The following is a 57039-nucleotide window of genomic DNA, read 5'->3' as shown; positions in this document are numbered from 1 at the left end:
TGGTATCGCATGAAACAACGGAACGGTCACTACTACATAATTGTTATCAAGGGTCGAGAATCCTTGCCACGAGTGGATACGGGCCCCCCACTCACGACGGATTCGGTCGGGACGAACGGAAGGAAGAGACGGGAGTTGCGGCGGTGTCGCAAGCAGGCAGGCGATTACTGGCTGATAGTCTGATGACCCGCTTCTTCCTCCCGTACGTCGTACTATATATCACCACACCACATGAATCTTTGGGCCGCCCCCGACTTCTCGGTCAGTCGGAGCGGACGGTGTGTTCCAGCGTCCGAATGCCCTCGATATCGATTTCGACACGGTCGCCGTCGGAGAGCGGACCGACGCCTTCGGGGGTCCCCGTGGAGATAACGTCCCCCGGTTCGAGCGTCATATACGTCGTAATCTCCGCGACGAGCTCTGGAACCGTGAAGATGAAGTCGGCCCGCGAGGAGTCCTGTCTCGTCTCCCCGTTGACTCTGAGTTCGATGCTCGCGTCTGCGGGGACCTCGTCGGGCGTCGAGACGACGGGTCCGAGCGGTGCGCTGTTGTCGAACGCCTTGCCGCGAATCCAGTTCTGTTCGACCTCTTGGTCGTCTCGGTTCGAGATGTCGTTCAGACACGTGAAGCCGGCAATCACGTCCATCGCGTCGTCCGGTTCGACGTTCCGACACTGCTCTCCGATGACGACGCCCAGTTCGGCTTCGTAATCGACGCGTTCTTTCCCGGCAGGGAGGGAGACCGTGTCTCCGTGCGACGCGAGCGCGTTCGGCGGCTTGAGAAACAGCAGGGGCCGCTCTGGGATGTCCATCCCCGTCTCCTCGGCGTGTTTTTCGTAGTTCAGCCCGACACAGACGATTTTACTTGGCTCACACGGCGGGAGGACGTCGACCGTTGCCGGGTCGAACGTTTCGCCACCGAACGAGATTCCGTCGTCGGTCCATTCGCCAGTTCTGACACTCCCCGCTGGGTCGCGAAATCTAACTCGATGCACGTCTGACGGAGACACGCGCACCCGGCAAAACGGTTTCGCCTTCGACAACTTCGGGCGCGAGCACCTAGCGATGACGAACAGACATACGACAATCGTGAACAACAATTATTATGGATGACTGTCAACAGGAGGCTAGAATGGGAACGAACATGGCAAACACGATCGGGGCGTTGGGCACCTCGCTCGAGATTCTCGAAGCGCTGAAAGAGCGAGGGTCAGCGGGCGTCACGGAGTTAGCCACCGACCTCGACCTACCGAAAAGTACGGTCTACAGTCACCTTCGGACGCTTCGAGAACACGGATACGTCGTCCAGCACGACGAGCGATACTGCATCGGCCTCAAATTCCTCAGTTTGGGCGAGCACACCCGAGACCGGATGCCCCTGTACGAGGTGGCAAAGCCCGAAGTGAAGGGACTCGCCGAACAGACCGGAGAGCTCGCGAACCTGCTCGTCGAAGAGCACGGCGAGGGTGTCTACCTCTTCCGCTCGAAGGGCGAACAGGCCGTCTCACTCGACACGCACGCCGGCATGCGTGTAAAACTTCACTGCACGTCGCTCGGGAAGGCGATTCTCGCGTACCTCCCCGAGGAGCGAGTCGACAACATCGTCGAGCGCTGGGGTCTCCCTGCACAGACGGCGACGACCATCACCTCGCGTGAGGCGCTCGAAGAAGAGCTCGCGGCGGTTCGCGAACGGGGATACGCCTACGACAAGGGGGAACGCCTCTCTGGGCTTCGGTGTATCGCGGCGCCCATCAAGAACCCCGACGGCCACGCTATCGGCGCGGTGAGCGTCTCTGGCCCGACGAGTCGGATGAAGGGAGAGCGGTTCGAATCTGAAATCCCAGAACAGGTCATGAGCGCCGCGAACGTCATCGAACTCAACCTGACGTACTCATAGCGGTCTGCACGCCGACAGGCGTGTCTCCCCGAACGTCACACGACAGCCCTTCGTTTGCCCTCCCGTCCGGCCGCCGCCGCTCTCCGGTTCTCTCTCGCAATCCCGTTCGACCGTCGAACTCGCCCGAGCCGCCGCGCCGGGCGGCCGGTCGATGGCGTCGGCGTCCACGACGCAACCGCGGCGACACCGCAGAGCCGTTCACATAGACGGGCCGACGCGGGTGATTGCGAATTCTGTCAAGCCGTGTTCTTCGGCGAGACACGCCGTTCCGTTCGCCACGTCGACCAGTCGCTCCAGTACGTCGTCGGGGTCAGCACGCCGCGCAGAGAGGCTGATGTCGTTCGGGAGCGCCGCCGCGGTCCCCGGGTCGCCGGTCATCTTGACGACCGGGACGAGGGGGTGACCGGAGAGGATTCCGTCGCCGGTGACGTGAACGACGACGTTCGCCCCCGCCGCGGCGAGCGCAGTCGTCGCCTCGGCGAACCGAGACGGGGCGTCGACGGCGGCGAGGCCCGTCGAGAGGGTCGCACGCTCACCGTACGGGAGTACCTCTGAGACGGTGTTTTCCCCCCACGCTCGCGTGACGTCCTCGAACGGGCGGTCACGCGCGAACTGGCCGACACGGGTCGCCCGCGCCGGGTGTCCCTCGTGTCTATCGAGGAGGGCGTCCATCGCCTCGCGCGCCTCGTCCGTTGCGGCCCTGCGCGCCTCGTCCGGGTTGGCGACCAGCCGCTCGTTGCCGGCGGCGACCACGCGACCCCCGGCGTCGACGATTTCGTCGGCGACGCGGCCGACGAGCGGGTCGGCCGACTCTATCGTGGACGCGTCGAGGTCGCTCGAAACGACGCCGAGCGTCAGGTCACTGAGGTCGGCGACCGTCTGCGACGTGTGCCGTGACCGGACGAGTTCGGTCGCGGCTTCGACGCCTCGTTCGATACACTCGTCGGTCCCGCCGACACCCTGAATGGACAGTTCTCGGACGGCGACGTCGCGCGATTCGAGCGCGGTCGCCACCTCTGCGCTCTGGACTTCCTCACACCCGAGTCCGACCACGACCGCGCCGGCGACGTTCGGGTTCTGCGCCATCGAGAGGAACGTCCGCCGAGTCTGCTCGTTGTCGGCTCCGAGCTGGGCACAGCCGTGGTCGTGCGGGGTCGCCACGGCGTCGTCAACGCGCGCGGCGATTCGTTCGGCGACGAAATGTGAACAGATGACCGACGGGAGGACCAAGACGTTGTCACGGACGCCGACCGTTCCGTCCGCTCGCGGCGTCCCCTCGAACGTTCGGCCCGAAGTACTCGGGGTGCTCATGCGGACTCACCCCTCGCGGCCGCCCGGTCACCGCGGCCGCGCGTACTCTCGCAGTTATGGGTATGGACCCACTCGCCGACCTCGATTGCCTGCGTCGCCGTTCCGATAACCTCGCCGTATTTTCGGATTTCACCGCCCGAGTCCACCGGTTCGAGCGCGACCTTGTGCCCGAACGGGACGTCCTCCACGAGGACGACGGTTCGGCCATCGGCGTCGATTTCGGTGCCCGATTCGAGGTCGTCGACTGTCGTTCCCACGTTGTCGGACGCACTCAGTCGAAGGAGCGCGTCGTCCAAGACGCGGCCCTTCATCCCTTCACCTCCGTGGTCAGCTCCTCGGGTTGAATCTCGTTTATCGCGAACTCCTCCAACCGGCGGTGTTCGGCCTCCGTGCGGCGGCCGTTCGCCACCTCGACGAGCGTCTCGAAGACGCGGGCACCGACCGAGTCTATCGACTCGCCGTCGAAGACCGTCCCCGCGTTCACGTCGATGTTGTTCGACATCCGGTCCCACGTCTTGGGGTTTCCAGTCACCTTGATGACGGGCGCGAGCGGGTTTCCGGTCGTACTCCCTCGACCGGTGGTGAACGCGACGACCTGCGCCCCGCCAGCGACCTTCCCGACGACGCTCTCGACGTCGTACCCCGGCGTGTCCATGAGGACGAGTCCGCCGTTTGTCGGCAGTTCGTCGCCGTAGTCGACGATACCGCGAATCGGCGTCGTCCCGCCCTTCGAGATGGCTCCGAGGCTCTTTTCTTCGATAGTGGTGAGTCCGCCCTCCTGATTTCCGGGCGTCGGCTGTGCACCGCGGAGGTCGACGCCCATCAACTCGGCCATCCCCTCGCGCGCCTCGACGCGTTCCAGGATACGCTCCCGCGTCTCCCCGGAGACGCATCGGTCGGCGAGGATGTGTTCCGCGCCGATGAACTCCGGCGTCTCGCTGAACGAGGCGGTCCCGCCCGCCTCGACGAGGCGGTCGCACGCGGCACCGACGGCGGGATTGGCGGCGATTCCGCTCGTCGCGTCGCTCCCGCCGCATTCGACCCCGAAGACGAGTTCGGAGACGTCGGCGTCTTCGCGCCTCGCGCGGTCCGCTTCCGATTTCAGTCGACCGAGGCGCTCCGCACCTTCCGAAAGCGCGTTCGCGGTTCCGCCCGTCTCCCTGATTGTGAGCGTCTCTGTCGCCTTCCCCGTGGTTGCGATGTCGTCCGCAACCGTCTCGGCGTCGATGTCTTCGGTCCCGAGTTCGACGACGAGCGCGGCCCCGACGTTCGGGTTTCGACCGGTTCCGACGAGGACGCGCTCAGTCTGTCGTCGTGCCGGGTCGGGTTGGCTCGTTCCGAGTTGGTGCGGCGTCGCCCGCGCCCACGCCCCCGCCTCGTCTGCGACCGCGGAAGCGACCGAAGACGCCGCGACTGACGTTGGAATGACGGCGACGTGATTTCGGACACCAACTCGGCCGTTCGACCGTCGGTATCCTTCGAACGAATGTCCCATGTTCACAGTTCATGGCAAGTACCGTGTTAGTCTTTTCGCCGAAGGGGGTGGGATTTTAGTAGTCGCACCTTCGTCTCCTCATATATGCTTCCGTCCGGACTCGTCATCGCAGACGACCTCACCGGGGCGACGGACACGGGCCACGAGTTCGCCGCTCGCGGACTCCGAACGCTCGTCTCGGCGTCGACTGTGCCGTCGGAGAACCCCCGCGCCGAGACGGACGTCCGGGTCGTCGATACGGACAGCCGATACGCCGACCCGTCGAGCGCGGCGGCGGCAGTCCTCGACGTCGTCGCCGCCGGCGACCACTCGTTCGTCTACAAGAAAGTCGATTCGACGCTCAGGGGGAACCTCGTGGGAGAGACCGACGCCGTACTCGACGCGACGGCGGCCGACCTCGCGGTCGTCGCACCCGCCTCCCCGAGAAACGGGCGGACGACCGTCGAGGGCTACCATCTCGTCGACGGTACTCCGGTCGCGGAGACCGCCGCCGGCAACGACCCGGACAAACCCGTCGAGACGTCGCACCTCCCCACGCGGTACTCCGCGTCGTCCTACCCCGTCTCTCGGTTGCCGGTGAACCGCGTGGCAACGGGACCGTCGGCCGTCGCGGACGCGTTGCGGGAACAGGCCCGGACGGGCCGCGGCATCGTCGTCGCCGACGCGTCGCACGAGCGGCATCTCGAAGCCATCGCGGACGGCGCGGCACGTTCGGGGCTGAGCGTCGTCTACGTCGGCAGTGCGGGGCTCGCGCGATACGTCGAGACGCCGCCCCCTCGCGGTGCCGGACCGGCGTCGGTTCCCACGCGAGACCGAACGGTCCTCTGTGTCGTCGGGAGCACGAACCCGGCGACGCTCGATCAACTCGACGCGCTCCCAGCGGAGTCGGTCGTCTCGCTGGACCTTGGGGGTGCCGTCGAGAACCCGGCCAGTGCGAGTGCCGACGCCGCCGCGGCCTGTTCGGAACGCCTCGCGGACCGCGACGCCGCGGTGTTGGTCTCAGCGCCTGACGAAGCCGCCCCGCGCCGCGCGCTCGACGCGGGTCGACGCCTCGGCATCGACGACCAGACGGTCCGCGCTCGGGTGGCCGAGACGCTGGGTTCGACCGTCGAACGGCTCTGGGCCGGGGGGTCCCCGACCCCGGAGTCGATGTTCGTGACCGGCGGTGCGGTGGCCGCCGACGTCTTCGAATCGTTGGACGCGGACGGCGTGGTCCTCTCGGGGACGGCCGTCGAAGAGGGGATTCCGCTCGGCCGTCTGTCGGGTGGAGCCGCCGACGGCGTCCCGGTCGTGACGAAGGCCGGCGCGTTCGGCACCCCCGGGGCAATACGTAAGTGCATCGCCCGTTTGGGTGGGGACGATGAGTACGAGTAACCCCCTGATTGCCGTGACGATGGGCGACCCCGCGGGTATCGGTTCGGAAGTCGCCGTCAAAGCGTTCCCATCCGTGACGGAGTTCGCGCGCGTGGTGGTCGTCGGCGACCTCGGCGTGATGCGACGCGCGAGAGACGCCTGCGACGCGGACTTCGACGTGCGCGCGGTCGACTCCGTCGACGCCGTCGACGACGACCCGACCGCGCTGTCGGTCCTCGATTGCGACAACGTGGGCGACCTCGTCCACGGCGAACTCCGCGAGGAGTACGGTGCCGCGAGTCTCGCGTACGTCGAACGCGCCATCGACCTCGCGGTCGAAGGGGAGATAGACGCAATCGCCACGGCCCCCATCAACAAGCAGGCGACACGGATGGCGGGCAGTGAACACGCGGGCCATACCGGACTCCTCGCCGCGCGGACCGACACGGAGAACTACTCGATGATGCTCATCGAAGACGACCTGCGCGTGACCCACGTCAGCACACACGTCCCACTCCGCGAGGCGTGCGAACTCGTGACGACGGAGAACGTCCTCGAAACCGTCCGCGTGACCGACGACGCGCTCCGGCAACTCGGTATCGAATCACCCCGCGTCGCCGTCGCCGGGTTGAACCCGCACGCCGGCGACGGCGGCCTCCTCGGCGACGAGGACGACGACGAAATCGCGCCCGCGGTCGAGCGTGCCGGCGCGGACGGCATCGACGCGACCGGACCGATAAGCCCCGACACCGTCTACGTCCGCGCCGCCCGAGGCGAGTTCGACTGCGTCGTCTCGATGTATCACGACCAGGGCCACATCCCGTTGAAGATGCTCGGCTTCGACGCGGCGGGCGGCGTCAGCGGCGTCAATATGACTATCGGATTGCCCATTGTCCGAACCAGCGTGGACCACGGAACCGCCTTCGACATCGCCGGCGAGGGAGTCGCCAGCGAGACGAGCATGGTCGATGCGATTCGGGTGGCCGCCGACGTCGCCCGTCATCGGTGATGTCGACGGTGACCGCGACGACCCCCACCGAACCCGACTGACCGACGCTCACCACGACGTGATTTCGACGTCGCGAAGTGGCCGTTCGAGGGGGACGCTCACCTGCCCGCCCGTGAACTCGGAGACGTACAGCGCGACGATAATCTCCAACGACCGCGTCGCCTCCTCGCCCGTCGAGGGATTCTCCGCGTCGCCGCGGAGCATCGCTTCGATGTGTCTCGCCGCGTTCGGGAACGCGTTGCGGTAATCCTCGTCCCAGGTCCACGCACCGTCGATACCGGGGAGGTCAGTCTCGACGTGCTCTCCGTCTTCGAGCCGCCAGTAGCGCCACTCGCCGTCGTCGTTGTTCATGTAGAGTTTGCCCTCGGTGCCGATGAAGCTCAGCGTCATCGAGGAGACGTCGCGCGGGATGGTACAGTCGACGGTGACGAACGTCCCGTCGTCCATGACGACGAACCCCCCACCGCCAGCGTCGTCGACGTCGGCCGTCGCGTCGAGCGATTCGACGGCCTCGTTCTCCCCGTTGATGTAGCCGGAGACCCGGTCGGCGCGGGCGTCGAGGAGGTAGACGAGCGTGTCGAGGAGGTGTGTGGAGTTCCGCATGAGTTCCATACGGAACTGTGTCGCCACCGAGCGAACATCGCCGAGAAGCCCGTCTTCGACGAGGAGTTCGCGTAGGCGGCGCAGTTTGTCGGTGAACCGAAACGAGTGGTTCACGACGAGTTCGGTGGCCGTCTCGTCGCAGACCGCGACCATCTCCTCCGCGTCGGAGACGGCCGAGGCAATCGGTTTCTCGCACCAGATGACGTCCGGGTCGGCCGCCGAGCGGGCCGCGTCGATGACGTGGTCGGCGTGGAGGTACGAGGGCGTGCAGACCGAGACGACGTCGAGGTCTTCGTTCGCCAGCATGGCTTCGTGACCGATGTACCGCCCCGCTTCGGGGATGTCCCACGCCTCGCCGAAGCGATTGAGCTTCGTCTCGTCGACGTCGGCCACCGCGACGAGTTCGATGTCCTCGGTCTCGTCGTACCCTCCGGCGTGGCTCGCGCGCACTTTCGCCTTCCCGATTTGCGACTCGTCGTGCATCCCGAGGATTCCCATACCAGCGATACCTCCGGTTCCGATGATTCCAGCCCTGTAGGTCATGATTACTCGTAGCGGTGGACACTGCCGGTCGCGTTCGCTTCGACGTACTCCCAGTCGTAGTCGACGCCGAGGCCCGGACCGTCCGGGACGGGAACGGTCCCGCGTTCGTCGATGGTATCGAACATATCCGAGTAGTCACCGCGGTAGACCGGGGGTTGGGTGTTGTTCGCGAGCGGGTGGACGAGCGCGAGTTCGTAGTAGTTCGCGTTCCGGGCCGCCGCCATGCACTGTCTCTGTGCGGGGCCGGGGGCGTGGAACTCCACGTCGAGGCCGAAGCCTTCGGCGACGCGGACGATTTTCATCGCGCCGGTGATACCACCGTCGTACTCGGGGTCCGCGCGGACGAAGTCGGTCGCCCCGCTGGCGACGAAGTCCGTGTGCGGTTCGAGCCCGCGGACGTGCTCGGTCTGGAGCAACGGGGTGTCGATGAGTTCGCGGAGCTTCTGGTGGCCGTGCTGGGAGATGCCGCCGTCCCGATAGGGGTCTTCGAGCCAGAGGTAGTCGTACTCGTCGCACGCCCGTCCGACCTTCAACGCGTCGGCGAACGTCGCCAGTTCGCACGCGGGGTCGACCATCAGGTCCATCTCGTCGCCGACGCGTTCGCCCACCGCTCGGACCGTCTCGACCTCTCGGCGCACGTCTCTCGCGTCGTCGCCACCCCCCCAGCCGTGAATCTTGAACCCGGGGAACCCGGCGTCGCGACACTCCTCGGCGAAGTCTGCGTATGCCTCGGGGGAGTCGAGACCGCCCGCCTCGTCGCCGTGATACGTCGACGCGTACGCGGGGAGGCGGGTTCGATACGTCCCGAGGAGTTCGTGGATTGGCGCGTCGTAGTACTTCCCGGCGAAGTCCCACAGCGCGATGTCGACCGGGCCGATTCCCATCCGGTCGTACTTCCGGAGCGCCCGCTTAATCTCGCTCCAGTGTCGCTCCCGTTCGAGGGGGTTCTTCCCGACCAGATAGTCCGCGAACGTGTTGATTTGCGCCGCGCCCGGCGAGTTCCCACCGATGTACTCACCGGTGATTCCCTCGTCGGTGTGAATCTGTAACGCGAACAGTTTTCGCTCGGTCGTCTCACCGGGGTCGTAGACGAGATTGAATCCGTGCCCGTCCGTCCCGACGTCGTCGAGCGTGTAACTGAACTCTGTCGACTCGATTCTCGTGATAGTCGGTGCCATACGTCGGCTCACACAGGGGTCCCTAATAAATGCTCTCACGCCGCCGGCACCCGGTCTCCCGGAATCCCCGTGCGTCCGCCCCGTGAAACCCGACTCTCGACACCCGTTTACTATCGTCGCATAGAGTCGCGATTCGGTCTTATGAGGCGGTTATACGCGCATTGCGTGGTGTTCCAAAATTACAATTACAAGAGTATGGGTGTAATTGGTAGGAACATGATAATCCTCGAGACAGTGGCCGCTCTCGATGAACGATTGTACATGTGTCGCGAGTTTATAATTATAGTTAATAGATGGACGGCGGACAAACCTACCGAACGTACACATATTCTCTCCCAGTAATCGGAAGGTCGACGCCAGCCTCTCTCGTTCGCCCACAATTCGAACGTTCACTATCGATAAACGACATTGAGCGGACGGACGAAGTCGGTCCTGTGATGTCGAACCCAAATCTCGTTCGAACGCGCTCACTGCGACCCTCCGGGGACTATCCAGCAGAGACGTGCGGCGGTTTTCGCCGGACTGCGGTCTGGCCGAATCAACGGCGTTCGATTCGACAGGCGGCCGCCGTTCGATACTGTCGCACGACTGTCGTGGCACAAAGACTGGGTCGAGGGTGACTACGAGATGCCCGTGGTTCGTCGACCGCGTCTTCTCGGGGGACCACGGGCGGTGGGGGCGTCGTCACGACTCGCCGCTCGGTCACTCAGCAGTCGAGGTGGCGTCCGGAGAACAGAACATAGATTTATGTACTGTGGTACGTTGCGGCACACTATGGCTCACAATACGAACGCGGAGACGGGCGACTGGCTCGCCCGCGACGAGGCGGCGCGAGCGTACGTCGTCGGGGCGACCCGTGCGGTCGAGTCCCTCCTCGCTTCGACCTACGGCCCACGAGGGTCCACCTCTCTCGTGCAGACGGTCGACGGGCAACAGGTGCCCGAGACCGTCGTGACGGCCGACGCAGGCCGACTCCTCGACGCGATTGAACGTGGTGACGGGTTCGTTCACCCGATTGCCGCGCTGTTCGTCGACGGACTCGACTCCGTCCGACGCGGACTCCGCGACGGGACCACGACCGCCGCACTCCTCGCCGCTGGACTCCTCGCGGAAGGTGCTCGACTCGCCGAGTCGGGCCTGCACGAAGGCACGCTGACGGTCGGATACGCGATGGCGGCGAACCGAGCGGGCGAGGTACTCGACGACCTCGCGCGCCCGATTACCGCGACCGACCGCGACCGCCTTCGCGAGGTCGCCGAGACGGCGATGACGACCGACCTCTCGTCGTCCCGTCGGGACGCGTACGCAGACGTCGTCTCGACGGCGGTCGCCGAGCTCGCGGGGTCGACGGAGGACCAGTGGTTCGACACCGACGACATCAGCGTGCGAACGCGCGCGGGTGACGGGGTCACACTCGTTCGCGGCCACGTCATTCGGCGACGACCGGGTGCCCACGAGACGAGCGAGAAGAGTCGGCTCTCGTTCGACTGGACGCCGTCCGTCGACGGTGTGCTGGCGGACGCTCGAATCGCCGTCCTCGAACGCGACATCGATGTCGAAGGGACGGCGACCAGTTTCGGAAACGGCGAGGGCGCGACCGTCTCGCTCGGCTCGGCAGGGGCGGTGACGGCCTACACCGCGGCACACACCAACGCGATAGACGACGTGGCGGCGAGCGTCGCCGACCTCGGCGTCGACGTGCTCGTCGTGCGCGCCGAACTCGACGACGCGGTCAAGAACGCGCTCGAATCGCGGGGCGTCGCGGTCGTCGACCGCGCGCAGTACCCGAAATCGGATATCCACCGCGTCGCCCGTGCGACGGGCGCGCAAGTCGTCGGCCACGTCTCCGACCTCGACGCCTCAAAGCTCGGACGAGCGGGGCGGGTGACCGAGCGACGCGTCGGTGACGAGAAGTGGACGACCATCGGGCAGTGCGAGGGGCCGGTGTTCACCGTCATCGTCGGAACGCCCACCGAACAGGCGCGGACGACTCACGAGCGACTCGTCGAAGACGCCGTCGAGACGACGGCGATTGCGGCGATGGACGGACAGGTCCTCCCGGGTGCGGGCGCGGCGCCGCTCGCGGTCGCTCGGGACCTTCGACGGTTCGCCGGCGGCGTCCAGGGGAAAGAACAACTCGCAATCGAGGCGTTCGCCGACGTGTGCGAATCGCTCGTGCAGACGCTCGCTCGTAACGCCGGCTACGACCCGCTCGAAGCTCTCGCCGCCGTCCGAACCGCGCACGCTGACGCGGCGACCGACCCGGCACCGGTCGGCCTCGACGCCACGCGCGGTGAGCCGGCGGACGCGTGGGAACTCGGCGTCGTCGAACCGCGCCGAGTCTTCTCACAGGCGCTCGACAGCGCCGTAGCGACGTCGGAACAGCTCTCGACCATCGACGCCGTCGTCTCGCCCGGTATCGATCTAGACGAACTCGACCCACAGATAGAACACGACTAACCCGAACGCGATTTTCACCGCGCCGCAGAACGAACACACGCCGCCGACCGAGCGTTCGGTTACTGCACCGGCGGCGACTGTTCGTCGTCCGCGAGGTTCGACGCGGAAAGCTGTCCGTCGATTCGGATGAGTTGGACCGCGAGGTCGGTCGCCGCGCCGAGGATATCACACTGGAGGCGACGCGGTTCGACGACCGGGTCCGCGTCGAGAACGTCTCGTATCTCGCCCGAGAGCGCGTCGACGCCCATCGAAGAGCGCCCCTCTGCGTGCGCGACGCGCAGGCGGAGCACGCTCGTCCAGCCGTCGAGCCCCGCGCTGGCGGCCAACTGTCGCGGGATTGCCGTGAGCGCACGAGCGAACCCCTCCATCGCGAGCTGTTCGCGGCTCGCGGTCCCTCGTGCGGCCTCCCGAACCGACCGTTCGAGGTCGATTTCCGTCGCCCCGCCCGCGGGGACGACCCGCTCGTCGGCGAGCGCCTGAAACGTCGCGCTGATGGCGCTCGTCGCACTGGCTTCGAACGCCGAAACCGACCGCGGGTCGGGTGCGCGACACAGGAGCGTGTACACTCGTTCGGCGGTCCCGTCGACGGTGACGAACTCTCGCCCAGCGAGTCGTTCGAACCCCACGTCGGCGGTTCCCATCGCCTCGGGCGTCACGTCTTCGAGCGAGGGGACGACCCGCCCACCGGTGTTGCGAACGAGACGCCGCATGACGTCGTCGTCGACGCGCTCGATTGCGGTGATGCCCGCGTCTGCGACCCGCGTCTTCACGCGGTCGTTGATTGCGCCCTCCGTCGCGATGAACCGGCACCCGGCGTCGGCGGCGTCCGACAGCGTCCGACGGAACTGGTCGCGCTCGTACGCACCGACGTCCGCTCGGTCTTCGAACGAATCCACATCGAGGGACACCGACCGTTCGGGCGAGTCGGTCGCCCCGCCCAGTCGGGGGACGTCCACCGTCGACGAGAGGAGCGCGACGCCCGCGTCTCGTTGCCGACGCGGCATCGCATCCGAGACCAGTGGCGTCTCGATGACGACACCGTCGACGAGTTCGGTGTCACCGACGCCGCCGATTCGAGCGACCACGTCGACGTTCGCCCGACCGCCGTCGACGGAATCGTCGGCCGTCGCGTTCGTGACGGCGCTCGCGATGGCTTCGCTCACATGGCGGCGAGTGGCCGGGTTCCGCGTCCCCGTGAGCGCGGTCTCCGCAACCCGCTCGGCACCGACGAGCGACAGCGGCCGGGCACGCGCGTCGAGTCGCTCGCTGGCGACGTCGAACGCATCTCTGAACCCGCGTGCGACGGTCGTGGGGTGAAGCCCCTGTTCGATGAGGTCGTCTGCCTGACTGAGCAGTGCACCCGTCAACAGCACCACCCGGGTCGAGCCGTCTCCCTGCTCATCACGGAAGTCAGTCGCCGCATCTCGGAGAAGGGTCGTCGCGGGGTCGTCGAGTTCGAGTCGTTCGAGGAGTAGGCTACTCGAAGCGGTCGTGGTCACACGCCCGCCCGATTCGACGACGAGTTTGTTCGTCCCGAACGGCCCCAGCGTCGTCCCCACGAGGTCGCACACGCGGTCGACGTCGGCGAGGAGCGCGTGCCGTGCGTCGGAGTCCATAATCGTTCTGTCGACGGTCACTCATGATAAGTGTATGGTGTTGGCACACAATGTCATTCTCGAATTGTGTATGATAATTCGCCATCGATGGGGAAACATTTAAGCCCTTCGTGTATGTTGACCTTATCACAATGTCACGCAGTGGCACGGGCAGTGGTGAACGTAGTGAAGACGCCAGTAACGAGACCGACAAACAGCCATCGAGACGACGATTCATGCAGTCGGCGGCGGCCGCGTCGACCGTCGGGGCACTCGGTGCGCTCGCAGGCTGTAGTGGTGGCGGCGGAGAGAACACGGACTCGGGGTCCGACTCGAACACGGACTCGGGGTCCGACTCGAACACGGATTCGGGGTCTGATTCCAGTGGGTCCGAGAGCATTACCATCGACTACCTGAACGCACAGGCGGCCGAGAACTCTTCGATTAAGTCGCACTTCCAGGAATCGCTAAGCACCTTCGAAGAACAGCAGGGCAACGTGACGGTGAAGTTGCAGACGGCGTCCTACGGGGATATCCGGTCGAAGCTCGCCTCGACGGTGTCGAGCGGGAACCCGCCGACGATGGCCGAGGCCGGCGGTGGTGGGCTCCAGTTCTACCTCGACGGGAAGGTGCCCGACCACTCCCCGTTCATCGAGGGAACGGACCGGCTCCCCGGCGACTACACGGCGGCGAACCTCGACTCCGCGAAATACCGCGGTGAGTACTGGTCTGCGGGCGGCATGCGCCACACGAACAGTAACCTCGGAATCAACCCGAAACTGTTCAGCCAAGTCGGCGTCAGCGACCCGGCCTCGGAGCTCTCGACGTGGAGCGGCTTCCTCGACGCAGTCCGTCAAATCGACGAGCAGACTGACGCCATCGCTTACGAAGAAACCGGCGTCCCCGGCGACCTCGAATCCTACTGGGGGTACGCGCGGACCGCGTACACCGGCGGCACCGACCCGTGGATGCGTCAGAGCGACGACCCGGAGAACCCGACCATCGTCGTCGCCAACGATGAACACGAAGACCAGGGCAAGACCGACGGCATGATAAAGACCTGTGTCAAGATGGCCCACGAGTTCAGCAGTTCGGAGTCCGCCCAGCGCGGTGACGAGGAGATTCCGTCACTCATGCTGACCGGCAAAGTCGCATCGTTCAACTACGCCGTCCCGACGGCGAACCGCTGGCGCGCCATCAAAGACGACGTCCAGTTCGGCTGGAACGACGGCGAGGGCGACTTCATGCTCCTTCCGCATCCGAAGGTCGACGCCGACTTCGGTAGCAACTTCGGCATCAGCGAACTGGAGGGCGTCGAGGGCGAACACGGCGGCCACATGTGGGCGCTCGAACAGCAACAGACGCTGTTCAACGCGAGCGACACGGAACAGAACGCCGCGTGGGACCTCAACATGTTCCTCCTCGGCGACGACGAGTTCGTCCTACCCGCGTGGGGCGAACACTACGAGTCGCTTCCCGGACTCCAGCCCAAGCTCCAGAAGATTCTCGACGAGTACGAACTCGCACAGAGCACCGAACAGGCCTACAAGAACGCCGACACCTACGGCGAACAGTACTCGACGACGGGTGCGGCCTGGGACGTCAGAGACACCGACCCGATTCGGTGGACCGACATCAACGAGACCATAAGCGAAGCCATCGCCGGACAGCACTCCATCGAGGAGACGCCGTCGCTCGTCCGCTCGCGCATCCAGGACCGTCTGGCACAGTAGACCGGAGCGAGACACCTCAGCAGGGCACCCCAAACGATTTTATACAATATTAAAATACAACAATATCATGTCACAAGAAACCGCACAACACATCAGACAGAAGTATGGGCTAGAGGAGACCACGCTCATGGACCGGGTTCGGGAGAACTGGATTGGGTACCTGTTCATCGTCCCGACGTTCGTGATGTTCACGATCCTGTTCTACTACCCCATCGTCAGAGGTATCTTCCTGACGTTCACGAACACCCGGCTCGGCGAGGCCGGCAGTTTCGTCGGCCTCGAAAACTACTCGTGGTTGCTGACGAACGACCTGTTTCACTTCGCCTTCGGCTGGACGTTGGCCTTCGTCTTCGGCACGACGCTCCTGCAACTGGTCATCGGCCTCATCGCGGCCCTGCTCCTGAGCGAACTCCGGAGTCGGTGGCGAGACTGGACGAGTGCGATTATCATGTCCCCGTACTTCTCCGCGCCGCTCGCGGGAGGTGTCATCTGGATGTGGTTCCTGAACAGCGACTTCGGGATGCTCCCCATGATACTCGCGGACTTCCTCGGCGTTCAGGCACCTTCATTCCTCGCCGACGGAGTCTGGCCGTACGTCTCCCTCATCGTCGCCCAGTCGTGGCACGACTACGGGTACGCGGGTATCATCTACGCCGCCGCCATCGTGGGTATCCCCCGGGAGCAGTACGAGGCGGCGGCGCTGGCCGGTGCGGGGCGGCTCCGACGCTTCCGTGACGTGACGCTACCGCACCTCGTCACGCCGACGATTATCATCCTCGCGCTCCGCACCGCGTGGAACGTCGCGGAGTTCGCACAGCCGTTCGAGTTGACCGGCGGTGGGCCGGGGACCCGGACGATGTTGATGAGTATCCTCACGTACGAGACCGCGTACGTCAACCTGCAGTTCTCGCGGGCGTACACGCTCGGGATGGCCATGATTCTCGTCTCCATGACGGCGGCCGTCTTCTACGTGACCGTCATCAAGGACGAAGAGGAGCTGTACGTCTAACCATGATTAACGAGACTCGCCGCAGTCGATTCCTGCTGTACGCCGGCCTCGGTGTCTTCGCGCTCTTCGCGTTGACGCCGTACTTCTGGGTCGTCCGAACGTCGCTTCTGACGAACTTCGCCGCGATTAACCCCGAAACGGGCTACCTTCCGGCACTGGACGCGCTGACGCTCACCGCGTACACGGATATCTGGAACCAGTTCGATTTCGTGACGTTCTTCCGGAACAGCCTCATCGTGTCGATCTCAGCGACGCTCATCTCGTTGGTGTTCTCGATTCCGGGCGCCTACGCGTTCGCACGACTGGACTTCCCCGGGCGGAAGCTCCTGTTCTACACCGCCGTGTTCACGATCATGTTCCCCTGGATCGTCATCACCATCCCGGTGTACGAGGTGTTCTACGTCTTCGGACTGATAAACACCCTCCCGGGCATCATTATCGCGCTGTCTATTTTCGTCCTGCCACAGACTATCTGGCTGTTACAGGGCTTTTTCAGACAGGGCATCCCGGAGAACATCGAAGAGGCGGCCCTCATCGACGGGCACACGGAAATCGGTGCGTTCCTTCGCATCGTCCTTCCGCTTTCGGCACCCGCGGTGGGCGCGGCCGCGCTCTTTTCGTTCCTCACGGCGTGGAACAACTTCCTGTGGGTGTTCGTCCTCACGAGCGACGAAGACGTCCGAACCGCCACGGTGGCGATTCACTTCATCCTCGGGAGCGACGTGCTCCGCGAGTGGAACATCCTCATGGCGGCCGTGGTGCTCCTTGTCGCACCACCGGTCGTCTTCTACGGCCTCTCACAGCGGTACGTCGGAGAAGGCCTCGGAGGTGCCTGAAGTCCCGGGGTCCAGTGGCGGCGAACGTCCGCCACTTCGGGGACACGAATAAATAACAGACCGACAAACCAATCACACAGTACGTTACCATGGCACGCGTTGAATTTGACAACATTACGAAAGTATTCGAAGACACGTCCGGTCCGATCATCGCCGTCGAGGAGCTGTCGCTCGACATCCCCGACGGCGAGTTCGTCGTTTTCGTCGGCCCGTCGGGGTGCGGGAAGTCGACGACGTTGCGAATGCTCGCCGGACTCGAAACGATCACGGACGGAGAGGTTCGCCTCAACGGCGAACCGGTAAACGACATCTCACCCCGCGACCGCGACATCGCGATGGTGTTCCAGTCGTACGCGCTGTACCCTCACAAGACCGTTCGCGGTAACATGGGGTACGGCCTCGACCTGAGCACCGACCTCAACGACGAGGAGGTCGACCGGCGAGTCGTCGAGGCGGCAGAGATGATGGGTATCGAGGATCTGCTGGACAAGAAACCCGGAAGCCTCTCGGGCGGCCAGCAACAGCGCGTTGCGACCGGTCGCGCTATCGTCCGCGAACCGGCGGTGTTCCTGTTCGACGAACCCCTCTCCAACCTGGACGCCCAACTCCGCAAACACATGCGGACGGAGCTCTCGCGCATCCACTCCGAACTCGGCATCACGACGATTTACGTGACCCACGACCAGGAAGAGGCGATGACGATGGCCGACCGAATCGTCATCCTCAACGACGGACAGCTTCAGCAGGTCGGCTCGCCGAAACAGGTGTACTACCGGCCGGCGAACACGTTCGTCGCCGACTTCATCGGGAGTCCGAGCATGAACTTCTTCGACGTCGACCTCGAAGTCGCAAGCGACGGGACCGGAACGCTCGTGGGCAACGGGTTCACCTACAGCGTCTCGGATTCGCTCGTCGACCTCGTCGGCGGCGACGGCGAATACATCCTCAGCATCCGCCCGGAGAACCTCAATGTCGACCCGTCGGCCCCCAGTGAACGGTCCTTCGAGGCGACCGTTGACGTCGTCGAGGTCATCGGCTCTGACAACTTCATCTACCTCGACGTCGCGGGCAAAGAGTGCCGCCTCCGCGCCCCGTCCGAAACCGAACCCGAAGAGGGCGACGTCATCACTGTGAGCTTCGACGAAGCCGACCTCCACCTGTTCGACCGCAACACCGAAGAAGCGCTGGTCCACGGGCACGAACGGGCGGAATCGACGCCGAAGGTGATCGAACAAGAAGCCTAACGAACGGCCACCACTCGAACCACGCGGGAGCGACGACATCGGTATCTTCGCCCACGCGAGGGAACGCTTTTGCTCTCACTCGGCGATGTTCGTGCGCGACATACACTATCTCGATTCTCTCGGGTGACGATATCGGCGTCGAAATTATCGATGCGACAGGGCCGGCCGTCGACGGCCGCGACCCCCGACCGCCCCGTGAAAGGTTTATGGTCGAAGCAACGAGACGAACGAACATGACATACGGACCGGACGCGGTTCACGCTCTCGTCGAGGAGTCGGGCTGGGAGTACCCCGTCTCAGTTCGCCGACTGGAGCGCGAGCACGCGTTGGCGAACGTGCAGGTGGACGCGGACGGGAACTCCATCATGGTCGCAGAGCTACTCGGGAACGCCGAGGTGGACCGATTCGAGAGTTACGAGGACCTCGTCACCAAACTCCGACCGGTGTTCGAAGCCGAGAGTAAGCGGCGGCAGGTCGGGCTCTTCGGTCGCATCAAACAGACGTTCTTCGGGGGGTGACAGCATGAACAAACTCCGCGCGTTCGTCGTCGTCGGCTGTTTGACGCTCTCGCTCGCCCTCGCCTTCGTCGGACTTCACTACGGCTACGGCCCCGCTTCGAGAGGCGGATACGTCACGGCGCTCGTCGCCGTCGTCCTCCTCCCGGTGGTTCCGCTGGTCGCCGCACACGCGAAGTTCGCGATTCGACGACTCGCCGAGTACCGACGAAACGGCTCCGGACTCAGTTTCGAGCGCGACTCCATCTTCGTCTCGGCGGACACCGTGACCGACGCCGAGAAGGCACTCAGCGACATCGAAGCGGCCGTCGAAGCGGCGGACGAGTACGACGAGTGTCGCCGCGACCGATTCGGAGAGGGTCGCGGCCTCAACGTTCGCCACACCGGATTCCACAACTCGTTCGTTCGCGTCGCCGGCGACGGCCGCCTCGTCGTGACGGGTGCGTCGCAGAACACGCACTCGCTGGCGGCGCTCGTCGAGCGCGTCGCATCGCTGACGATGGAACGGAGCCGCACCCACCCCTTCTTCGCCCGCAAGCCAGTCCGAGGCGCACCGAGGGCGTTCCTCGGGCTCGCTCTCGTCGTGGTGTTCGTCTTCGGTGCCGGCGGCGTCGTGGGTGCGGCCTATCCGGCGGACGCCTACAGCCCGCCCGAACGGGTCGTGCTCGTCGGCTACGACACGCGAGCGGTGGCAACGCCCGGATACGACGCGACCGACGCCGCACTCGACAAGGCCGCATTTCTCGTCGACTCGCTCGGCGAGGAGGCGGTCGAAATCGGGTGGGACCGCGACGACGCGGACAAACTCACCACTCACGGCCGACAGGCGGTCTTCCTCTCTGAGACAGTGTCGGCACAGCTCAGTGCGGTCCGCGAAGACGCGTCGGCGACGAGCGAGCGCGAACGCGTCGACACGGTCGAAGCCGACCTACACGCCGCGGAGTGTCGGGTCGCCGCACAGATAACCAGCCGCGTCGAGTCGGGGAACGTCGAGGGGGACGCGAGCGCGTTCGTCAGTGCGGGCGAGTCGCTCCGCGCGAGCGCGGCAGACGCCGGGGACGCGTGTGCGACCGAGGCGTGAGTCAACCGCTCGATAGCGACCTGACTGCGCGTCGCGTTCGTCACCGGCGCGCCGCTGGTCCTCCCGAGTATTGCGAAGCTATACTTACGCGAAACCCGAGAGTGGTCACATGGTCGAACACGATGGGCTGAAACACGCCGGCCAGTCGCCGGACCAGTTGATTGGGACGTGGACCGTGATTCCCCACCCAAGCACCGCGGAGTTGCTCGCCGACGTCGGATACGATTTCGTCGTCTTGGACGCAGAACACACGCCGATGTCGTACGAGACGATAGCGAACATGGTCCGCGCGGTCGACGCGGCACCTGGTGAGACAGAAACGCTCGTCCGGGTGCCAGACGACGACCCCGCGACGCTGAAACGGACGCTCGACCTCGACCCGACCGGGGTGCTCGTTCCGATGGTCGAGACGCCGGAGCAGGCCGCGGCGGTCGTCGACGCCAGCCGCTATCCCCCCGCTGGAACGCGGGGGCTCGGCCTCGGCCGGGCGACGGGGTACGGACGCGCGCTCGGCGAGCACGTGGAGACCGCCGAAGAGACGGTCGTGAGGTACGTTCAACTGGAGTCGGAGCGCGCGGTCACGAACGCCGAAGATATCGCGGCGGTCGAGGGAATCGACGGCGTGTTCATCGGACCGGTCGACCTCTCGATGTCGATGGGTCGCTTCGGTGAGTGGGACGACGACGACTTCCTCGAAGCGGTCGACCACGTTGTCGAGGCCGCGTCCGACGCCGGGGTGGCGGTCGGAACCCTCGCGACCGACGCCGCCCAGCGGGCGACCCGCATCGACTGGGGGGTCGACTATCTGGTCGCCGGCGTCGACGCGCTCCATCTCTCCGACGGTGCCGTCGAGGCCTTAGACCACAGTACCACACTGAGCGACTGACACTGCGACGGCGCACCCGTCGGTCGGTCGCATCGGCACCGCCGCTCCCGTCCGTCTGCGACGCTGTCGCGTGGCTCCTCCGACGGATTTCGTATCGCCTCCGAGTCGGTGTCGAGCCCGCGGCGACCGAAGAATACGAGGATGCGAACGCCGTCAGCGATACGCGGTGACGCTCGTCTCGACGAGCGACGAAATCTCGTCGCGGGCAGTCCCGTCGAGGCCGACGAGCGGGGGTCTGACCTCGTCCGTTTCGAGGACGCCGCGGGCGCGGAGTGCGGCCTTCGTCGCCGGCGCGAAGCCGTGTTCGACGCACTGTTGGAACAGGGGCGCGATGTGTCGCTCGTGGATTCGGCGCGCCTCGGCGACGTCGCCGCGGTCGACCGCGGTCGCGGCGGCAACGAACGGTTCGGGAATGACGTTCGAGAGGGCGTTGACGCCGCCGGTCGCCCCCATCACGAGCCCCGGGACGAGGTGGCTGTCGAACCCCTCGAACAGTTGGAACCCGTCGGGAGTCCGCCGGAGTAGCTCCGAGAAGTAGTTCAAATCCCCGCTCGAATCTTTCACGCCGAGGATAGCGTCGTGCCCGGAGAGTTCGACGACGGCGTCCGCGTCGAGCGACCGACCGACGCAGGCGGGGATGTTGTAGAGGTACAGCGGGAGTGCGGTCTCGTCGGCGACCGCCTCGACGAACGCGACGTCACCGGCCGGGTCGTTCGCCCCGTGGAAATACGGGAGCGTGATGAGAGCGGCGTCTGCACCGACCTCGGCCGCGGCGTCGATTCGGTCGACAGTCGCTTTGACGCTCGTCGCGGCGGTGCCCGCCATCACCGGCGTGCCGTCGGCCCGTTCGACCGTCGTCGCGAGAACCGCGCGGTACTCGGCGTCGTCGAGACTCGCGAACTCACCCGTCGTCCCACACGGGACGAGTCCGTCGACGCCACCATCGACGACGTGGTCGACGAGCGCCTCGAGCGCTTCGTGGTCGACTGCATCACCGTCGAACGGCGTGACGAGCGGGCAGTGTACACCATCGAACCGTCGTGCTACGTCTGTCATCGTCTCGTACTCCCACCGATGGCAGTTATATGTTCTCACGACTCGGCGCGAGGCGTCAACATTTATGTACACATGTGAGAACATGACGCACGATGACGATACTGGCAGCAGTCGATGGAGAGCAGAATCCGGACCGCGTCGTGACCATTGGCGAAGACCTCGCGGACGCGTTCGACGACCAACTCGTCGTCGTCAACGTTCTCAACCAGAACGAGTTCGAGGAGAGAGACGACGTCCACCAAGCGGGGTATACGGTCGAAGACGGCCAGAACGACGCCGAGTCGGTGGCACGGTCCGTCGTCAAAGCGACGACTGACCGACCGGGGCACGTCCAGACCCGCGGCCTCGTCGGCGAAGTTGTCGACGAACTGTTGGACGAGACTGAGCGACTTGACGCGTCGTATCTCGTCATTGGCGGACGAAAGCGTACGGCGGTCGGCAAGGCGCTGTTCGGAAGTACGACGCAGTCGGTCCTCCTGAGCGCGGACGTCCCCGTCGTCGCGGTCATGGACGAGACGTGAACACGGGACTCAGACACAAATGGTGACACTCGATCTCCCGAGTCGAGAGCGGCTCGAAGCGGTAAACGACGCCTCGGTAGACGACCTACCGGCCTTCGCGACCGTCCGCTCGGTTTCGGACCCACCGGAGGTAGACGACGTCCGAGCGAGCGCCGTCGAGGCACTCGACGACATACCGGTGTTCGAGACGCTTCCATCGGGGTCGTCGGTGGCGATTACGGCGGGAAGTCGCGGTATTCACGACATGCCGGCCGTCCTCGCGGCGGTGGTCGAGGAACTCCAAAACCGGGACCTCGACCCGTTTATCATGCCCGCGATGGGGAGTCACGGCGGTGCGACCGCGGACGGTCAGGTGCAGACGTTGGCCTCGCTCGGCGTCACCGAGGCGTCGATGGGCTGTGAAGTCCGCTCGTCGATGGCCGTCGAGCGAGTCGCCGAAGACCCGAACGGCGAGCCGATATACGCGGCGAGAGACGCCCTCGGAGCCGACGCCATCCTCCTCGCGAACCGCGTGAAACTCCACACCGACTACCGCGGTCCGATCGAATCCGGGCTCTGTAAGATGGCCGTCGTCGGCCTCGGGAAGCACCGCGGTGCCGAGAACATGCACAACGCCGCAATCGCTCGCGGATTCGACGAGGTCATCCCCGAGCGCGCGGAGATACTGCTCGCTGAGACTGATATCGTCGGCGGCATCGCCGTCGTCGAGAACGACCACGAGCGTGCCGCCTTCATCGAAGGCGTCCCCGCCGAGGAGCTTCCCGAACGGGAGACGGAACTGCTCGAACGCTCGAAAGAGCTGTTCCCGTCGCTCCCCGTCGACCAGTTGGACTTTCTGCTGGTCGACGAACTGGGGAAGAACATCAGCGGAACGGGTATGGATACGAACGTCGTCGGCCGGGTCCGGTTCCACAACCAGCCCGAAGTGAACTCGCCGGAGATAACGCGAATCTACGTCCGTTCGGTCACGGCGGAGTCACACGGTAACGCAATCGGCATTGGCCTCGCCGACTACGTCAACCGGGACCTCGTCGAAGCCGTCGACTTCGAGGACATGTACGTCAACATCACCACGAGCGGCGAGCCCGAACGCTCGAAGATTCCGTTCGTCGTCCCCTGTGATGCGACAGCGTTCATCCTCGCGGCGTCGATGACCGGTGTCCCCGACCTGAGTGAGATGCGCATCGGCCGCATCACCAACACGCTCGAACCGGGGACGATGCTGGCTTCTGAGCCCGTGCTCGAAGAATTAGCGGGACGCGACGATGTCGAAATCGGCGACCGTCGACGCCTCGAATTCGATGCCGACGGCACACTCGTCTCCGGTATCGAAGAGTAGTCACGGCATGGACCAGACCGAACCGATGCTGGTTGGACCGACGCGACCGCACGACGCTTCGGATCACCCCCCAAGACATAACAGAAAAAGATACAAAATGTCTGTCTGTCACTATCTGAGTATAGAACCCAAAGAGAGTTCAGACACTGCTACGCTTGATTGTTGGCAACGCGAGCGGACAGCAACCCTATCAGGGCGTTGGCTGTTCAACCCTATGCTGTTAGTCTATCACTCTGAGAAACAGAAGTGATTCTTGGTCTACTCGGCGCTGAACACTCGCTTCAAACAATTTCTGGTGAGTATGTATGCTGACTGACAGCGTCACAGACCCGTCCACGGCGACGCCGAGGTGGGTCGCGGTCGACGAGACCGCTGTCAAACTCAACGGCTGACAGTATTGGTTATAAAAAAAAAACAATATCTACCGACACAAAAGTAATATCGCCGCCACGTTGTTCGAGCGTCATGGAACTGCTCCGGCGGCCGCGCTTCTCCATTGGGTCTCCGAGAAACACGATTGTTCGGAGGCCGTGTTTCTCGCCGATGCGTTCGGCTATCTGATACTATTCTCTCGATTAAAGTGAACAGTTGAGTCGACTATACCGACCGAAACCTGATTGAAACGTAGTTTCACACGCTCAAAATGAGGGTCGACCGTTTCCACAACTTGTGGGTGAGCAGTCGGCTGAGCGTCCGCCAATATCTTGTATTATTTGTTCATTACTATCATTCTCAGAGACCACCGCAAGCGCTCGATAGACGAACACCGGGTGAAGAGGTCACTAACTAGATAGTACCCGAAAACTTACTTTTCTATTACTGATACACCGGGCTTCGGGGCGGTTCTCGACTGACACCTCAAACCGCGTAAACCCGAGATACAACCCATCTACGGGCACGGTCGCGCGAGAAGTCGCTTCGGACGTCCTCGCTCGGCCCGACGTTCCGCGCGTCGCCCTGACGTAGTTGCCGGCGTCTGAACCCGTCGTGGCCGTCGTGGTGCGTTAGCCCAACCGTTCCGCCGCGCGGGCGAGCTCTTCGGGGGTGTTGATGTTCTCGAAGGTGTCGAGACTCGCATACTCGCGCACCTCGTCTTCCTCGATGACGACGTAGTCGAGCGCGAACAGCGGGCTGATAATTTTCTGGCTCCCTTCGGCCAGCGCGGCCTCACAAGCGTCGGCCATCGTCGAGGCTCGGTACACCGCGTGAGTCGGTTGGAACCAGCCGTCACCGACCCGCGGCACGGCGGCGTCACGGCCGGTCGCCCGTTCAAACAGTCGGTCGATGAGCGAAGGGTCGAGAAAGGGCATGTCGCAGGCGGCGACGAACGCGTACTCCGTCTCTACGGCCCGCAGGCCCGTCATGATTCCCGCCATCGGCCCCTCGTTGCACTCCGTGTCTTCCGCAATCGTCATCGGGTGGTCGTAGCCATCGAGCGCGGTCCGGAGTGCATCTGTCTGTTCCGGTCGGCAGTTGACGACGAGGGTGTCGATTACGCCGGACATCCGATCGGCGACGCGGTGAATGAGCGGTGCCCCCGCCAGCGAGGCGACCGCCTTGTCCCCCTCGCCGAACCGCGTCGAGTATCCCCCGGCGATGATGACACCAGTTCGCATACTGGGACGTCACGTTCGCCGTGCAAAGCAGTTGTGCTCCGAACCCCCCGTCAGCCGACGGGCGGCTACGCCTCCGGTTTCGAGGTGTTCGCCGGTTTTTGTAGGACGTTTGAACCGTCGAGTTTGGACGTGAGAGCGGTCGAGGACGGGTCACAGTCATGATATGGCTGGCCATGTTATCTCAATTTCACTTCAGTCACGGGTTAACACAGCACTTGGTGACGAACGAGACGTCGTGTTGGCTGGTGATAACGTTCGATAGTTAAATAGTTTGTCATGAGTGCATCTGGATAGTTCAAGTACCGTTTAGGTAACCTCCTGAACTGGCGTTCGTCCATCGAGAGTCTGATGCGGCCTTTAAAATTGTAGTAATGTGTAATATATACAATTTTACACTGTCGCTGAGCAGGTCTGACAGTAGCATGAATCACTCGCCCTTGGACCTGTTTAGGACCTGTTTATCTCTTACTTAGGGTGCCAAGGCATCGATAGTTCAGATGGTGTGAACTGCGATACTCTGACTAACACCGGTTCAAACCGGTTCTACGTCGTCTAGAGAGTACAAATACCGATACCGTCTAATTGGTAGAATTGTACAATAATTACATATCTGTCTGTCGGGCTACTCTCGGTGTACCGGCGTGTGCTCTCGAAGCGCCAGTTCGATTACAGCAGACATTACACTGGTAACGGTGTCACGTATCGGTGCATCTCGTAGTGATCTGTTCGTGACGCCTGCGTGTTGTCGATAGCTCCGGCAACCGGCCGTCAGTCGGCGACTCGGACTCGTCGGTACGACTCGGGAAGAGTCCGTGCGTCCGGGTCGGGAAGAGCGGCGACGAGGTAGTCGGCGGCGGTGCGGGCGTAGTCGATGAGTTTTCGGGCGTAGTCGGCGTCGACGGCTCCCAACGAGTCGAGAACGAGAAACGGGACTTCGTCGTACACTTCGTGAACGGAGTAGCCGGCGAGAGCGAACACGAGTCCGACGAGTTCGCGCTCGGACGCCGAAAGGTGGTCGATGATGTCCTCGTAGGTCTTCCCGTCGTCCGTCCGGCGCTCGATGTGGAGGACGAACCGTCTCGATGGGAGCGCGCTGTCGCGGGCGTCATCATCGCTTTGTCGCTCGATCCAAACGCGAGCGAGCCGGTCGTGTTCGAGGGCGTCGAGAACGTCAGCCATGCGGTCGTTGAACTCCGAGACCGCCGTGCGTTCGAGCTGTTCGATGCGCCCTCGGAGGTCGTCGATTCGGTCGTCGATTTCGTCCTGCCGCATTTCGAGATCCGCCCGCCGGTCGAGTTCGGCTTCGAGGGAGTCGAGGTCGGCGACGACGGTGTCGTGTTCCTCGCGCCGCCGTTCCAACTCGAACTCGACGCGGTTGACCTCCCGGTGGGCGTCGAGGAGCGCGGCGCGGCCGTCCGGCTCCGCGGTCTCGGCATCGCGTCTTAGGTCGGAAATCTCCGATTCGAGGTCGTCGCATCGGGCTTCGAGGTCCTCGACGCGCCCCCGGCGCTCGGCGCGCTCGCGGCGTAACTCCTCGCGTCGGGTTTCGAGGTCGCATCGTCGCTCTCGCAGGGATTCGAGTTCCGACCGGCGTTCTTGGAGCCGCTCGATGCGGTCTTCGATCTCCGCGCGCTCCTCGCGGCGGTCGTCGCGGAGCGTCCGAAGCTGGTCGAGCGTCGATTCGATGCTCGCTTCTGGGACCGACGTTCCGCACGTCCAACAGACGACGCTGTCGCCGTCGTCCGACTCGCCGTCACTTTCGTCATTCTCGCTCTCGGCCTCGCTCACGGCGGCGACGGGCGACGTCTCCGACGTGAGAAACCGCTCGTTGAACCGTAGCGTTCGCTGAACGTCCGTGATGTCGGCGTCTAACCGTCGTTTCCGAGTGCGCGAGTCCGCGAGTTCGTCGGTCAGGGCATCGAGCTCGGCGGCTGGGTCGGCGGGGTGCGAGTCCAGTTCTGACTCGATTTCGTGGATTTCTGCGTCGAGCGCGTCCAGTGACTCACGTTCGGCTTCGAGTTCGACCTCGATGTCATCGAGCGCCGCGTTCAACTCCCGCCGTCGGTCCTGTCGCGCGTCTGCGTCGGACCCATTGGCGTCGGTATCGGGGCCTTCCTCGGCGTCGGCATCGGCTTCGACCGCCGCCGATTCGATTCCGTCGAGGGTCGCTTGCCGGTCCGCTAACTCGGCTTCGAGTCGCTCGATAGTCGCGTCCAGTTCGTCGCGGCGCTCGCGGAGGCTCGGCCGCTCTGATTCGAGCGCCGCTAGCTCCCCGACTCGGTCGTCCAACTCGGCGCGCTCCGCGCGGAGGTCGGCGATTTCCTGGCGGACGGCGTCGGTGTCGACGGTGCACAGTACGTGCTCTCGCAGGTCTCGCTCGTTTGCGACCGCCCGTCTGGCCTCGTTCGAGCCGAGGAGGAAGGCGAATCGGTCGGCGGCCGTCGAATCGTCGAGGTACGGGTCGCCGGACGCGACGACCCGGCCGTGGCTCCGCTCGAACGTCCGCGCGTACCGCTCGCCACCGACGGAGAGTTCAACCCGGCTGTCGTCGGTATCGGCGTCGCGGGCGAGTGAGTGCTCGTCGCTTCCCAGCGCGGTCACGAGACTCCGAAGGAGCGTCGTTCGGTCGGCGGCGTCCCCTGCCGTGAGGACGGTGACGCCGCGTTCGAACTCGACGGTGGTCTCGTCGAGTCCGCCGATTCCGGCGACGGTCAGGCGGGCCGGTCCGTTCGTCGTGGCCATACGGTGACCACACCGGGGTCCGTGAAAACAGTTGGTGATAACTCCAAAACTCGTTCCATGGATAGTAATGGAACGTGTTCTCTGTCCGAGTGAAAAACTGCGTATCGGTGCCTGTAGTCCTTGATTTAACCGTTTCGGGAAGTCAGTCGTCGATTCGTCCCCAACGGCCTCCGTGCCGACCGGTCTTTCTGCCTCGTATCTCCGTCTGACGGCGGTGGCGCGCAACTCGTTCCAAAGATATCTGTGGAATGTGTTTCGAACCGCGGCGAGCTTCGGAACGTCTTAGGAACTCGGAGCCCAGTCGTCTCGGGGTGCTCGATGTCGGGCTGAACGAAGCGCAAAGCGGCGTTATTCGCAGTCGCAACCGCCCCGGCCGATGAGGGATTCGACGGTGTATTGAGCGTTACAGTCCGGGCAGTGGACGCGAACGTCGACGTACAGTTCGGCGGTCTCGAGGTCGACGTCGAGTTCGTCGGCGGCCGCGAGGTCGGACAGCGACTTCTCGGTGACGCGCTCGACGCGACCAAGCAGGCGTCGGATAGTTTCGGCGCGGCGCTCTCGGAGGTCGCCGTCGTCGCGGTCGGTCTCTGAGGGCGGCGTCACGCCGCGGTACGAGGTGAGATAGGTGCGCATCGCGCGGTGCGAGACGAAATTGGCCTCCAGTCGCTCGACATCGACGCCGGCGCGTTCGAGTCGGTGGACCGCTTTCGTCCGCGCCCCGCTCGAAACGTCGTCGTCGGTGAGTACGCGGTACAGGTTCTCAATTTCGCCGTCGAGGGCGTGCTCGTTCCGCTCGGCGAGCGCCGCGCGGAGGAGCCGGCGGTTGAACGCGTCCGCGAGGTCGCGGAGGCTCGACCGCGCGCCCGCCTCGGCGGTCCAGCGTCGTTCGAGCTCCGCGCCGAAACCGTCGAAGCCGCGCTCGCGGAGCAGTCGGCTGACCTTGCTCTCGGGGCCGCGTTTCCCGCCCGGGGAGCCGTGTGAGTCGCTCACTACCGACTGCTATTCGGGGAGGGCACATATGCTTGACGCGGGGGACGTGGTTCCGGGTGAGGGTGCAACGGAGGGGACAGAGAGGCAAAGGAAGGGACAGAAAGGCAGAAGAGGGGACAGAGGGTGCAAACGAGAAGCCGAGAAGGAGCGTCAGTAGTTGGTGGCGTCGCCGCGGCCGGTCGACGGGCCTGGACCGGTCGGCGATTCGCGGTCCGAGTGTACGGCGGCGAAGTCGTCCCGGGCGTCCCCGTCGACGCTCGCCGTCGGCGACTCTGCGGGTGTCGATTCGGCGTCGTCGAAGCCGTCAGCGACCCGGCCGACGGTGGAGGCCGTCGCGTCCTCGGCGGTTCTGAGCGTGACGGCGACGGTCGTGCCGCCGTCGGGGTCGTTCTCGACCGCGATGCTCCCGTCGAACTGCTCGACGAGCGCGGCGACGAGCGAGAGGCCGGTTCGGGACTCGGACGTCTCCGCGACGGTCTCGCCCGCGCCGAGGAGGGCGTCCTCGGGGAACGATGTTCCGTCGTCGGAGATGCGGACGGTCACGGTGCCGTCACCGCGTTCGGCGCGCAGGCGAACCCGCGGGCGCTCGGCGTCCGCCCGCTCGACGGCCGTGACGAGGAGATTTCGAAAGACCGCAGAGAGCATGCTGTGGGCGAGGACGTCCACCGCGGGGAGGTCGCTGGCGACGACCACGTCGGCGTCGTGCCCGGCGCGGACCTTCCGAAGCTCCGTCTCGACGGTCTCGGCCAGGGGCTTCGGTTCGAGGTCGGCGGCTCGGTCCGAGGTGAGCACGTCGGTGAACTGCGCCGTGCTCTCGGTGAGGTCGATGATGCCGTTGCTCGCGGCGACGATGTTCCCCAGTCGGTCGTCGGCCGCCGACCCCGCCTCTTTCCGCATGACCGACGCCCACCCGCGGATGACCAGGGTGTCGTTGCGGATGTCGTGTTCGAGGACGCGGTTGAGGACGGCGAGCTGTTCGCGCTGTTGGCGGAGTTCGGTCTCCCGCCGCTGGCGTGCGACGGTCCACCGATAGATGCCGAACACGAGGAGGACCGCGCCGAGCGCCTGCGCGCCGTCTTCGAACAGATAACTGAACCAGGCGGGCTGTTCGACGAACTCGTCGAGGAAGTCGGTCAGCGCGAACTGGTACGAGGCCGCGACGCCGCCCGCCAGCGGATAGAACACGGACGGGTCGCGGATTCGTTGCACCACGAACAGACACGCGAAGAGCACGGCGACGACGACGCCTTCGCCGACGAGGTCGAGCGCCGTCGTCGTCGGGTCCGGGGGAAGCGTGACGACCTGCGCGACGACCGGGACGGCCGAGCCGGCGGCGACTGCCCACGGGAGGTATCGATGGGATACCCCGGGGGGTTCCTCGCCTGCCCCCGCTGATTCGCCGTCGACCCCTCGCGTCCGAGTTTCGGCTTTCATTTCGATTCACCACGCCCCGTGCGTCTCCCGCGTCCGACCGGCGGCTTCTGTCTCGTTTGCATACTCTCGTTGACGGCGATGACCGATGAAGTGGTTGCTATGTGGACTGTCTGACTCACTTTGTATTCGATAGCGGAACCCCGTGTTCGGTAGTCGTACGGAGTCGAAAATAGCCCGGCGGTCGGCGAGCGCCGGTCAGGTGAACACCCAGACCGCGGCGACGAACAGCAACGACCCGAAGACGAACGTGACGTCTCTGGTCCGAATCATCATGCCTTCGGTCCGGAGGGCTTGGCTCTGTTCGTCGCCCAGCGAGCGCGAGAAGCCCTTCGTCTCCATCGCCTCGACGGTGACCCGCGAGCGCTTCGCCACGTTGAAAATCAGCGGGTAAAACGCCTTGACCGAGAGCCTCAGCAGGTAGTAGAAGTACCGCCACCTGAACAGCCCCTGTTTTTCGGGAACCTTGCTCCGGAGGCGGAAGGAGTTGATGAGCGCGTGGTACTCTTCGACGAGCAACGGCATCATCCGGTAACCGTACGCGATGGCGAACGTGAGCTGTCGGGGGACGCCCAGACGCAACATCCCCTTGCTGAGTTTCTGCGGGCTCATCGCCGAGAAGACGGCGAGGCTGATGACCGAGATAATCGTGAGCTTGAGGAAGAACGGGACGAGCGCCCCGACGGCGTCGATTCCGACTTCCTGGCTGGTCGTGGCGGTGTGAATACCCTGACCGACCGCGGCCGCGACGATAGTTCCGGTTTCGGCGAACACGCTCACGTCGCCCGTCATGACGCCTTCGACGACCCGAGCGGCGTTGTCTCCCAAGTGGCCCACCGCTCGAATCGCCCCGCCGATGAGCGGGACCAACACCACGAAGAAGCCGACGTTGGTGACTTGGCCGAACAGGAGCAACGCGAGCAGGTACTTGCTGACCTGCGAGAGCGCGGCGAGCACGAAGGCCGCCGCGAGCAGGATGGCCAGCGGAAGCGTGTCGTAGAACAGCCACGGGATAATCATGAACAGCACGGTCCACAGCAGGACGACTCGCGGGTCGAAGCTGTTCAACAGCGCGTCCTCGTTGTCGTAGGCCGTCCGCATCAAGTCGACCTTGATGTCGGTGACCGAGATGTCGGTGAACGCGTCGACGTACTTCATCGCGTCCCTCCGTCCGACTCGGCGTCGCCGCCCACGTCGCCGACACCGCCGTCTGCGACCCCGTCGCCGTCGAGCGAACGAGCCAGCGTCTCACACATCGAATCGGTGCTGAGGGCGGGCGATTCCAGCCCGAGTCGCTGGCTCAGTTCGACTACCTGCGGCTGTCGCAGGTCGGTCTCGGCGAGGAGGTCAGGGTCGGAGAACACCGCCGCCGGCGGCGCGTCCGCGAGCACCTCGCCGTCGCCCATGACGAGGACGCGGTTGGCCCACGCCGCGACCAGTTGCAGGTCGTGCGAGGCGACGACGACGGTCTCGACGCGGCTCTCGGCCTTCCGGAGCATTCCGGTCACCTCGCGGCGGCTCTGGAGGTCGAGACTGCCCGTGGGTTCGTCCAAGAGGACGACCGTCGGGTCGGTCGCGAGCCCGATGCCCAGCGACGCGCGGCGCTGTTGGCCGAGGCTCATCAGGCGACCGTCGCGGTCGGCGAGGTGTTCGAGGTCCAGATACGCGAGAATCTCGTCGACGCGTTCGTTTACGTTCGGGGCGTCGCGGTTTTCGAGGTAGTAGGCGACGTCCTTGCGGACGGTGTCCTCGACGAACATCTCCTCGGGGTTCTGGTGGATGTAGACGGTGTCGTCGGCCAGTTGCTCGGGGAGCGTCTCGCTCGTGTCGCGGCCGAGAACCGTCACGCTCCCTTGATCCGGGGACTCTAACCCCGTCAGCAACCGCAACAGCGTCGACTTCCCGGAGCCGTTGGCACCGACGAGCGCGACCCGGTCGCCCGCGTGCAGTTCGAGGTCCAGTCCGTCGAGCACGCGATTGTAGCCTTCGCGAAGCGTGGGGTAGCCGTGGCCGACACCGCGCATCGTCACCAGCGCGTCCCCGTCCTGCCCGCGGTCGGTCGGCGCGTCGTCGGTGTCCGCGCCGAGTGTCGCTACCGCGCCGCCGTCGACCGCGGCCCGCGACTCGCACGTCGTGGCGGGCTGAAACGCCGTCGCCGCCTCGTCGACGGTCACGGGATACCGGCCGTCAGGCAGGGTGCCCGCCTCTGACGGCAGGCCGTCGGCGATTTTCGTGACCTGCGGCGGATGGATGTCGTGTGCGAGCAAGTCGTCGAGCCGGTTGAGCCCGACCTCGACCGGTTCCTTCCAGGCGACCCCGCCGTCGGAGACGAGCACCATCTCGTCGCAGTAGTCGGCGATGAACTCGGAGTGGTGTTCGATGACGATTATCGTCTTGTCCCGCTCTTCGTTGAGTCGTCGGAGCTGTTCGTACGTCTCGCGGGCGTTTCGGGGGTCGAGCTGTGCGGCCGGCTCGTCGACGAAGATGAACTCGGGGTCCATCGCGAGCACCCCCGCGAGGGCGACGAGGTGTTGCTGGCCGCCGCTCAGCTCCCAGATGAACCGGTCTTCGAGATGGTCGAGACCGAGCGTTTCGAGCGCGCGGGTCGCTCGCTCGGCGTAGTCGTCGAGCCCGTGGTTGAGGGGTGCGAACTCCACGTCGTCGCGGACCGTCTCCTGAACGAGTTGGTTCTCGAAGTCCTGGAAGACGTAGCCGACCGTCTTCGAGAGTTCGGCGACGTCCGACTCGCGGGTGTCGGTGCCGGCGACGGTGACGCGTCCGTCGAACGTCCCCTCGAAGAAGTGCGGGATGAGGCCGTTGAACGTCTTACACAGGGTCGTCTTTCCGCTTCCGTTGCCACCGACGACGGCCGTGAACTCGCCCGGCTCTATCGTCACGCTCGCGTCGCGCAATACCGCCTCGTCGCCGCCGGGGTACTGAAACGTCAGGTTCTCGACGACGATGTTGTTGCTACTCATAAAAACAAGGAGACGAGGGTCAGTCCTGCAGGCCGTCGACCTTGCGCTGGCGGTAGGCGACGAGCCCGAACGAGACGACCGCCGCGATGGCAATCGGCACGAACAGGAACGCTTGGCCGTACGTTTCGACGAACTCCGGCGTGAACGTGATGAGCCCGCCGCTGGTCTCGCTCAGCGTCTCGAACGCGAACGCGACGGGTATCAGCGCCACCCACGCGATCAGTCGTTTCAGAGACGTGCGCGTGAACATCGGGCCGTCGCGGCCCTCGACGGGACTCATGCCGAGTAGCGGTTCGATTTTCCCGCGGAGCCGCGGGTAGAGGAACAGCGTCGGAATCGCCCCGAAGATGACACCCGCGATGATAATCTGAAGCAGGGCACCGATTCCCTCGGTGGCCCACACGGTCTCGGGGAGCCACGAAATCGCTTCGAGTTCTTCCACGCCGACGTAGAACTTCCCGACGTCGATGAACCACGCCGCGGTCTCTTCCATCGCCTTCGCGAGGAAGCCCAGCGCCGCGATTTGCTTGACGTCTTTCGGGTCCGTGATGAGCGACATCACGAAGAACCACGACAGCGTGATGACGATTAGCCCTTCGACCGCTCCGAGCGCGCTGAAGTCACCGATGAGAATCTCTCCGAAGACGATGCCGCCGACCGGAATCGCGAGACAGGCCCAGAACGACCGGAAGAGGAGAACGACCGACATCGCAACGAACCAGAACGGTCCGATAGAGAGACCTAACCCACCCACCGAGAACTCCGGCAGGAGTTCCGTAATCATGCTTTGCAGACCGTGTAGCGACATGACGAGGATGAACGCCATCATGTCCCTATGGTCGAAACTGAACGCACTACTCGAGTTGCTGGACGTTGTCACCATCCGGGTGGTGGTGGTTAAGCAACCTGTTTAACCGTTGGTATGAACATAGCGTACGACTGTATATTGGACTGTACTCTGTGGAGCAATCGGTGGACGTACATAGCAATCGCGTCGGTATATTGTGCTCCGGATGCCGCCCGGTCGCGGCGCTCGCGGACCGATTCGGACGCGACTGAACGCGACTGCTCGTGTCGAAAAAAGAACTGCTCGGCGGCGACGCCGACGCCGACTATCAGGCGTCGGTCGCGCTCACACAGCGCTCGACGTCAGTGCGGGACTTCATCTCCAAGACGTTGTACGGGGCGTCGATGTCCGCGGCGACCGACCTGAACGACGGAAGTGGTTCGTGTGCGTCTTCGGTGCCGTCGTTGTCGTGGAGGTGCGCAACCTGAATGCGGTCGCCGAACCGTTCGACGAACTGCCGGTAGTCGACGCCCGTCGCCTTCGCGTGGCCCACGTCGAGCGTCAGCTTCAGGTACTCGTCGCCGACGCCGACGTCGTCGAGGAACGCCGCGAGTCGGTCCGGAGTCGCCGTGTGTCGGCGCGTTCCCGGTTTGTCACGCTGGTTTTCGAGGCAGACCGGCACGCCCGCGTCGGCGGCGAACTCGGCGCACTCGCGGAGCGTCTGGACCGCCTGCTCGCGGGTGTGCTCGCGGACGTGTTCGGGATAGCGGGTCCGAACCGACCCGCCGTGGACGATGACGCCGCCGGCATCGATTGCCGCGGCGAGTTCGATGGCGTCTCTCGTCGCCGCGACCGAGGCCTCCCGAAGGCGCTCGTTGACGTTTCCGGGCGCGACGTCGAGATGCGGGCCGTGGACCGTGTAGCTCACGTCGAACTCCTCGGCGACCGCCCGCAGGCGCTCGACGTCTCGCTCGTCAGCCCGGACGTCCAGATAGCCCGCGCGGAGTTCGACGTGGTTCAGGTCGAATCGCCGGAGGAACTCGGCGAACGACGCGACTTCGTCGGCGTAGCGGATGTCCATCGACGCGCCGAACCGCGGTCGCTGGACGGGCGTCGCCTCAGACATCGACCCGGCTCGCGGGGACGAGGCGGTCGTCGCGGAGGACGGGCACGACCGACCGGGAGTCGATGGCCGTCTCGAACTCCTGGAGGTCGCGCCGCCGAATCTCGTGTTTCTGTTCGTATCGCGGTCCCTTCGCAGTTACGAGGAGGCGCGCGTACCGCTCGCGGTCGCGGTCGGTGAGGCCGTCGCCGTGGAGATACTCGTCGATGAGCGCCGCGCCGAGGGTGTCGTCGGGCGTCGGCTGGCCGCTCGACCCGCTGGCGACGATAGTTATCGGTCGCCCGCGGTCGCCGAGTAAGTCAGCGACCGCCGCGGCGTTCGTGTAACCGCCGACGAACACCTCGATGTCGGACCCGCCGCGCTCGCGGAGCGTCGAGACGGCGCGCCCGCCGTTCGTGGAGGTCATCGCGGTCGGCCGCCCGTCGAGGTCCAGTCGCTGGACGTAGCTCGGCGAGTTGAAGAAGTCGTAGCCGGGGTTCGGCTCGTAATCGTCGGTCTTGCCGCCGCCGATGAGACACTCGGGGTGGTCCTCCCGATACGCCGGTTCGTCGCCGCGCTCGTCGGTCACGTGGACGTACTCCGCGCCGAGCGCGAGCAGTTCCGCCACGGTCGCCGAGAAGTGGGTCACGTCCACCACCACGTAGTCACCCGGAGTCGGCTCCGCCGGGATGTTCTCACAGCCCTCTATCAACGTCTCTACAAACGGCTCTGTCTGTCGTCCATCTACGGACATAGCCCAGGTTCTCGACAACACCTACAAGTCAGTTGCTAGTAGCGATATATACCGAACCGTACTATCGGTAGCTCGAACAACACGTTTCCCCGCGGCGGCGACGCGCCTCGCTCACTCCGGCCGGCCGCACGAGCGACCCGCTGATACCCGATAGACGCCCCGCCCGCCACCGCATCGACTTTCGTCTCGAACAATCAGAAAATCATACTATTATCTTCGCGTATTATGATATATTTTTCGCCTCGCGTCCTTCGTCTCGAACGTGGGTGGACGCGGTGACTCGCCCACCGGAGTTCTATGACCACTAAATTCTTGTTCTGACTCCTTGAAACGCCGAATTCGACGCGTTTGAGTGCCGAAATGCATGGGGCGTGAGAGCCTGTTTACTCTCACGTAATTCGAGCGCTTTCCGAGTTAGCGTGATGCTCAGAGAGGAGTCCGACTCACACCGCGGCCTTATCGTCGTGCCTGAAGGTTTGAAACGGGCGTTCCGAGGTCGAGGCACCCGCTAGCTGTCGTCTACGCCGAAACCAGACGTTTCTGCCGACTCCTGAGGCACCATACAAGATATGTCAGATCAGATAGTGTTTTATTGTCTAGATAGTGAATTTCGAACACGCACGTGGTCACCGATTCGCTGTCGCCGACAGCGTCTTTGACCGCCGGTCCAACGTCGATTCGAGATGACCCTCGCCGCCGAACGACTCCGCCGATTCAAGACACCGCTCCGGTACGTGATGGGTAGCCTCTACGTCCTCGCCGGTGTGATGCACTTCGTCGTGCCGAACGCGTACGCGCAGGTCGTTCCGCCCGTCTTCCCGGCGGCGCTCGCGCTCGTCTACGCCTCGGGCGTCGCCGAAATCGCCCTCGGCGTCGGCGTCGTCTTCCGCCGCACTCAGCGCGTCGCCGCGTGGGGACTCGTCGCGCTGTTGGTCGCGGTCTTCCCCGCGAACGTCTACATGGCGACGAGCGACATCGCGCTCGAAGGCGTCCCGGCGGCGCTTCGGGAGCCCTCGGACGCGGCACTGTGGCTTCGACTCCCGCTTCAGGGCGTACTCGTCGCGTGGGCGTGGTGGTACACTCGCCCGGGGTTCGACGACGGCGTCGACTCGTCGCCGAACCGCTAACAGTCACCGAGCGGATTAGTGTCCTCTCCCACGCCGTCCGGCTGTTTTCGGAACCGAACGGAACGGATTCAAGCGCGCTGGTGCGACGTATTCGATGACCGAAGACGACACTCACGACCACGTCGTCCCCGAAAGCGACGAGGCATTGATTCGGCCGACGTTCGGGGCTACGACTTCGTCGGCGCGGACTACGTCGTCTACACCTCGATAGGGATGGAGGGCGACGGCTCGCTGTCGGGCGCGCCCCCGAACAAGGCCGTGTCGTGGGGGAAAATCAAGGACCACGATACGAACTACACGCAAATCGAAGCCGAGGCGACGCTCGTCTTCCCGCTTATCGTCGCCGGTGCGTTCAAGAACTAGCGCGGCTGCACCCCCGCCGAGCGATATTTACCACCGTGAACGAGTAATTACTCACCCAACATGAACGAAGACGATGCGGTCGGCGGCGAACTACGAACGGTCGGCGTCCTCGGCGGCATGAGCAGCCAATCCACGATTGAGTACTACCGACTCATTGACGAGGGTATCAACGATGTTCGCGACGGCCATCACGCGGCGGAACTCCTGATTCGAAGCGTCGACTTCGGTACCATCGAGCGATTCATCCGAACCGAGCAGTGGGGCGACGCGGGGGAGTACCTCGCCGCCGCCGCGACCGACCTCGAAGCGGGCGGCGCGGACTTCGTCGTCATGGCGACGAACACGATGCACAGGGTCGCCCCGCGACTCGAGGCGGCGCTGTCGATTCCGTTCGTCCACATCGTCGACCCGACCGCAGACGCGATTCGCGCCGAGGGACTGGACACGGTCGGCGTCTTGGGGACTCGGGCGACGATGGAGGGCGCGTTTTATCGGGAGCGATTCGAAGAACGCGGTATCGACGTTGTCGTCCCCGACAGCTCGCGCTTCGGCGAACTCGACCGAATCATCTTCGAGGAGTTGACCAAGGGCGAGATTCGCGAGTCGTCTCGCGCGTTCTATCTGGGAGCCATCGACAGTCTGGTCGAGCGGGGTGCCGAAGGTATCGTCCTCGGTTGCACGGAAATCGAACTACTCGTCGAACAGACTGATCGACCGGGCGTGCCGCTGTTCGACACGACGGCGCTCCACGTTGAGCGGGCCGTCGAGCGAAGCCTCGCGGGGAAGACAGACGCGTAACTGAATCTGTCGCGCCGGGTGTCCTCCGAATGTGGCTAGTCGAGTGTAGTTCGTCACGACAATTTCGTGCGTCTGATACTAAGTAAGCACTCACTCAGTAGAGTCATATCGTCGCCCACGAATAGTCGTTCAATGAACGAAGACGCCACGCGGACGCGGAACGACCGGCGACGCTGGCGAACCCGCATCCGGGCCGCAATTCGAGACGTGCCGCCCGCGCACTGGCTCGCCGCGATACTCACCGGGTTCCTCGGGAGCGTCCCGCTCGGGTTGATGATGCAGTAGGGAATCCCGAACCGCCTCTCGCGGGAGTAACTGGGGGAGTGCTCCCGTCGAGAACTCGGTGGCGCCGTCGTCGGATTCGACGAGGTGGTGCACGTCGAAAGCCGAAACTCCACTAATGCGACAGAGCAACCGTTTCTATTGTTCCCCAAGTAGCGCTATGTGGGTGTTTCACCCATCGAAACGGCTACGTTAGACTCATAGCAATTCTCTTTAGTGGCCGGTCGTGTTGCCCGAGTGATGGTATCAACCAGGCGAAGTTTCATCGGGAGTTCTGCCGCGGCGGTGGCGGGTCTCGCCGGCTGTCTGACCACGAGTAGTTCCGAGGGCGACGCCGCCTCGACGGGTTCCGGTGACGACGCGGAGACCTACGAGGTCGGGTATCAGGACTTCCAGACGAACATCGAGGCCACTGCGTTCCCAGATATGCTGTACTTCTACTGCGTGCAGTCCGGGTGGATGAACTGGCCGTCGCTGATGCAGTCGTTCGAGGACTCCTACGGCGTGGCCGTCCACGACGACGACCGCTCGTCGGGCGAGGCGCTCCAACACATGCGCTCGCACTCGAACAACATGACCCACTCCGGGTACAACGGCGGCTACACCTACGGCATCGTCGCCCGGAACGAGGGCTTCACGCAGGCGTACAAGCCGCAGGGGTGGGACAAGGTGCCGGACTCGCTCAAGACCGACGACGGCCACGTCACGGCGACCCGTCGAGTGACGACGGCCGTGACCTACCGGAAGGACATCTACGAGGAACGCGGCCTCGACGAGCCGACCACGTGGGAGGACCTGCTCCAGCCCGAAATCATGCAGGACCTCGCGCTCCAGACCCCGCAGGCGGCGGTCGGGCTCGCGGCGGCGCTGTCGGTCAACAACGCCCGCGGCGGCAGTATGGACGACCTCCAGCCCGTCATCGACTACTACGAGCGGATTCAGGAGGGCGGCGCTGAGTTCACCGACAACTTCCTCGCGCAGTTCTCCCGCGGCGAGTACGCGACGTTCATCCGGTACGACTACTCCGGCCTCGACCTCAAGTACAACAACGACGAGGTCGCAGAAGAGAACGTCGGCGTCGCGCTCTTGGGCGGGGAAAACGGGAACAAAGGCGCGCTCAACATGCCGTACGGCTACGCGCTCTTGGAGGGCGCGCCGAACCCGGCGGCGGGGAAGCTGTTCATGGACTACGTCCTCTCGTTGGAGGGCCAACAGCAGTTCCTCGACGCCTACGTCAGGCCGATTCGCTCCTCCGAGCTGGAGCTTCCCGACGAGTTCATCGACCCGGCCGAGTACGACCGGACCGAGTTCCAAGTCGACTACGGTCAGTTGGTCGAAAAACAGGAGGACATCATCCAAGAGATAACGCGCGGCGCGAACATCTGAGGATGTCCGACCGACACGCCGAGAACAGTTCGCGCTCGACGCTCCGGGCGCTCACGGCGCGGGTCGTCGGTGCGTTCGAAACCGTCGCGAACCCCGTCACCGAACGAGAGCGCGAGTACCGCCGCATCGTCGCGCTGTGCGCGCCGTTTGCCGTGCTGTTGCTCGTCGCGGGGCTGTACCCCCTCTCCGAAGTCGTGCGCATCAGCGTCTCGACGGCCCAGTACCGGTCGGTCGGTTTCTCGCTCGACGCCTACGCGACGCTGTTCGGCGACCCCTACTACCGCCGGGTGGCGTTCGACTCCCTGTGGCTGACCACGGGAACGACGCTCGTCTCGGTCGGGCTCGCTGTCCCCATCGCGCACGCCCTCGAGAAGTACGACCTGCCCGGCGAGGACCTCCTCGTCACGCTCGTCTCGTTTCCCATCAGCCTCCCCGGTATCGTCGCCGCGTTCATGATTCTGGTGCTGTTCGGGAACAACGGCGTCGTCACCGCGGTCGCGGCCGCCCTCACCGGGAGCCGCCCCACCGACCTCGCCTTTGCGGTCAGCGTCCCGGGACTGTTCGTCGCCTTCGTCTACTCGATGGTGCCGCGCGCGACGCTCATCCTCCGCGGGACGTACGCCGAGGTCGACTCGGCCGCCGAGGAGGCCGCCCAAGCCCTCGGCGCGACGCCGTTCGAGACGTTTCGGTACGTCACGCTCCCGCAGATTCGACCGGGCATCACCGGCGCGCTGATTCTCACGTTCCGGACGGGACTGGCGATTTTCGGGACGCTCGTCGTCATCCAGACGCTCGTCGTCTGGACGCTCCAACTCTCGCGGGAACTCGGCGTCGGCTACGACGTGCAGGTCGCCGGCGCGATGGCGACCGTCTACTTCGCGTTCACGTTCCTGTTCACCGTCCTCGGACTTCGGTACACCAGCGCGGAGGTCGGCATATGACGTCGGCCCTCTCGCGTCGGTTCGGGCGGTCGGCCGTGACGCTGACCCTGTTCGCGACGGTCGCGTTCCTCATCGCGCCCATCGTGCTCACCGTCGTCGCCTCGTTCGCCGGGAGTTGGACCGGCGTTCTCCCCTCCGAGTTCGTCACCTTCGAGAACTGGCGGGCGGTGCTGGGGCTCGCGGACACGATTGGCTCACAGCGCAGTATGGGGTGGGACCCCCTGTTCGGGGTCCCGCTCGGCGGCGAGACGCTGACGGTGTCGGTCCCGGCGGAGTTGGCGTTCAGCATCGGACTGGCCCTCGGCGGCGTTCTCATCAACCTCGTCGTCGGCGTCCCCATCGCGTATGCGGTGTCTCGCTACGAGTTCCCGGGCAAAGAGTGGGTCAACGCCATTTCGGTGCTCCCGCTCGTGCCGGGCGTCATTCTGGGCGTCGCGTTCCTCCGTGCGTATCCCGACCTTTCGGCGACGAGCTTCGGGCTCATCGTCGGCTACTCGCTCCTGAAAGCGCCGTTCATGGTGATGGCGGTGCAAAGCGAGTTCGAGTCGATGCCGCTCCGACAACTGGAGGAGTCCGCCCGCTCGCTGGGCGCGTCGTGGCCGCGGACGTTCCTGACGGTCATCGTGCCGAACGCCCGCTCGGGCATCGTCTCGGGAGCTATCATCTGTTGGGCGCTCGCGGCCGCGGAGTTCAACTTCTCGTACATCGTCTGGGCGAAAGGCACCCAGCCGCTCGCGCTCTTCTTGCAACGACACATCTCGAACAGCTCGTTCACCAAGGCGGCGGCCGCCGTGTCGATGTTCTTTTTCATCATCGTCGCGGTCACCCTCCTCCTACAGCGAGTCGGTCGCCGCGGATTCGACACCAGAGGTAGCTAATGGCAGACGTGACACTAAACGCGGTCCGAAAGGACTACGACGACACGACGGCGCTGGACGGCGTTTCGCTCACCGTCTCGGACGGCGAGATTCTCGGCGTGCTCGGCCCCTCGGGGTGCGGGAAGACGACGACGCTTCGCACCGTCGCCGGTTTCGAGACGCCGACCGACGGCACGGTCAGGTTCGACGGCGAGGACGTGACGAACGTCCCCCCGGAGAACCGCAACGTCGGGTTGGTCTTCCAGGAGTACGCCCTGTTCGACAACATGACCGTCGCCGAGAACGTCGCGTTCGGGCTGAAGATGCGAGGCGTCGGGAAGCGCGAGCGACGGAACCGGGCCGGGGAACTGCTCGAACTGCTCGACATCGGCGAGATGGGTGACCGCGACCCGACGACCCTCTCCGGCGGCCAACAACAGCGCGTCGGGCTGGCTCGCGCGCTCGCCATCGAGCCGAACATCCTCCTGTTGGACGAGCCGATGACGGGGCTCGACGCCCAGCTAAAGGCGCGCCTGCGGACCGAAATCGGCGCGCTACTGGCGGAGTTGGACGTCACCGGCCTCTACGTCACCCACGACCAGGAGGAGGCGATGGTGATGTGCGACCGCGTCGCCGTGTTGAACGAGGGCCGCGTCGAACAGGTCGGCACGCCCCGAGAGATATACGAATCCCCGGCGAACGAGTTCGTCTCGGAGTTCGTCGCGCTCGACGCGCCCGACCTCCCGTTCGTCAGCTGGTGATTCGACCGTGGCGACGCGACTCCGACGGCGTCCGGCGGGAAGTGCGGAAGGCGATAGTCGCGGTCTACGTCCTCGAACTGCTGTTGCTGTCCGCTTTCCGGCGTGAAAGCGCTGTTTGCCGGCCGGCCCCGACTTCGTCCTCCTCGCGTTCATGCTCGTCGGCGATACCGTCGGGAGTGTGTTCGCGAGCGGGTGGCTGACCTCCCGCGTTTCGGCGACCGACTCGTCCGCCCACGGCCGACTGACCGGCGAGCCACAGTGGGTGGCGTCGGTCGGCGTGAGAACGTTCGAGGAGAGCGTGAGTCGTGAGTAGCGCCCGATGAGACCGCCCGCGACGACCCGGAACGGACTACCCTCGCGAATGTAACGAGTAGGCGATGAGCACGACGCCGCAGAACTGGAACAGCCGCGTGACGAGCGTGAGCGGCTGTTGGTACTGGAGGCCGATGTAGCCCTGACGCAGGAGCACCGAGCCGACGAAGGCGACGCCGAACGCGACGGCTGTGAGGAAGAACAGGCCCGCGGAGAGCGCCCGCATCGCCCGGCTGTCGTGACGGCGGTAGCCGCGATAGGCCTGATAGCCGACGTAGCTCCCGACGAGCGTCGACCCGAAGGCGAGCGCGACGATGAGCCAGTCGAGGACGGCCGACAGGGTCGCCATCTCAGAGGTCCTCCCACATCCGTTTGAAGCGGTCGGCAGTGTCGGTTTCCGCCTCGCCGGGAAACGACTCGTCGTCGGTGCGCGTCAGGGACGACTCGAACGACCCGTCATCCAGCTCCACGGAGAACTCGGAAAGCGTGGCGGTGTAGACGCTGTAGTGGTTGTTACTGGTTCGAATCTCGGTCTGTTCGTCGAGGAGTCCGTACGCCTGTAATCGTTCCACCCGGCGGTAGACCGTCGGTTTGGACATCTCACACTCGTCGGCAAGCTCTTGTGCGGACATTGGTCTGGTACTCGTCGCTTCGAGGATGTCCCGGGCGTACTCGTCGCTGAGGAGGTCGAGAACGTCACCCAGCGCCGGATCCTCACTCACGGTGGTCGAATGACTGCCCGTCGGACTAATAGGCCCACGGGTTTCCACCCCTGTTGGTCGCGGCGACCGGTTCGGAACGCGGGTTCGGTGGGGTTGTCGAGATAGCACGGTGGTTCGGGGTAGTACGACGATACTGCGGGAGCGTACGGCGATGCTGTGGAGGGGCTGTCGCGTCAGCGATGGCCGCGATGGGTGCCGAAGTGCTGTCAGAGGGCACAGTACGGTACTGCTCGGGAGGGCAGTCCGATGTCGGTGCGGCGGGACCCATCGCAGTTCGACCAACGCGCTGGTATATAATATAAAAAGGGGGCCAGTTTCTGACCCAGAAACTCGCGGGGTTTCAGGCGGGACAACCGACCGAGCGGCCGACTTCGACGAGGCGGTCCGTCTCGACGCCGGTCCCGCGGACGGTGTAGCCGTAGCCGTCGCAGTTCCACGACAGCGACGTGCTCGGTCCGTAATCGATAGTCGCCGGCCGACCGCCGACCGTCGCGTCGCGCTCGTCGTCGTCGATGTCGAGGGTGTAGTTGAACTTCGCCATCGTGAGTTCGCGGCCGCCGGCGGCGTAGCGGAGTCCGACCCCGTCGATGCGGCCGGTCGTCCGCGTGGCGTAGACCAGTTCGTACGCGGGCGGGACCGTCGGCTTGGGGACCGAAATCGAACTCCGCGCTTCCAAGTCGGCCCTGCTCCGGAACCACTCCGTGCTCGGCGTGTTCGGTCGCTCGACGGTCGTGTTGGCGTCTATCTCCGGACGGAACGCGTCCGCGGACACGGACGCGTCGAACGTGACGTTCGTGTACGTCGTCGTCACCGAGCGCCGGGTCCCATCGGCCGTCCACGCCGTCTGTTTGCGGAGCGGGTAGAACCGTTCTGCGTCGAGCCACAGCCGCTGGTGGTAGCCCGCCTCGCTCCGGTTCGTCTCGGGGGCGATCTCGATGACGTACGCCTCGCGCCCGCCGACGGTGTCGGTCTCGACGAACTCGACCGCGTAGCTACGGTTCGCGTCCGCATCCGGCGCGACACCGGCGTGTCGCGGCACGACGGGAAGCGGCGACACGCCGATTGACTGCGGGCGACCGTCGCCGTCGGTCAGCCCCGCGGCCGCGACGAGCAGTTGGAGCCGTTCGGCTGTCCGTGGTTGTGTCGGCGGCCCCGTCAGGTTGATGGCGGTCACGGCGTCTCGGTCGGTGTCGTGAAGCCAGAGCGTCGACCCGTTGGAGACCTGTCGGTCGTACCGTCGATTCGCCGCGTCTCGGAAGTTCACGCGCTTCCGCTCGGTCTCCGGAACGAGCGCCACGTCGGCGACTGTCCGAGACCTGACGGTGTCGTTGGCTCGAATCTCGACCGTCTGCGTCCCGGTGAGCGTGTCGATGCCGCGGTAGCGCTCGGTCACGTTCGCGTCGACAGCGGGGCTCGCGTCGCCGATTGCGCCACCCGTCGTCCAGAGGACTGCGGGGAGCGCGACGGCGACGAGGACGAACACGGCGAGCGTGCGTCGGTTGAGTCGGAAGGGAGGGCGAGTCATGCTGAGTACACCCTGACAGGGAGTTCGACTGCGTGTCTGGGAGCCGACGGCTAAATACTTCTGGACGCCGGGGCCACGAATACCAACGGGCCAACTGTTACGCGCGTCGCGGGCGCATTCTCCTCACAGTGCTCGCACAGTTTCCCCCTCGAACCGCCGGGGAGTTTATGCGCGTGGGGATGGTATTCAACCAATAATGTCAAGCGAGCGGATGAAGTTGCTCGAACACGTCGAAGCCGACCTCATTCTTCGAGAGTTCTTTCAGGAAGTCACTGAGTACGCGATATTTCTCCTCGACGCGGACGGGTTCGTAGCGACGTGGAACGAGGGCGCGAGACGCATCAAAGGGTACGAACGCGACGAGATTATCGGCCGCCATCTGTCCGTGTTTTACCCCGACAGCGGCGACGGTACGCCCCCCGAGACGGTGCTCTCAATCGCCGAATCCGAGGGGAGTTACGAGGAGAAGGGGTGGCGCGTCCGGAAAGACGGGTCCCACATCTTCACGCACGTGACCGTCCGCGCGCTGTACGACGACGCCGAGGAACTCAAGGGTTTCACGAAAATCGTCCGGGATATCACGGAGACCTACGAGTACCGACAAGAACTGGAGCGAAGCCGAGACCGACTCGAACGCACCGAGCAACTGGCCGATATCGGCGGGTGGGAAGTCGACTATGAGAGCGACGACCTACAGCTGACCGATGGAACCAAACGGCTGGTGGATACCCCGCCCGACACGGAACTGACGCTCGATGAACTCAGAGACCACTTTCACGAGGACGACCGCGCGACCGTCGACGAGGCTATCGAGGGCGCGCGAACCGACGGCGAGCCGTTCGACATCGAGATACGAGTGATAACGGCGACGGGGCGAACGCGATGGGTCCAAGTCCGCGGCGAGCCGACGGGCGACCGGACGACCGTCCGCGGCGCGGTGCGCGATATCACGGACAGAAAGGAGCACGAAGAGCGGCTCACGGTGCTGAACCGCGTGCTTCGTCACAACCTCCGCAACAACCTCAACATCGTCAGCGGCTACGCGCGGGAGCTACGCCGAGATCTCGACGCGGTCGATATCTCGGCGATAGGCGACGCCGACCACGAACAGTTACACGAGACACTGGAGAACATCAGCGAGACGACCAAGGGTATCGACACGGAACTGCGGACGCTCGACAAGTTGGTCGACGCGGCGAGCCAGTTCTCGGCTGAGGCGATGGTGTCGAAGACGAACCGAATCATCGAGAACGCTGATGGGCTCATGTCGACCGGCGAGAAGGCTCGTCGGTCCGAGAACGTCGTGAAGGAGAGCGCCGAGAGACGCCCGGTTCGCGTCGACGACGTGTTCACCGACCTCAAACAGACCTACGAGCAGAAATACCCCGAGGTAGAGATTCGACTCGAACTGGGTGAGCAGACCGTACTCGCGGGCGAACACTCGCTGTACCTCGCGCTCGACGAACTCGTACAGAACGCCATCGTCCACAACGGCGAGGACTGTCCCGTGGTCGCGGTCGCGTCGCGCCGCCTCTCCGGCGAGCGGGTCGCAATCACGGTCGAGGACAACGGCCCCGGCATCCCGCGAACCGAACGCGAGATTCTGAAACGCGGCAAAGAGACCCCGCTGGCACACGGGAGCGGGATTGGGCTGTGGACCGTCCACTGGTTCGTCACGCAGTTCGACGGCGAGGTTTCCATCGCGGACCGCGTCGAAGGCGGGTCGACGGTCGAAGTGAGGCTCCCCACGCCGGAGCACTGACGCGGCCGAGTCGGTCTCGCCGACCGAGGACGCGAGCCGACGACCTTAGACCGACCCGATGTCCTCTTTCTTCCGCATGAGGTAGAGGAAGTACGGTCCCCCGACGAGGCCGGTGATGATACCGACCGGGAGTTGAATCGGACTCAGCGCGAGTCGAGCGCCCACGTCGGCACCGACGAGGAGCGCCGGACCGAGGAACGCACAGCCGATTAGGAGCCGCTTCGAGTTACTGCCGACGAGGTTCCGAACCATGTGCGGGACGATGAGACCGACGAAGCCGACCAGTCCCGCGACAGCTATCGCCGCGGCCGTCGAGAGGATGGCGATACCGGCGACGCCGAAGCGGACTTTCTCGACGGGCATGCCGAGCGACTGCGCGGTTTCCTCGCCGAGGAGGAGCACGTCGAGTTCTTTGGTGACTGCGAGCGCGAGTCCGAGCGAGACGAGAGTGAACGGGAGCGCGATACGCACCTGCGCCCAGTCGGTTCCGAGCAGCGACCCGGACAGCCACGCCTGCGCGGACATCACGACGCCGAGGTCGTTGATGAAAAAGAACATCGCGCGCTGGACGGAGCCGAAGACCGTCCCGACGACGACGCCCGCGAGGACGAGTCTGACCGGCGAGGTGCCGTTCTTCCACGCGATGAGGTAGACGATGAGGAACGCCATTGCACCTCCGACGGCGGCGAGTACCGGCATGAGCGGGAGGAGTCCAGACAGGAACGTCAGCGTGACGAGCACGACGAGACCCGCCCCGTCGCTGATGCCGAGGACGTACGGACTCGCCAGCTCGTTTCGGGTGACGACTTGGAAAATCGCGCCCGAGACCGCGAGGTTCGCGCCGACGAGGACGCCGACGAGAATCCGCGGCAGTCGGATGTTCCAGACGACGAACTGGCGTTGGGTGAACCACTCGGGGATGTCGCCGCCGAGCAGGAACGCCCGCCAGACGTCTGCGTCGAGTACGACCGCCGAGTCGAAGACCGCGCCCCACGCTTCGGCGAGCGTGAGGGGGTACGCGCCGAAGCTCACTTGGAGGAGCGTCGCCCCGAGAAGGACCGCGAGGCTCCCGACGATGACGAGGGCGAGCATCGAATCGGCGTACCGGTCGCGCCACCCCGAGCGAACCGCACCGACCGCGTCTGTGACCTTGCTCATCGGGCGTCAGAAGTTCCCGTTGACGATGTCGACGAGGCGCTCGCGGTCGAAGAGCTGTTGATCTTCGGGCACGTCGCCGACCGCCCCCGGCCACTCGCCGAACTGGTCGGGATACACCATCTTGGCGACGGCCTCCGTCGAGAACGTATCGACGATGGGGCCCATATACTGCCCGCCGCTCCGGATGAGGTTGCCCTCCTGAACGGCCGTGAGTCGCTGTCCGCTCTCGTTGTTCTCGAACGGCTCGACGACGGTGTCGACGAACTCCTCGTGCGTCGAGGAGGTGAGTGCACCCACCGCGCCGATGTAGTCGGGGTCGACGTCGATGAGCTCCTCGTAGCCGATGGGTCCCTCGGGGTAGCGCCCCTCGAAGGCGTCTTTCATGCCGACCCGGACGTACGATTTGGTGTTGTTTCCGAGGCGGTGGAGGGGTGCGACGCGGAACTGACCGGAGTCGGGGCTGACGCCGCGCCAGATCGCGGCGACGGTAGGCCGTTCGTCCTCCGGGGGGAGACCGGATTCGATAGTGCTCATGAGGTCGTCGTGGAACGACTGCCACGCTTGGAACTGCTGTTGGCGCTGGAACACCGTGGCGACCTTCTCGAACGCCTCGTAGAGCGTGTACGGGTTCGGCTCGTTGCTGACGGCGGCCGTCGGGGCGAACCTGAGGGTCGTGCCGAGGAAGGGCCCGGTCTGGGATTCGACTTCCTCGTAGTCCGACTCGTTCCAACTGACGTAGCGGCCGAGCGTGGCGCGGGCGATGAGCCACACGTCGGCGTCGGCGGCGTAGAAGTTCTCCTTGTCGAAGCCGGACTCCGCACCGCTCGCGAGCTTGGTGATTCGACTCTCGTCGAATTCGAGACCGAGGAGGTCGTAGAACTTGAGTGGCGCGCGTTCGAGGCCGGTGGTCGCACTCGGATGGATGCCGAGCGCCATCCCCATATCGAGGAAGGGACCGGAGACGACGCCGTACGTCTCCGGCACTGCTTCGAACGTGTACGGGTCGTTCGGTTCTATCTCGACGGTGTACTGTGAGGCGTTCTCGGTGGTCTGTTCGGTCGCCGACCCCGTGGGGGTCTCGGTTTCGGATTTCTCGGGGGTCGTCGACTCGGAATCCGCACTCCCGCCCGCGGTACAGCCAGCGAGCGCCGACGCGAGGAGTCCTGCACTGCCTGCGAGTATCTGTCGTCTTCGGACCATGTTATTTAGGCCTGCCTAAAGACTGATAATCGTTTCGAACTTTAGGCAGACCTAATAATTATATATCGTACGATGATGTCGGGTCACGACCATATTCCGAGCTCAGATATAATGATTATAACTGTGGTATCTGTCGTCTCCGACTCGGTTTGTCCCGCTGGTGAGTGGTCGAATTATCAGACACGATTGCTAACTACTCTCGCGCCGTTTTCGACGTTCCTCTCAGTTCTCTCGCTGGGTATATTCGGCCGACTAGAGCCACTATATTTGAGTAATCCGAATAATTTGAATTTCCCAAGCCACCTCGAGTTGTGGATTATGTGGATAGTCTACAGTACTCCGGTAATTTCGGTACTGTCGATACGGTGTCTCCCGTCGAGTGGGCACATACTTCGGCGTCAGGCTATTATCTACTAATTGTACATTATCCACGTATTCTGCATAATTTACCCGAATTGCATTATCTGCATCACCCAGTCTTGGACTGCTTCTCCGTGGCCGCGGATTCGGGCGCGTCGAAGTCGGCTGTCTAAACGTGCATAATGAGGATACTATAGATAATTCAAATTATTCCAATTACCTGAGAAGTTCAGCTAACCGTAATTCTGTAGCCCGTTCGTCGCAGTCGTGGTATCCACGCAAATGAGAATAGATGTATGATCTGTCTGATTCGAATTATCTCTATAATTTCTATTATCCAGATTATTCCTTTATAATCTGTCGACTGGCGGTCCACAGCCGGGATACTGCCCATATATAGATACTGTGAATTATCTGGGTTATTCTGATTGCTCGGGTGTCCCGAAAAATGCACATCTTTGAGGAATCCAGTGGCTTTTGATTCTCCGGAGAACTCTGCTATCCCAACATATCAGAATAATTCTCAATATTCTAATAATTTGAATAATTTGGATAACTCGACAAACCCGGATTACTACCGACGTGTGTCGCATGCAAGCCGCGAGACTGCACGAGTACACCGACGACATGAGCGAAGGACTGTCGATCGACGAGGCCGACCGCCCGGCGGCGACGGGCGCGAGCGACGTGATAGTCGAGGTAGAGGGTGCCGGCTGGTGCCAGACTGACAACCACATCATCGAGGGGATGTGGGCAGAGTACGTCCCGCAGGAGCTCCCGTTGACACTGGGTCACGAGAACGCGGGGACGGTAGTCGAGACGGGTGAGGGCGTCGACATCGTCTCACCGGGTGATCCGGTGATTTGTCACCCGGTCCAGACCTGTGGCACGTGTCGTCCCTGTCGGCTCGGCGAGACGATGTACTGTGAGAACGACAAATTCAATGGCCTCACGACGGACGGCGGCTTCGCCGAGTATCTCCACACGAGCGAGCGCTCCGTGATTCCCCTGCCTGAGGGAGTTGAGCCGATCGACATCGCCCCCCACGCCGACGCCGGGATCACCGCCTACCACGCCGCGAAGAAGGCGGTCGCGGAACTGAACCCCGGCGATCACGTGGTCGTCATCGGCGTCGGGGGGCTCGGTCACATCGGCCTGCAGTGTCTCGAGGCGATGAGCGCGGCGAAGATCACCGCGGTCGATCTGAAGGAGTCGGCGCTGAACCTGGCGGGTGGCTACGGCGCCGACCACCTCGTGAACCCCTCCGAGGACGACGTGCCCACTGAGATCGAGGCGATCACGGACGGCAACGGTGCGGCGCAAGTCCTCGACTTCGTCGGTGAGGACGTGACGACGGCGTACGCACCCGACATCACCGCGGCCGGTGGCGACCACCACATCATCGGATACGGCGGCCACATCCACGAACCGGCACAGGCGCTCGTCAACGGGGAGTTCTCCTTCGTCGGCAACATCGTCGGCCGGTACGCCGAGTTGCAAGAGCTGGTCGCGCTCGTCGAGCAGGGGGACGTCGATCTCCACACGAGCCGGTACAACCTCGATCAGATCAACGAGGTCGCCGAGAAGCTCGAGCACCGCGAGATCGATGGGCGTGCCGTGATCACGCCGTAGGCGAACTCTCTCACCTGTTCAGTGTGGGCGAGAATCGAACAGAACCGATCGACAACCGTCTCCGGCAGCTGGTTCCTTGCTCTTCGGAAGACTGCGATCTGTTAGATGACCCCGGACGTAAGAATGAACCCAAGTAAGAGTACGACGCCGAGGAGAAGACCACCAACGAGTGGTGTATTCTCCATTGCTTTCTCGTGGAGGGCCATCTGTTCGTACTCTGAGCGGAACTCTTCGAGGTTTGCTTCGTCGTAGAAGTACTTCGTTTTCAACACAAATCGCTCGGTAACTGCACAGCCCGTACATACTGGTGTCCCTTCGAGCCGTTCTGTTTTGATGTGCGAGCCACAGTTGATGCTCCCACAATTTGCACAGTACGTGTACGATTTCGCGGTTTCTTTCTCACAGTGGACGCAGCGATGGATTCCGTCTTCGATCGCTACTCGGGAGGGCCCCGCAGCGTGGTACGAGTACGGATAGGTGTACTGCTGGAGTTGTAGTGTCTGTCGAACCCGTGGGACGTAGAGCGGTGAAATCGCCTGGATAGAGATATCCGATTGTTTCGGCTCACACGTCTTCTCGTAGGTGACATTGTTGCCACCTGTGTAGGTGACGGTCGTCGTGTGGTGGTGCTGGAGGCGAGAGACTGCCCATTCTTTGTAGTCGGTTTCTGTCTGCCCGTAGCGAGCGACGTCGACGTCGTCGAACAGCGTGCTGAAGCGGTCGGAATCGAGTTCGACTGCTTGCTGGCTGTTGTTCGCGATGAGGTCTGCGAGACGGCTGTCTGCGATGCTGGGTTCTCCTCGTGTCGCATGGACAACGAAACGGTTTGATTCGTTGACACGGTGGATGACGCCAACGGATGTTTCGAAGACCGCGTCTGTTCGTGCACTAATGGTGAGATAAGGCTGGAAGTCAACTAGCTTGTGTGGTTTTGGTAGTGCGTCTGCGTCGAGATTTTGGATGTCACGGGCTACTTCACGTACTGGTGCGTCAACACCGCTTGCAGGGTCGAATGGCCGGAGCGTTTCGTTACAGAGAATCTCGATGCGGCCGTTGTAGAGGTCCAAGCCGACTTCGTCGGCGATGTCTCTCAGGTCGGTACCGTCGATGAGCTCAATTGGATATGGATCGCCGTTCTGTCTAAGTCGAGTAGCGTACTCTTCAGCGGGTGCAGAAAATTGTCCTGTTGTGACGACGATGCCACGCTTTGGGCCATCGTAGTCGTACGTCGCGATGGCTGAGTGGAGTTTCTGGACGACAGGCCGTCCGACAGAGCCTGTGTGTTTGCACTCGACGACAACTCCACGGCGTGTCCCGTCGACGACCTCCTCCATGAGGATATCTCGTCCTTCGTCGGCGGTTTTGCGTGCCTGATGGACGTTTTCGTACCCGAGATTCCGAAACACATCCTCCATCAGGTCCTCAAATTCGAATCCGGAGAAATCGTCTAAGAGTGGCATGAGAATTCTACTTGACAACCAGACGTACTGTAACTATTAATTAGTTGTCTCCCTGTCTCCAGGTGCTGTAACGCCCATCAATTTGAACGCGGTGAGCCGTCCCCTCTGCAGAGTCCAAGCCAGACTCCTCCGTGACTTTGTGTGCCACACTCGATGACTTGTCTCAGTCCGGCGGAATTCTTTTGTGACGATACACAATGTATATTAGACATGGTACCGAGTGATGGACGTTCAGAGGTGTTCTCTGCCCTCAGAGAAGCAGTCTATTCTGACTCGGATACTGAATTCGTGGTCGCATTCGGCTCACAGATTACGGGCGAGGCGACGACGGCGTCTGATCTCGACATCGCAGTCAAGTTTGCGGACAGTCTTTCTGCTCGTGACCGATTTGAGAAGCAGTGTTTCCTTCGTCGGCCGCGAACGACTCAGACACGTCTCGAATCATATCGAGGACGCCCTCGGTGTTCGCAGTTATATCGACCGTCGAAACGCCGCCGCGACGGAGCGCGTCGACTGTCTCGATTGCCGTCTCGAGGTCGGTCCCGCGGATGATTGCGACGATGCCCGACTCTGCGATTCGCTGGGAGATGGATGCGACCATACTCGTATCAGGGCGACCCGTGACTTGACCTTCGGAGAAATATCCGCTCACCGGATGCCGACTGCTGACGCCGGATTCGACGGTGAATCGGAAGGTACAGAAGCCGTTTACACGCCATTGAACGCTTGTTCTTCGGAGGATGACGAGCGATATTGAGACTGACGCTCTCAATCCATACGGGAGGAACGAAAGCACGTGCCGGACTGGGACGCGTAATCGTTACTGAAGTCAAAAAGAACAACCGTACGGGGTGTTAACTCCGTACGGCTCCAAACACGAGTATGCCGCACTACGAGGCTTCTTTCGAGATTGAATCCGTGAGGGACTCGAACGCAACTCGGCGCATCCTAGCATACGCCTACGACACGATTCGAGAAGAATCACGCACCGTCCGGGAGGGTTCGGAGGATGCAACCGAACTCCTTAATTCGTTCAAAACACTTCGAGATGCGGCCGAGTCTCCGTCACCTGGCACCTTGGTCATCACTTATCGGCAGTCCGACAAAGAGTTCGATTCGTCGGCAATCCACGACTGAGGTCCGAGTCGTCCGGACCATCCTCGTTCTTCTTCGAACTCGAACTGTTGTATGCCGGTCGTCTCAAGTATCACTCCTCTCCGAAAGCCGTTGCTCTCGAAGTAGTGAGTGCAAGAGAAACGTAGTTACACAGTTTCGCCGTCGGGCAACGACGTGAAACGTGCCGATGAGCGGCGATCTTGGTGGGCGGCTCGGTGACCTCGATGAAGCACTCGCGGGTCCAGACCGGGCAGTTCTCGCACACCCAGACTCTGTGGACCGTTCCGTCTCGAATCACGACCCTGACAGATGTCCCGGCGTGGGTTTCGCACGTCGGGGCCTGAAATATATATCGGCCTGCAGAGCTCGCTCTCCGAAAAAGCCTTTCCGCAGGTCTAACCAGACTGCCCTAGTCGGATACCGTTGCGGAGGTCAAATCAACGTTGGGGTGAGACGTTGCTGGTCAGCAATTGAACAGTTCCTACTCGTGGACCGAGTGGCGAAACGGTTACCCGCCAAGCCACCATCCGTAGAGTTGTTCTTGCTCGTTACTGTCGGAATGTTTTTTCGACTGGCCGTAGGTCTTCCCCTTGAGAAGTTGGCGTTCGACCGCGTTCGCGGCGAGTCGGAGGGCGTGAGCGGCACCATACCCCTCGCCATCGGCCGTGAAGTAGCCACGGTCGGTGACCAGGCGAATCCGTGCGAGCACCAGCGGTACGCCCCGTGATTGCTCTTTGTGCTCCTGCAGTTCGATGCTGGCCTTAATCACGCTCATCTCACCGTACTTTGAGACCATGCTCTCTATCAGCGCGGAGACGTCGTCGTAGTCCATCTCCTCCAGCAGGTCAAGCCCGAACACCTGCACGGCGCTCCGGTCATCGCGCTCCCATGTGAGCGCCTCGATGACGTCCGTCTTCGTGATGATACCGACCGGCTCACCGGAGTCGTCGGTTGTGACAACGAGAGAGGATATTCCCTGCTCGAACATCGTTTCGACGACAACGTCGAGTTGGGCGCTCCGCTCGACCGTCGCGACTGTACTGGACATCAGATTTCGCACCGGCAGATCGAGCAGGCGGTCGGAGTCACCTCCGCGCGCGCCGAATCCACCGTGACTGCTCCCAGAGCGCCCGCGGCCACCGAAACTCCCCGGTGAACCACCCTGACTCTTGCTTCCGCCCCGCATGGTAAAGTCGATAACGTCGTACAGGCTCAACATTCCCACGAGGTCCTTCCCGTCGACGACTGGGAGATGAGCGATGCCAGCTTCTCGAAGTATATTGAGCGCTTTTCCGATTGTGGTCTCAGGGGTCGCACTAATCAGCTCCGCCGTGTAGGCGTCGTCAACGGTCGCCGCGTCGAGAAACGGGCGGACGGCCTCGAGAACATCATCTGCGGTCACCACCCCCACGACACGGTCGTCGTGGAGTACGGGAAGCGCCTTGGCGTCGCTCCCAATCATGAGCCGCGCGACCTCGCGGACGTCCTCGGTGCGTTCGACAGTCGGGACGTGCTGTACCTGTGAGCCGACCTTCGCAGACGGGTGATTGGACGAAGACGCCAGCTGTCGGCGATGAACGATGCCGCGATACTCGTCGCTGTCTGTTACGACGATGGCATCGAGCTCCTGATTCTCGAATGCGCCGGCGACCTTCGAGAGCGGTGTTCTGATGTCGAACTCTGTGAATTTTGGGGAGAGGATCTCAGATATATCCATGTGTGACTCTCTACTAGAAGGGCGCTGGACGGTTATGCCTGTTCCACCGCTGAACTTCGAAAGAGAGGTATGCTGAGTACTGTCCGGGCAATAAACGGGTGACGACCAAAGTGCACCTATTCGAGATTGACGAAACATAACCGCTAGAAACGGTACCAAGTGACGAAATAAACGATGCTACTCAGTACCGAAACCAAATTCTCACGGAATTAGTTGTTACAGGCTCTGGTGAACCACCATACTGCGATTGATTTGGCTATGTTGCGGCATGCTTGATGTTATGAACGACACATTTCAAGACGAGCTCACGAACATCTGGGTCGATGATTCCATGCGAAGGCGAATGATTCGAGCCAGTCGTCGGCAGTCTCTGCGTCGTCGTGTCTGAAATAGTTTGAGAACGATAATATTCGTATATTTATATTATAAATGACATATTCGGCGCTGTTTCGATTCCCTGTTTTTCGTACCGGAATCGGAGCCCGTGCCGATTGCAGGCGTCTTTCAGCGGCGTCGCGCCATCGACGAGAAACACGGCGTCGTCGACGTCGTGTTTCTCGCGGTGTTCTCGGAAGAACGAATGGGCGAGAACTTCGTTCTCGTCGGCTCAAGCTTCGTATAGAGCAATTCGTTTGATTCGGAATCGACAGCCGCGTACAGCCAGTACTGCTCGTCATTGAGTCGAATCACGGTTTCACCGACCGCAACGTAATCCGAGCTTCGGCCGTCGTCGGGCTGTAGAGCGGCCTTGTGAACGGTGGAACGAGCCCGACTGACACCAAATATCTCAGGAATAAAAGTAGTACTTGAAAGCGATAGTTAGCGAGTAGATCTGAATACCGAGCTTCATCAGCAGTCGCGGTGTCGGCACGAGCGCATTCGACTGCGCTCTCGAGAGACGTGTAGCAACCACCGTCAGAGAACGAATCTGGAGTGACACTCAGGAGACCCATGACTTGTGTATGATCTATACTCTCAAGCGTCAGGACCCGGGCAATATCCATACATATTCTAGTGGATGAAATAAAGCCCGAGATTGCGAAGCAACGTCGGTGACTTGTTCAATGTGATGGCTTTCTCACTTAGCGTCATCCCTCTACTATTCATCGACGCAGACATTCATTTTCACTGTCTCGTGGGGTTGTCTTCCCACTCATACCACGTACAGGGATTGTAACTGTGGTAGTCAACAGCACCGTTCAAAATATTCGATAATATCGAGATATCAGTTGTGCGGTATAAACACAATTAAGGCACCGTCTAGTTAAGGAACGAACAGGTCGAAGAGTGAGTGATCTATGCTACTCTCAGACCTGCTCAAGGAGAGTTTGGACACCGCTACGCTTGAATGTTGGCAGCGTGAGCGGACAGCGACGCCCGTCAGGGCGTTCGCCGTCCGGCTCCATACTGCCGGTCTTTCACTCAGAGAGACAGAAGCGATTCTTCGGTTACTGGGCGTAGAACGCTCGTTTCAAGCAGTTTTTCAGTGGGTACATC

Annotated in this window: 49 protein-coding genes and 6 pseudogenes (1 of these 55 only partly in view); 28 read left to right on the top strand and 27 right to left on the bottom strand. The window is 63.4% G+C overall.

Annotated elements, in window-relative coordinates:
- Together ACFQI8_RS14985 and ACFQI8_RS14980 are read right to left on the bottom strand one after the other, a co-directional pair.
- Positions 1-11, bottom strand: the start of a protein-coding gene (locus ACFQI8_RS14985) for a fumarylacetoacetate hydrolase family protein (protein ID WP_390246157.1). Its footprint begins 862 nt before the window's first position; only the first 11 of its 873 coding nucleotides appear in the window; it begins with the start codon at positions 9-11; the stop codon falls past the left edge of the window.
- A 251-nt stretch (positions 12-262) separates the two neighbouring features.
- Positions 263-994, bottom strand: a complete 732-nt coding sequence (locus tag ACFQI8_RS14980; protein ID WP_390246155.1) for a fumarylacetoacetate hydrolase family protein — start codon at positions 992-994, stop codon at positions 263-265.
- A gap of 137 nt (positions 995-1131) precedes the next feature.
- On the opposite strand from ACFQI8_RS14980, the gene ACFQI8_RS14975 reads away from it, so the two are divergent.
- Entirely contained in the window at positions 1132-1896 is a 765-nt protein-coding gene (locus ACFQI8_RS14975; RefSeq protein WP_390246153.1) for an IclR family transcriptional regulator, read from the top strand.
- A gap of 198 nt (positions 1897-2094) precedes the next feature.
- On the opposite strand, the gene ACFQI8_RS14970 is transcribed toward ACFQI8_RS14975, so the two are convergent.
- The 3 genes from ACFQI8_RS14970 to ACFQI8_RS14960 are packed head-to-tail and all read right to left on the bottom strand — an operon-like array spanning position 2095 to position 4702.
- Positions 2095-3207: a UxaA family hydrolase gene (locus ACFQI8_RS14970; RefSeq protein ID WP_390246151.1), complete on the bottom strand. Its 1113-nt coding sequence runs from the start codon at positions 3205-3207 to the stop codon at positions 2095-2097.
- Positions 3204-3518: a UxaA family hydrolase gene (locus tag ACFQI8_RS14965; protein ID WP_390246149.1), complete on the bottom strand. Its 315-nt coding sequence runs from the start codon at positions 3516-3518 to the stop codon at positions 3204-3206. Before ACFQI8_RS14965 ends, ACFQI8_RS14970 begins: the two co-directional genes overlap by 4 nt.
- A complete protein-coding gene (locus ACFQI8_RS14960) occupies positions 3515-4702 on the bottom strand; it encodes a UxaA family hydrolase (RefSeq protein WP_390246147.1) in 1188 nt (395 codons plus the stop codon). Before ACFQI8_RS14960 ends, ACFQI8_RS14965 begins: the two co-directional genes overlap by 4 nt.
- Positions 4703-4786: 84 nt before the next feature.
- Here ACFQI8_RS14960 and ACFQI8_RS14955 point away from each other — a divergent pair, with 84 nt between their 5' ends.
- The gene (locus tag ACFQI8_RS14955) at positions 4787-6076 is read left to right on the top strand and encodes a four-carbon acid sugar kinase family protein (protein WP_390246145.1); all 1290 of its coding nucleotides are present in this window, start codon (positions 4787-4789) and stop codon (positions 6074-6076) included.
- Complete coding sequence (pdxA, locus tag ACFQI8_RS14950) at positions 6063-7064, top strand: 4-hydroxythreonine-4-phosphate dehydrogenase PdxA (protein WP_390246143.1); 1002 nt, start codon at positions 6063-6065, stop codon at positions 7062-7064. Before ACFQI8_RS14955 ends, pdxA begins: the two co-directional genes overlap by 14 nt.
- A 48-nt stretch (positions 7065-7112) precedes the next feature.
- Here the strand turns inward: pdxA and ACFQI8_RS14945 are convergent, their stop codons facing one another.
- Positions 7113-8210 (bottom strand): Gfo/Idh/MocA family protein, encoded by a 1098-nt coding sequence (locus tag ACFQI8_RS14945; protein WP_390246141.1) that lies wholly within the window; start codon positions 8208-8210, stop codon positions 7113-7115.
- Between the two features lie 2 nt (positions 8211-8212).
- Complete coding sequence (locus ACFQI8_RS14940; RefSeq protein WP_390246139.1) at positions 8213-9388, bottom strand: enolase C-terminal domain-like protein; 1176 nt, start codon at positions 9386-9388, stop codon at positions 8213-8215.
- A gap of 774 nt (positions 9389-10162) precedes the next feature.
- On the opposite strand from ACFQI8_RS14940, the gene ACFQI8_RS14935 reads away from it, so the two are divergent.
- Positions 10163-11848, top strand: a complete 1686-nt coding sequence (locus tag ACFQI8_RS14935; protein ID WP_390246137.1) for a TCP-1/cpn60 chaperonin family protein — start codon at positions 10163-10165, stop codon at positions 11846-11848.
- Positions 11849-11907: 59 nt separating this feature from the next.
- On the opposite strand, the gene ACFQI8_RS14930 is transcribed toward ACFQI8_RS14935, so the two are convergent.
- Complete coding sequence (locus tag ACFQI8_RS14930) at positions 11908-13464, bottom strand: TCP-1/cpn60 chaperonin family protein (protein WP_390246135.1); 1557 nt, start codon at positions 13462-13464, stop codon at positions 11908-11910.
- A gap of 131 nt (positions 13465-13595) precedes the next feature.
- Between ACFQI8_RS14930 and ACFQI8_RS14925 the strand changes: the two genes are divergently transcribed.
- From ACFQI8_RS14925 to ACFQI8_RS14895, 7 genes are all read left to right on the top strand, one after another.
- Complete coding sequence (locus tag ACFQI8_RS14925; RefSeq protein ID WP_390246133.1) at positions 13596-15176, top strand: ABC transporter substrate-binding protein; 1581 nt, start codon at positions 13596-13598, stop codon at positions 15174-15176.
- A gap of 67 nt (positions 15177-15243) precedes the next feature.
- Entirely contained in the window at positions 15244-16185 is a 942-nt protein-coding gene (locus ACFQI8_RS14920) for a carbohydrate ABC transporter permease (protein WP_390246131.1), read from the top strand.
- 2 nt (positions 16186-16187) lie between these two features.
- A complete protein-coding gene (locus ACFQI8_RS14915; protein WP_390246129.1) occupies positions 16188-17021 on the top strand; it encodes a carbohydrate ABC transporter permease in 834 nt (277 codons plus the stop codon).
- Between the two features lie 89 nt (positions 17022-17110).
- The gene (locus ACFQI8_RS14910) at positions 17111-18265 is read left to right on the top strand and encodes an ABC transporter ATP-binding protein (RefSeq protein WP_390246127.1); all 1155 of its coding nucleotides are present in this window, start codon (positions 17111-17113) and stop codon (positions 18263-18265) included.
- A 233-nt stretch (positions 18266-18498) separates the two neighbouring features.
- Positions 18499-18783 (top strand): hypothetical protein, encoded by a 285-nt coding sequence (locus ACFQI8_RS14905; protein ID WP_390246125.1) that lies wholly within the window; start codon positions 18499-18501, stop codon positions 18781-18783.
- Positions 18784-18787: 4 nt separating this feature from the next.
- Positions 18788-19861: a hypothetical protein gene (locus tag ACFQI8_RS14900; protein ID WP_390246123.1), complete on the top strand. Its 1074-nt coding sequence runs from the start codon at positions 18788-18790 to the stop codon at positions 19859-19861.
- Positions 19862-19970: 109 nt separating this feature from the next.
- Complete coding sequence (locus ACFQI8_RS14895) at positions 19971-20747, top strand: HpcH/HpaI aldolase family protein (protein ID WP_390246121.1); 777 nt, start codon at positions 19971-19973, stop codon at positions 20745-20747.
- Positions 20748-20900: 153 nt separating this feature from the next.
- Here ACFQI8_RS14895 and ACFQI8_RS14890 read toward each other — a convergent pair whose 3' ends face one another.
- Entirely contained in the window at positions 20901-21803 is a 903-nt protein-coding gene (locus ACFQI8_RS14890; RefSeq protein WP_390246119.1) for a dihydrodipicolinate synthase family protein, read from the bottom strand.
- Between the two features lie 92 nt (positions 21804-21895).
- On the opposite strand from ACFQI8_RS14890, the gene ACFQI8_RS14885 reads away from it, so the two are divergent.
- From ACFQI8_RS14885 to ACFQI8_RS14875, 3 genes and pseudogenes are all read left to right on the top strand, one after another.
- On the top strand, positions 21896-22324 hold the full coding sequence (locus ACFQI8_RS14885) for a universal stress protein (RefSeq protein WP_390246117.1): 429 nt from the start codon (positions 21896-21898) through the stop codon (positions 22322-22324).
- 19 nt (positions 22325-22343) lie between these two features.
- Positions 22344-23663 carry a nickel pincer cofactor-dependent isomerase, group 22 gene (locus tag ACFQI8_RS14880; protein ID WP_390246115.1) on the top strand — a complete coding sequence of 440 codons (1320 nt, stop codon included), beginning with the start codon at positions 22344-22346 and terminating at the stop codon, positions 23661-23663.
- A 97-nt stretch (positions 23664-23760) separates the two neighbouring features.
- A pseudogene (locus ACFQI8_RS14875) lies at positions 23761-24453 on the top strand (IS6 family transposase).
- A gap of 214 nt (positions 24454-24667) precedes the next feature.
- Here ACFQI8_RS14875 and ACFQI8_RS14870 read toward each other — a convergent pair.
- The 9 genes from ACFQI8_RS14870 to ACFQI8_RS14830 all read right to left on the bottom strand — a co-directional run bounded on the left by ACFQI8_RS14870 (position 24668) and on the right by ACFQI8_RS14830 (position 36063).
- Complete coding sequence (locus ACFQI8_RS14870) at positions 24668-25279, bottom strand: molybdenum cofactor guanylyltransferase (RefSeq protein WP_390246113.1); 612 nt, start codon at positions 25277-25279, stop codon at positions 24668-24670.
- Between the two features lie 768 nt (positions 25280-26047).
- A complete protein-coding gene (locus tag ACFQI8_RS14865) occupies positions 26048-28021 on the bottom strand; it encodes an archaea-specific SMC-related protein (RefSeq protein ID WP_390246111.1) in 1974 nt (657 codons plus the stop codon).
- A gap of 348 nt (positions 28022-28369) precedes the next feature.
- Positions 28370-29011, bottom strand: a complete 642-nt coding sequence (rdfA, locus tag ACFQI8_RS14860; protein ID WP_390246109.1) for a rod-determining factor RdfA — start codon at positions 29009-29011, stop codon at positions 28370-28372.
- 150 nt (positions 29012-29161) lie between these two features.
- Positions 29162-30445, bottom strand: coding sequence for a sensor histidine kinase (locus ACFQI8_RS14855; RefSeq protein WP_390246107.1), 1284 nt, complete (start codon positions 30443-30445; stop codon positions 29162-29164).
- Between the two features lie 195 nt (positions 30446-30640).
- On the bottom strand, positions 30641-31600 hold the full coding sequence (locus ACFQI8_RS14850) for an energy-coupling factor transporter transmembrane component T family protein (RefSeq protein WP_390246105.1): 960 nt from the start codon (positions 31598-31600) through the stop codon (positions 30641-30643).
- On the bottom strand, positions 31597-33420 hold the full coding sequence (locus ACFQI8_RS14845; RefSeq protein WP_390246103.1) for an ABC transporter ATP-binding protein: 1824 nt from the start codon (positions 33418-33420) through the stop codon (positions 31597-31599). The genes ACFQI8_RS14850 and ACFQI8_RS14845 overlap by 4 nt, the downstream gene beginning before the upstream one ends.
- Before the next feature lie 19 nt (positions 33421-33439).
- On the bottom strand, positions 33440-34303 hold the full coding sequence (locus ACFQI8_RS14840) for a DUF8171 family membrane protein (protein WP_390246101.1): 864 nt from the start codon (positions 34301-34303) through the stop codon (positions 33440-33442).
- A gap of 232 nt (positions 34304-34535) precedes the next feature.
- Entirely contained in the window at positions 34536-35333 is a 798-nt protein-coding gene (locus ACFQI8_RS14835) for a sugar phosphate isomerase/epimerase family protein (RefSeq protein ID WP_390246099.1), read from the bottom strand.
- A complete protein-coding gene (locus ACFQI8_RS14830; RefSeq protein ID WP_390246097.1) occupies positions 35326-36063 on the bottom strand; it encodes a 2-phosphosulfolactate phosphatase in 738 nt (245 codons plus the stop codon). The genes ACFQI8_RS14835 and ACFQI8_RS14830 overlap by 8 nt, the downstream gene beginning before the upstream one ends.
- Positions 36064-36746: 683 nt before the next feature.
- Between ACFQI8_RS14830 and ACFQI8_RS14825 the strand changes: the two genes are divergently transcribed.
- The 9 genes and pseudogenes from ACFQI8_RS14825 (at position 36747) to ACFQI8_RS14785 (ending at position 42891) form a co-directional block, all read left to right on the top strand.
- A complete protein-coding gene (locus tag ACFQI8_RS14825; protein WP_390246095.1) occupies positions 36747-37190 on the top strand; it encodes a DoxX family protein in 444 nt (147 codons plus the stop codon).
- A 180-nt stretch (positions 37191-37370) separates the two neighbouring features.
- Positions 37371-37553, top strand: a pseudogene (locus tag ACFQI8_RS14820) (deoxyhypusine synthase family protein); the annotation flags it as partial.
- 60 nt (positions 37554-37613) lie between these two features.
- A complete protein-coding gene (locus ACFQI8_RS14815; RefSeq protein ID WP_390246093.1) occupies positions 37614-38351 on the top strand; it encodes an aspartate/glutamate racemase family protein in 738 nt (245 codons plus the stop codon).
- A gap of 132 nt (positions 38352-38483) precedes the next feature.
- A complete protein-coding gene (locus tag ACFQI8_RS14810; protein ID WP_390246091.1) occupies positions 38484-38636 on the top strand; it encodes a hypothetical protein in 153 nt (50 codons plus the stop codon).
- A 282-nt stretch (positions 38637-38918) separates the two neighbouring features.
- Positions 38919-40019: an extracellular solute-binding protein gene (locus tag ACFQI8_RS14805; protein ID WP_390246363.1), complete on the top strand. Its 1101-nt coding sequence runs from the start codon at positions 38919-38921 to the stop codon at positions 40017-40019.
- Between the two features lie 2 nt (positions 40020-40021).
- Complete coding sequence (locus ACFQI8_RS14800; protein ID WP_390246089.1) at positions 40022-40960, top strand: ABC transporter permease; 939 nt, start codon at positions 40022-40024, stop codon at positions 40958-40960.
- Positions 40957-41838, top strand: coding sequence for an ABC transporter permease (locus ACFQI8_RS14795; protein WP_390246087.1), 882 nt, complete (start codon positions 40957-40959; stop codon positions 41836-41838). Before ACFQI8_RS14800 ends, ACFQI8_RS14795 begins: the two co-directional genes overlap by 4 nt.
- Positions 41838-42578: an ABC transporter ATP-binding protein gene (locus tag ACFQI8_RS14790; RefSeq protein ID WP_390246085.1), complete on the top strand. Its 741-nt coding sequence runs from the start codon at positions 41838-41840 to the stop codon at positions 42576-42578. Before ACFQI8_RS14795 ends, ACFQI8_RS14790 begins: the two co-directional genes overlap by 1 nt.
- 115 nt (positions 42579-42693) lie before the next feature.
- On the top strand, positions 42694-42891 hold the full coding sequence (locus ACFQI8_RS14785; protein WP_390246083.1) for a hypothetical protein: 198 nt from the start codon (positions 42694-42696) through the stop codon (positions 42889-42891).
- Positions 42892-42927: 36 nt separating this feature from the next.
- Here ACFQI8_RS14785 and ACFQI8_RS14780 read toward each other — a convergent pair whose 3' ends face one another.
- From ACFQI8_RS14780 to ACFQI8_RS14770, 3 genes are all read right to left on the bottom strand, one after another.
- On the bottom strand, positions 42928-43239 hold the full coding sequence (locus ACFQI8_RS14780) for a DUF7521 family protein (protein ID WP_390246081.1): 312 nt from the start codon (positions 43237-43239) through the stop codon (positions 42928-42930).
- 1 nt (position 43240) lies between these two features.
- Positions 43241-43612, bottom strand: a complete 372-nt coding sequence (locus tag ACFQI8_RS14775; RefSeq protein ID WP_390246079.1) for an ArsR/SmtB family transcription factor — start codon at positions 43610-43612, stop codon at positions 43241-43243.
- Positions 43613-43952: 340 nt separating this feature from the next.
- Positions 43953-45137, bottom strand: a complete 1185-nt coding sequence (locus tag ACFQI8_RS14770) for a LolA family protein (RefSeq protein WP_390246077.1) — start codon at positions 45135-45137, stop codon at positions 43953-43955.
- A 196-nt stretch (positions 45138-45333) separates the two neighbouring features.
- Here ACFQI8_RS14770 and ACFQI8_RS14765 point away from each other — a divergent pair, with 196 nt between their 5' ends.
- On the top strand, positions 45334-46899 hold the full coding sequence (locus tag ACFQI8_RS14765; protein ID WP_390246075.1) for a PAS domain-containing sensor histidine kinase: 1566 nt from the start codon (positions 45334-45336) through the stop codon (positions 46897-46899).
- Positions 46900-46944: 45 nt separating this feature from the next.
- On the opposite strand, the gene ACFQI8_RS14760 is transcribed toward ACFQI8_RS14765, so the two are convergent.
- Both ACFQI8_RS14760 and ACFQI8_RS14755 read right to left on the bottom strand, forming a co-directional pair.
- The gene (locus ACFQI8_RS14760) at positions 46945-48057 is read right to left on the bottom strand and encodes a FecCD family ABC transporter permease (RefSeq protein WP_390246073.1); all 1113 of its coding nucleotides are present in this window, start codon (positions 48055-48057) and stop codon (positions 46945-46947) included.
- Positions 48058-48063: 6 nt separating this feature from the next.
- Positions 48064-49257 carry an ABC transporter substrate-binding protein gene (locus tag ACFQI8_RS14755; RefSeq protein ID WP_390246071.1) on the bottom strand — a complete coding sequence of 398 codons (1194 nt, stop codon included), beginning with the start codon at positions 49255-49257 and terminating at the stop codon, positions 48064-48066.
- Between the two features lie 951 nt (positions 49258-50208).
- Between ACFQI8_RS14755 and ACFQI8_RS14750 the strand changes: the two genes are divergently transcribed.
- Positions 50209-51249: an NAD(P)-dependent alcohol dehydrogenase gene (locus ACFQI8_RS14750; protein ID WP_390246069.1), complete on the top strand. Its 1041-nt coding sequence runs from the start codon at positions 50209-50211 to the stop codon at positions 51247-51249.
- A 101-nt stretch (positions 51250-51350) separates the two neighbouring features.
- On the opposite strand, the gene ACFQI8_RS14745 is transcribed toward ACFQI8_RS14750, so the two are convergent.
- Complete coding sequence (locus ACFQI8_RS14745) at positions 51351-52709, bottom strand: restriction endonuclease (protein WP_390246067.1); 1359 nt, start codon at positions 52707-52709, stop codon at positions 51351-51353.
- 153 nt (positions 52710-52862) lie between these two features.
- On the opposite strand from ACFQI8_RS14745, the pseudogene ACFQI8_RS14740 reads away from it, so the two are divergent.
- Positions 52863-53042, top strand: a pseudogene (locus tag ACFQI8_RS14740) (hypothetical protein); the annotation flags it as partial.
- Positions 53043-53115: 73 nt separating this feature from the next.
- On the opposite strand, the pseudogene ACFQI8_RS14735 reads toward ACFQI8_RS14740, so the two are convergent.
- Positions 53116-53310 (bottom strand): annotated as a pseudogene (locus tag ACFQI8_RS14735) (bifunctional 4-hydroxy-2-oxoglutarate aldolase/2-dehydro-3-deoxy-phosphogluconate aldolase); the annotation flags it as partial.
- 281 nt (positions 53311-53591) lie between these two features.
- On the opposite strand from ACFQI8_RS14735, the gene ACFQI8_RS14730 reads away from it, so the two are divergent.
- The gene (locus ACFQI8_RS14730) at positions 53592-53846 is read left to right on the top strand and encodes a hypothetical protein (RefSeq protein WP_390246065.1); all 255 of its coding nucleotides are present in this window, start codon (positions 53592-53594) and stop codon (positions 53844-53846) included.
- A gap of 487 nt (positions 53847-54333) precedes the next feature.
- Here the strand turns inward: ACFQI8_RS14730 and ACFQI8_RS14725 are convergent, their stop codons facing one another.
- Together ACFQI8_RS14725 and ACFQI8_RS14720 are read right to left on the bottom strand one after the other, a co-directional pair.
- Positions 54334-55542, bottom strand: a complete 1209-nt coding sequence (locus tag ACFQI8_RS14725) for a CBS domain-containing protein (protein WP_390246063.1) — start codon at positions 55540-55542, stop codon at positions 54334-54336.
- A 305-nt stretch (positions 55543-55847) separates the two neighbouring features.
- Positions 55848-56407, bottom strand: a pseudogene (locus ACFQI8_RS14720) (IS6 family transposase); the annotation flags it as partial.
- 433 nt (positions 56408-56840) lie between these two features.
- On the opposite strand from ACFQI8_RS14720, the pseudogene ACFQI8_RS14715 reads away from it, so the two are divergent.
- A pseudogene (locus tag ACFQI8_RS14715) lies at positions 56841-57039 on the top strand (IS6 family transposase); the annotation flags it as partial.

The sequence above is a fragment of the Haloferax chudinovii genome (genome assembly GCF_042663345.1).
GTDB lineage: Archaea > Halobacteriota > Halobacteria > Halobacteriales > Haloferacaceae > Haloferax > Haloferax chudinovii.
This window is presented reverse-complemented; position numbering and strand designations above follow the sequence as displayed.

Coding starts and splice junctions, on each gene's coding strand:
- ACFQI8_RS14845 (WP_390246103.1), bottom strand. CDS start 33,420: ATGAGTAGCAACAACATCGTCGTCGAGAACCTGACGTTTCAGTACCCC.
- ACFQI8_RS14795 (WP_390246087.1), top strand. CDS start 40,957: ATGACGTCGGCCCTCTCGCGTCGGTTCGGGCGGTCGGCCGTGACGCTG.
- ACFQI8_RS14800 (WP_390246089.1), top strand. CDS start 40,022: ATGTCCGACCGACACGCCGAGAACAGTTCGCGCTCGACGCTCCGGGCG.
- ACFQI8_RS14760 (WP_390246073.1), bottom strand. CDS start 48,057: ATGAGCAAGGTCACAGACGCGGTCGGTGCGGTTCGCTCGGGGTGGCGC.
- ACFQI8_RS14940 (WP_390246139.1), bottom strand. CDS start 9,388: ATGGCACCGACTATCACGAGAATCGAGTCGACAGAGTTCAGTTACACG.
- ACFQI8_RS14910 (WP_390246127.1), top strand. CDS start 17,111: ATGGCACGCGTTGAATTTGACAACATTACGAAAGTATTCGAAGACACG.
- ACFQI8_RS14830 (WP_390246097.1), bottom strand. CDS start 36,063: ATGTCCGTAGATGGACGACAGACAGAGCCGTTTGTAGAGACGTTGATA.
- ACFQI8_RS14870 (WP_390246113.1), bottom strand. CDS start 25,279: ATGCGAACTGGTGTCATCATCGCCGGGGGATACTCGACGCGGTTCGGC.
- ACFQI8_RS14960 (WP_390246147.1), bottom strand. CDS start 4,702: ATGGGACATTCGTTCGAAGGATACCGACGGTCGAACGGCCGAGTTGGT.
- ACFQI8_RS14725 (WP_390246063.1), bottom strand. CDS start 55,542: ATGGATATATCTGAGATCCTCTCCCCAAAATTCACAGAGTTCGACATC.
- ACFQI8_RS14750 (WP_390246069.1), top strand. CDS start 50,209: ATGCAAGCCGCGAGACTGCACGAGTACACCGACGACATGAGCGAAGGA.
- ACFQI8_RS14890 (WP_390246119.1), bottom strand. CDS start 21,803: ATGACAGACGTAGCACGACGGTTCGATGGTGTACACTGCCCGCTCGTC.
- ACFQI8_RS14730 (WP_390246065.1), top strand. CDS start 53,592: ATGCCGCACTACGAGGCTTCTTTCGAGATTGAATCCGTGAGGGACTCG.
- ACFQI8_RS14770 (WP_390246077.1), bottom strand. CDS start 45,137: ATGACTCGCCCTCCCTTCCGACTCAACCGACGCACGCTCGCCGTGTTC.
- ACFQI8_RS14880 (WP_390246115.1), top strand. CDS start 22,344: ATGGTGACACTCGATCTCCCGAGTCGAGAGCGGCTCGAAGCGGTAAAC.
- ACFQI8_RS14865 (WP_390246111.1), bottom strand. CDS start 28,021: ATGGCCACGACGAACGGACCGGCCCGCCTGACCGTCGCCGGAATCGGC.
- ACFQI8_RS14975 (WP_390246153.1), top strand. CDS start 1,132: ATGGGAACGAACATGGCAAACACGATCGGGGCGTTGGGCACCTCGCTC.
- ACFQI8_RS14965 (WP_390246149.1), bottom strand. CDS start 3,518: ATGAAGGGCCGCGTCTTGGACGACGCGCTCCTTCGACTGAGTGCGTCC.
- ACFQI8_RS14745 (WP_390246067.1), bottom strand. CDS start 52,709: ATGCCACTCTTAGACGATTTCTCCGGATTCGAATTTGAGGACCTGATG.
- ACFQI8_RS14895 (WP_390246121.1), top strand. CDS start 19,971: ATGGTCGAACACGATGGGCTGAAACACGCCGGCCAGTCGCCGGACCAG.
- ACFQI8_RS14900 (WP_390246123.1), top strand. CDS start 18,788: ATGAACAAACTCCGCGCGTTCGTCGTCGTCGGCTGTTTGACGCTCTCG.
- ACFQI8_RS14780 (WP_390246081.1), bottom strand. CDS start 43,239: ATGGCGACCCTGTCGGCCGTCCTCGACTGGCTCATCGTCGCGCTCGCC.
- ACFQI8_RS14925 (WP_390246133.1), top strand. CDS start 13,596: ATGTCACGCAGTGGCACGGGCAGTGGTGAACGTAGTGAAGACGCCAGT.
- ACFQI8_RS14935 (WP_390246137.1), top strand. CDS start 10,163: ATGGCTCACAATACGAACGCGGAGACGGGCGACTGGCTCGCCCGCGAC.
- ACFQI8_RS14790 (WP_390246085.1), top strand. CDS start 41,838: ATGGCAGACGTGACACTAAACGCGGTCCGAAAGGACTACGACGACACG.
- ACFQI8_RS14850 (WP_390246105.1), bottom strand. CDS start 31,600: ATGAAGTACGTCGACGCGTTCACCGACATCTCGGTCACCGACATCAAG.
- ACFQI8_RS14955 (WP_390246145.1), top strand. CDS start 4,787: ATGCTTCCGTCCGGACTCGTCATCGCAGACGACCTCACCGGGGCGACG.
- ACFQI8_RS14840 (WP_390246101.1), bottom strand. CDS start 34,303: ATGGTGACAACGTCCAGCAACTCGAGTAGTGCGTTCAGTTTCGACCAT.
- ACFQI8_RS14755 (WP_390246071.1), bottom strand. CDS start 49,257: ATGGTCCGAAGACGACAGATACTCGCAGGCAGTGCAGGACTCCTCGCG.
- ACFQI8_RS14915 (WP_390246129.1), top strand. CDS start 16,188: ATGATTAACGAGACTCGCCGCAGTCGATTCCTGCTGTACGCCGGCCTC.
- ACFQI8_RS14930 (WP_390246135.1), bottom strand. CDS start 13,464: ATGGACTCCGACGCACGGCACGCGCTCCTCGCCGACGTCGACCGCGTG.
- ACFQI8_RS14810 (WP_390246091.1), top strand. CDS start 38,484: ATGAACGAAGACGCCACGCGGACGCGGAACGACCGGCGACGCTGGCGA.
- ACFQI8_RS14945 (WP_390246141.1), bottom strand. CDS start 8,210: ATGACCTACAGGGCTGGAATCATCGGAACCGGAGGTATCGCTGGTATG.
- ACFQI8_RS14815 (WP_390246093.1), top strand. CDS start 37,614: ATGAACGAAGACGATGCGGTCGGCGGCGAACTACGAACGGTCGGCGTC.
- ACFQI8_RS14765 (WP_390246075.1), top strand. CDS start 45,334: ATGTCAAGCGAGCGGATGAAGTTGCTCGAACACGTCGAAGCCGACCTC.
- ACFQI8_RS14885 (WP_390246117.1), top strand. CDS start 21,896: ATGACGATACTGGCAGCAGTCGATGGAGAGCAGAATCCGGACCGCGTC.
- ACFQI8_RS14855 (WP_390246107.1), bottom strand. CDS start 30,445: ATGAAAGCCGAAACTCGGACGCGAGGGGTCGACGGCGAATCAGCGGGG.
- ACFQI8_RS14825 (WP_390246095.1), top strand. CDS start 36,747: ATGACCCTCGCCGCCGAACGACTCCGCCGATTCAAGACACCGCTCCGG.
- ACFQI8_RS14835 (WP_390246099.1), bottom strand. CDS start 35,333: ATGTCTGAGGCGACGCCCGTCCAGCGACCGCGGTTCGGCGCGTCGATG.
- ACFQI8_RS14905 (WP_390246125.1), top strand. CDS start 18,499: ATGACATACGGACCGGACGCGGTTCACGCTCTCGTCGAGGAGTCGGGC.
- ACFQI8_RS14920 (WP_390246131.1), top strand. CDS start 15,244: ATGTCACAAGAAACCGCACAACACATCAGACAGAAGTATGGGCTAGAG.
- pdxA (WP_390246143.1), top strand. CDS start 6,063: ATGAGTACGAGTAACCCCCTGATTGCCGTGACGATGGGCGACCCCGCG.
- ACFQI8_RS14970 (WP_390246151.1), bottom strand. CDS start 3,207: ATGAGCACCCCGAGTACTTCGGGCCGAACGTTCGAGGGGACGCCGCGA.